Annotated in this window: 55 protein-coding genes and 1 tRNA gene (2 of these 56 running past the window's edge); 29 read left to right on the forward strand and 27 right to left on the reverse strand. The window is 68.7% G+C overall.

Annotated elements, in window-relative coordinates:
* The 3 genes in view from M9979_RS11215 to M9979_RS11225 are tightly spaced (at most 7 nt apart) and all read right to left on the reverse strand, a layout consistent with a single transcriptional unit that may run on beyond the window.
* Nucleotides 1-521: the 5' portion of a sulfite exporter TauE/SafE family protein gene (locus M9979_RS11215; protein WP_254289438.1), read on the reverse strand. 259 nt of this gene lie to the left of the window's left edge; 521 of the gene's 780 nt are visible here — the first part of the coding sequence; its start codon is at nt 519-521; the stop codon falls past the left edge of the window.
* A gap of 7 nt (nt 522-528) precedes the next feature.
* Complete coding sequence (locus M9979_RS11220) at nt 529-1047, reverse strand: rhodanese family protein (protein ID WP_254289439.1); 519 nt, start codon at nt 1045-1047, stop codon at nt 529-531.
* 4 nt (nt 1048-1051) lie between these two features.
* The gene (locus tag M9979_RS11225; RefSeq protein ID WP_254289440.1) at nt 1052-1366 is read right to left on the reverse strand and encodes an ArsR/SmtB family transcription factor; all 315 of its coding nucleotides are present in this window, start codon (nt 1364-1366) and stop codon (nt 1052-1054) included.
* Between the two features lie 72 nt (nt 1367-1438).
* Here M9979_RS11225 and M9979_RS11230 point away from each other — a divergent pair, with 72 nt between their 5' ends.
* The gene (locus M9979_RS11230; protein WP_254289441.1) at nt 1439-2329 is read left to right on the forward strand and encodes an MBL fold metallo-hydrolase; all 891 of its coding nucleotides are present in this window, start codon (nt 1439-1441) and stop codon (nt 2327-2329) included.
* Between the two features lie 5 nt (nt 2330-2334).
* Here M9979_RS11230 and M9979_RS11235 read toward each other — a convergent pair.
* A tRNA-Arg gene (locus M9979_RS11235) sits at nt 2335-2411 on the reverse strand.
* A gap of 60 nt (nt 2412-2471) precedes the next feature.
* On the opposite strand from M9979_RS11235, the gene M9979_RS11240 reads away from it, so the two are divergent.
* Entirely contained in the window at nt 2472-3212 is a 741-nt protein-coding gene (locus M9979_RS11240; protein WP_254289442.1) for a queuosine precursor transporter, read from the forward strand.
* Between the two features lie 272 nt (nt 3213-3484).
* Here the strand turns inward: M9979_RS11240 and purQ are convergent, their stop codons facing one another.
* The 4 genes from purQ to M9979_RS11260 form a co-directional block, all read right to left on the reverse strand.
* Nucleotides 3485-4153 (reverse strand): phosphoribosylformylglycinamidine synthase subunit PurQ, encoded by a 669-nt coding sequence (gene purQ, locus M9979_RS11245; protein WP_254289443.1) that lies wholly within the window; start codon nt 4151-4153, stop codon nt 3485-3487.
* Nucleotide 4154: 1 nt separating this feature from the next.
* Entirely contained in the window at nt 4155-4385 is a 231-nt protein-coding gene (gene purS / locus M9979_RS11250) for a phosphoribosylformylglycinamidine synthase subunit PurS (protein WP_254289444.1), read from the reverse strand.
* A gap of 1 nt (nt 4386) precedes the next feature.
* The gene (purC, locus tag M9979_RS11255; protein WP_254289445.1) at nt 4387-5166 is read right to left on the reverse strand and encodes a phosphoribosylaminoimidazolesuccinocarboxamide synthase; all 780 of its coding nucleotides are present in this window, start codon (nt 5164-5166) and stop codon (nt 4387-4389) included.
* Nucleotides 5167-5423: 257 nt separating this feature from the next.
* Nucleotides 5424-6263 (reverse strand): hypothetical protein, encoded by an 840-nt coding sequence (locus M9979_RS11260; RefSeq protein ID WP_254289446.1) that lies wholly within the window; start codon nt 6261-6263, stop codon nt 5424-5426.
* Nucleotides 6264-6399: 136 nt separating this feature from the next.
* Here M9979_RS11260 and M9979_RS11265 point away from each other — a divergent pair, with 136 nt between their 5' ends.
* Entirely contained in the window at nt 6400-7089 is a 690-nt protein-coding gene (locus tag M9979_RS11265; RefSeq protein WP_254289447.1) for a DUF2490 domain-containing protein, read from the forward strand.
* Nucleotides 7090-7166: 77 nt separating this feature from the next.
* Here the strand turns inward: M9979_RS11265 and M9979_RS11270 are convergent, their stop codons facing one another.
* From M9979_RS11270 to M9979_RS11280, 3 genes are all read right to left on the reverse strand, one after another.
* Nucleotides 7167-8009 (reverse strand): hypothetical protein, encoded by an 843-nt coding sequence (locus M9979_RS11270; RefSeq protein ID WP_254289448.1) that lies wholly within the window; start codon nt 8007-8009, stop codon nt 7167-7169.
* A gap of 159 nt (nt 8010-8168) precedes the next feature.
* Complete coding sequence (kynU, locus tag M9979_RS11275; RefSeq protein ID WP_254289449.1) at nt 8169-9383, reverse strand: kynureninase; 1215 nt, start codon at nt 9381-9383, stop codon at nt 8169-8171.
* A complete protein-coding gene (locus tag M9979_RS11280) occupies nt 9380-10195 on the reverse strand; it encodes an alpha/beta hydrolase (protein ID WP_254289450.1) in 816 nt (271 codons plus the stop codon). Before M9979_RS11280 ends, kynU begins: the two co-directional genes overlap by 4 nt.
* 486 nt (nt 10196-10681) lie before the next feature.
* Between M9979_RS11280 and M9979_RS11285 the strand changes: the two genes are divergently transcribed.
* The 3 genes from M9979_RS11285 to M9979_RS11295 all read left to right on the forward strand — a co-directional run bounded on the left by M9979_RS11285 (nt 10682) and on the right by M9979_RS11295 (nt 16112).
* Entirely contained in the window at nt 10682-11845 is a 1164-nt protein-coding gene (locus M9979_RS11285; RefSeq protein ID WP_254289451.1) for a glycosyltransferase, read from the forward strand.
* Between the two features lie 196 nt (nt 11846-12041).
* Complete coding sequence (parC, locus tag M9979_RS11290) at nt 12042-14291, forward strand: DNA topoisomerase IV subunit A (protein ID WP_254289452.1); 2250 nt, start codon at nt 12042-12044, stop codon at nt 14289-14291.
* A 114-nt stretch (nt 14292-14405) separates the two neighbouring features.
* The gene (locus tag M9979_RS11295) at nt 14406-16112 is read left to right on the forward strand and encodes a putative bifunctional diguanylate cyclase/phosphodiesterase (protein ID WP_254289453.1); all 1707 of its coding nucleotides are present in this window, start codon (nt 14406-14408) and stop codon (nt 16110-16112) included.
* Here the strand turns inward: M9979_RS11295 and M9979_RS11300 are convergent.
* The 4 genes from M9979_RS11300 to M9979_RS11315 form a co-directional block, all read right to left on the reverse strand.
* The gene (locus tag M9979_RS11300) at nt 16028-17239 is read right to left on the reverse strand and encodes a CCA tRNA nucleotidyltransferase (RefSeq protein WP_254289454.1); all 1212 of its coding nucleotides are present in this window, start codon (nt 17237-17239) and stop codon (nt 16028-16030) included. The two genes, M9979_RS11295 and M9979_RS11300, sit on opposite strands and share 85 nt — an antisense overlap.
* Complete coding sequence (locus tag M9979_RS11305) at nt 17233-17826, reverse strand: CoA pyrophosphatase (protein WP_254289455.1); 594 nt, start codon at nt 17824-17826, stop codon at nt 17233-17235. The genes M9979_RS11300 and M9979_RS11305 overlap by 7 nt, the downstream gene beginning before the upstream one ends.
* Nucleotides 17823-18389: a DUF1285 domain-containing protein gene (locus M9979_RS11310; RefSeq protein ID WP_254289501.1), complete on the reverse strand. Its 567-nt coding sequence runs from the start codon at nt 18387-18389 to the stop codon at nt 17823-17825. Before M9979_RS11310 ends, M9979_RS11305 begins: the two co-directional genes overlap by 4 nt.
* Before the next feature lie 464 nt (nt 18390-18853).
* Nucleotides 18854-19363, reverse strand: a complete 510-nt coding sequence (locus tag M9979_RS11315) for a GNAT family N-acetyltransferase (protein WP_254289456.1) — start codon at nt 19361-19363, stop codon at nt 18854-18856.
* A 116-nt stretch (nt 19364-19479) separates the two neighbouring features.
* On the opposite strand from M9979_RS11315, the gene M9979_RS11320 reads away from it, so the two are divergent.
* Nucleotides 19480-19860 carry a dihydroneopterin aldolase gene (locus M9979_RS11320; protein WP_254289457.1) on the forward strand — a complete coding sequence of 127 codons (381 nt, stop codon included), beginning with the start codon at nt 19480-19482 and terminating at the stop codon, nt 19858-19860.
* Here M9979_RS11320 and M9979_RS11325 read toward each other — a convergent pair.
* On the reverse strand, nt 19857-20714 hold the full coding sequence (locus M9979_RS11325) for a hypothetical protein (RefSeq protein WP_254289458.1): 858 nt from the start codon (nt 20712-20714) through the stop codon (nt 19857-19859). The genes M9979_RS11320 and M9979_RS11325 overlap by 4 nt on opposite strands.
* A gap of 215 nt (nt 20715-20929) precedes the next feature.
* Here M9979_RS11325 and M9979_RS11330 point away from each other — a divergent pair, with 215 nt between their 5' ends.
* The 8 genes from M9979_RS11330 (at nt 20930) to M9979_RS11365 (ending at nt 26263) form a co-directional block, all read left to right on the forward strand.
* A complete protein-coding gene (locus tag M9979_RS11330) occupies nt 20930-21604 on the forward strand; it encodes a TonB family protein (RefSeq protein ID WP_254289459.1) in 675 nt (224 codons plus the stop codon).
* A gap of 90 nt (nt 21605-21694) precedes the next feature.
* Nucleotides 21695-22492 (forward strand): MotA/TolQ/ExbB proton channel family protein, encoded by a 798-nt coding sequence (locus tag M9979_RS11335; RefSeq protein WP_254289460.1) that lies wholly within the window; start codon nt 21695-21697, stop codon nt 22490-22492.
* A 94-nt stretch (nt 22493-22586) separates the two neighbouring features.
* Nucleotides 22587-23072, forward strand: a complete 486-nt coding sequence (locus M9979_RS11340) for an ExbD/TolR family protein (protein WP_254289461.1) — start codon at nt 22587-22589, stop codon at nt 23070-23072.
* A 30-nt stretch (nt 23073-23102) separates the two neighbouring features.
* Nucleotides 23103-23531: an ExbD/TolR family protein gene (locus tag M9979_RS11345; RefSeq protein ID WP_254289462.1), complete on the forward strand. Its 429-nt coding sequence runs from the start codon at nt 23103-23105 to the stop codon at nt 23529-23531.
* A 1187-nt stretch (nt 23532-24718) separates the two neighbouring features.
* Entirely contained in the window at nt 24719-24931 is a 213-nt protein-coding gene (locus tag M9979_RS11350) for a cold-shock protein (protein WP_254289463.1), read from the forward strand.
* A gap of 65 nt (nt 24932-24996) precedes the next feature.
* A complete protein-coding gene (locus M9979_RS11355) occupies nt 24997-25203 on the forward strand; it encodes a hypothetical protein (protein WP_254289464.1) in 207 nt (68 codons plus the stop codon).
* Nucleotides 25204-25245: 42 nt separating this feature from the next.
* Nucleotides 25246-25752, forward strand: coding sequence for a hypothetical protein (locus M9979_RS11360; protein WP_254289465.1), 507 nt, complete (start codon nt 25246-25248; stop codon nt 25750-25752).
* A gap of 166 nt (nt 25753-25918) precedes the next feature.
* A complete protein-coding gene (locus M9979_RS11365; RefSeq protein ID WP_254289466.1) occupies nt 25919-26263 on the forward strand; it encodes a tetratricopeptide repeat protein in 345 nt (114 codons plus the stop codon).
* Nucleotides 26264-26306: 43 nt separating this feature from the next.
* On the opposite strand, the gene dcd is transcribed toward M9979_RS11365, so the two are convergent.
* Nucleotides 26307-26861 carry a dCTP deaminase gene (dcd, locus tag M9979_RS11370; RefSeq protein WP_254289467.1) on the reverse strand — a complete coding sequence of 185 codons (555 nt, stop codon included), beginning with the start codon at nt 26859-26861 and terminating at the stop codon, nt 26307-26309.
* 90 nt (nt 26862-26951) lie between these two features.
* Here dcd and M9979_RS11375 point away from each other — a divergent pair, with 90 nt between their 5' ends.
* The 5 genes from M9979_RS11375 to M9979_RS11395 all read left to right on the forward strand — a co-directional run bounded on the left by M9979_RS11375 (nt 26952) and on the right by M9979_RS11395 (nt 33020).
* On the forward strand, nt 26952-27413 hold the full coding sequence (locus tag M9979_RS11375) for an NUDIX domain-containing protein (protein WP_254289468.1): 462 nt from the start codon (nt 26952-26954) through the stop codon (nt 27411-27413).
* 33 nt (nt 27414-27446) lie between these two features.
* Nucleotides 27447-29087 carry an NAD(P)/FAD-dependent oxidoreductase gene (locus tag M9979_RS11380; protein WP_254289469.1) on the forward strand — a complete coding sequence of 547 codons (1641 nt, stop codon included), beginning with the start codon at nt 27447-27449 and terminating at the stop codon, nt 29085-29087.
* A 199-nt stretch (nt 29088-29286) separates the two neighbouring features.
* A complete protein-coding gene (locus M9979_RS11385) occupies nt 29287-29916 on the forward strand; it encodes a TetR/AcrR family transcriptional regulator (protein ID WP_254289470.1) in 630 nt (209 codons plus the stop codon).
* A gap of 6 nt (nt 29917-29922) precedes the next feature.
* Nucleotides 29923-31680, forward strand: coding sequence for a sensor histidine kinase (locus tag M9979_RS11390; protein WP_254289471.1), 1758 nt, complete (start codon nt 29923-29925; stop codon nt 31678-31680).
* Complete coding sequence (locus M9979_RS11395) at nt 31677-33020, forward strand: sigma-54-dependent transcriptional regulator (RefSeq protein WP_254289472.1); 1344 nt, start codon at nt 31677-31679, stop codon at nt 33018-33020. The genes M9979_RS11390 and M9979_RS11395 overlap by 4 nt, the downstream gene beginning before the upstream one ends.
* A gap of 95 nt (nt 33021-33115) precedes the next feature.
* On the opposite strand, the gene M9979_RS11400 is transcribed toward M9979_RS11395, so the two are convergent.
* Entirely contained in the window at nt 33116-33757 is a 642-nt protein-coding gene (locus tag M9979_RS11400) for a TetR/AcrR family transcriptional regulator (RefSeq protein WP_254289473.1), read from the reverse strand.
* 99 nt (nt 33758-33856) lie between these two features.
* On the opposite strand from M9979_RS11400, the gene M9979_RS11405 reads away from it, so the two are divergent.
* From M9979_RS11405 to M9979_RS11415, 3 genes are read left to right on the forward strand one after another with little or no spacing between them, the layout of a single operon-like run.
* A complete protein-coding gene (locus M9979_RS11405; RefSeq protein ID WP_254289474.1) occupies nt 33857-35038 on the forward strand; it encodes an efflux RND transporter periplasmic adaptor subunit in 1182 nt (393 codons plus the stop codon).
* Between the two features lie 6 nt (nt 35039-35044).
* Nucleotides 35045-38233, forward strand: a complete 3189-nt coding sequence (locus M9979_RS11410; protein ID WP_254289475.1) for an efflux RND transporter permease subunit — start codon at nt 35045-35047, stop codon at nt 38231-38233.
* 1 nt (nt 38234) lies between these two features.
* Complete coding sequence (locus tag M9979_RS11415) at nt 38235-39767, forward strand: efflux transporter outer membrane subunit (protein ID WP_422921979.1); 1533 nt, start codon at nt 38235-38237, stop codon at nt 39765-39767.
* A 171-nt stretch (nt 39768-39938) separates the two neighbouring features.
* On the opposite strand, the gene M9979_RS11420 is transcribed toward M9979_RS11415, so the two are convergent.
* The 3 genes from M9979_RS11420 to M9979_RS11430 form a co-directional block, all read right to left on the reverse strand.
* Nucleotides 39939-40964, reverse strand: coding sequence for a glycosyltransferase family 4 protein (locus M9979_RS11420; protein WP_254289476.1), 1026 nt, complete (start codon nt 40962-40964; stop codon nt 39939-39941).
* Nucleotides 40964-41836: a UDP-2,3-diacylglucosamine diphosphatase gene (locus M9979_RS11425; protein WP_254289477.1), complete on the reverse strand. Its 873-nt coding sequence runs from the start codon at nt 41834-41836 to the stop codon at nt 40964-40966. Before M9979_RS11425 ends, M9979_RS11420 begins: the two co-directional genes overlap by 1 nt.
* Nucleotides 41837-42056: 220 nt before the next feature.
* On the reverse strand, nt 42057-43697 hold the full coding sequence (locus M9979_RS11430) for an inorganic phosphate transporter (protein WP_254289478.1): 1641 nt from the start codon (nt 43695-43697) through the stop codon (nt 42057-42059).
* A 303-nt stretch (nt 43698-44000) separates the two neighbouring features.
* On the opposite strand from M9979_RS11430, the gene M9979_RS11435 reads away from it, so the two are divergent.
* From M9979_RS11435 to M9979_RS11450, 4 genes are all read left to right on the forward strand, one after another.
* The gene (locus M9979_RS11435) at nt 44001-44420 is read left to right on the forward strand and encodes a DUF2946 family protein (RefSeq protein WP_254289479.1); all 420 of its coding nucleotides are present in this window, start codon (nt 44001-44003) and stop codon (nt 44418-44420) included.
* Nucleotides 44421-44487: 67 nt separating this feature from the next.
* Complete coding sequence (locus tag M9979_RS11440) at nt 44488-46515, forward strand: TonB-dependent receptor (protein WP_254289480.1); 2028 nt, start codon at nt 44488-44490, stop codon at nt 46513-46515.
* Nucleotides 46512-47627, forward strand: a complete 1116-nt coding sequence (locus M9979_RS11445; protein WP_254289481.1) for a PepSY-associated TM helix domain-containing protein — start codon at nt 46512-46514, stop codon at nt 47625-47627. The genes M9979_RS11440 and M9979_RS11445 overlap by 4 nt, the downstream gene beginning before the upstream one ends.
* Before the next feature lie 330 nt (nt 47628-47957).
* Entirely contained in the window at nt 47958-49058 is a 1101-nt protein-coding gene (locus M9979_RS11450; RefSeq protein ID WP_254289503.1) for a mechanosensitive ion channel family protein, read from the forward strand.
* On the opposite strand, the gene M9979_RS11455 is transcribed toward M9979_RS11450, so the two are convergent.
* From M9979_RS11455 to M9979_RS11470, 4 genes are all read right to left on the reverse strand, one after another.
* A complete protein-coding gene (locus M9979_RS11455; protein ID WP_254289504.1) occupies nt 49000-50403 on the reverse strand; it encodes an alpha,alpha-trehalose-phosphate synthase (UDP-forming) in 1404 nt (467 codons plus the stop codon). The two genes, M9979_RS11450 and M9979_RS11455, sit on opposite strands and share 59 nt — an antisense overlap.
* On the reverse strand, nt 50400-52196 hold the full coding sequence (locus M9979_RS11460; RefSeq protein WP_254289482.1) for a glycoside hydrolase family 15 protein: 1797 nt from the start codon (nt 52194-52196) through the stop codon (nt 50400-50402). The genes M9979_RS11455 and M9979_RS11460 overlap by 4 nt, the downstream gene beginning before the upstream one ends.
* Nucleotides 52193-52936: a trehalose-phosphatase gene (gene otsB / locus M9979_RS11465; protein WP_254289483.1), complete on the reverse strand. Its 744-nt coding sequence runs from the start codon at nt 52934-52936 to the stop codon at nt 52193-52195. The genes M9979_RS11460 and otsB overlap by 4 nt, the downstream gene beginning before the upstream one ends.
* A gap of 75 nt (nt 52937-53011) precedes the next feature.
* A complete protein-coding gene (locus M9979_RS11470; protein ID WP_254289484.1) occupies nt 53012-53233 on the reverse strand; it encodes a hypothetical protein in 222 nt (73 codons plus the stop codon).
* 290 nt (nt 53234-53523) lie between these two features.
* Between M9979_RS11470 and M9979_RS11475 the strand changes: the two genes are divergently transcribed.
* Nucleotides 53524-54324 (forward strand): aspartyl protease family protein, encoded by an 801-nt coding sequence (locus M9979_RS11475; RefSeq protein ID WP_254289485.1) that lies wholly within the window; start codon nt 53524-53526, stop codon nt 54322-54324.
* A gap of 76 nt (nt 54325-54400) precedes the next feature.
* Nucleotides 54401-55459, forward strand: coding sequence for an NAD(P)H-dependent flavin oxidoreductase (locus M9979_RS11480; RefSeq protein WP_340689066.1), 1059 nt, complete (start codon nt 54401-54403; stop codon nt 55457-55459).
* Between the two features lie 13 nt (nt 55460-55472).
* Here M9979_RS11480 and M9979_RS11485 read toward each other — a convergent pair whose 3' ends face one another.
* On the reverse strand, nt 55473-56012 hold the full coding sequence (locus M9979_RS11485) for a pseudouridine synthase (RefSeq protein ID WP_254289487.1): 540 nt from the start codon (nt 56010-56012) through the stop codon (nt 55473-55475).
* A 5-nt stretch (nt 56013-56017) separates the two neighbouring features.
* A protein-coding gene (locus M9979_RS11490) for a phosphocholine cytidylyltransferase family protein (RefSeq protein ID WP_254289488.1) crosses the window boundary here: on the reverse strand, nt 56018-56101 show its end. 621 nt of this gene lie beyond the right edge of the window; only the last 84 of its 705 coding nucleotides appear in the window; its start codon lies beyond the right edge, outside the window; it ends in the stop codon at nt 56018-56020.

A 56101-nucleotide genomic window follows, 5' to 3' on the forward strand; every position in this document is an offset into this window, starting at 1 on the left:
GTGGCGAAGATCAGCCCCGGTACGATCAGGAACCCGCCGCCGATGCCGAAGAATCCCGCGGCAAGGCCGACGCCCAGACCGATCGGGATGAGCCGGGGCAGCAGCGTCGCGGCGCTGTCGCGGGTCAGGCGGACATCGGGCGCCTCCACCCGCCGCCGCCGGCGCAGCATCGACAGGCCGACGCCGATCATCAGCACCCCGAACAGGACGAGCAACCGCTTGCCGTCGAACGCCTTGCCCAGTTCCGCCCCCAGCGCCGCGCCGATCATCCCCGCCACGGCGAAGACGCCCGCGCAGCGCCACTTCACCCGCCCGCCGCGGGCATGGCCGATCAGGCTGGCGAGCGCATTGAGCGACACCGCGACCGCCGCGGTGCCGATCGCGGCATGCGGCGATCCGACACCGACGACATAGATCAGCAGCGGCACGGCCAGGATCGACCCGCCGCCGCCCACCAGACCGAGGATCAGCCCGATCACCCCGCCCGAGGCTAGCGCGGCGAGGATGGTGGTGGTGCCCATGATCCCTTCAGGCGGTCGCGCGCCGGTTCCACGGCATGATGCGCAACAGGCGTGCCATCCCGCACCAGCCCGTCATGCCGGCAAACAGCAGCCCCGCGCCGACGAATGCCGACAGCCCGAAAAAGCCGGGCGCGACGAATTGGCCGAGCAGTACGCCGGTCAGCACCAGCGCCCCCGCGGCGATCTGCACCTGCCGCATGATCTCCAGCGGCTCCGCAGGGTCGGCAACGGTCGCCTGACCCGCCGCGCGCCAGGCGTCGATCCCGCCGGACAGGATATAGACCGGCGCCCCGGCCGCCGCCGTCGCCAGCCGCGCGGCATGCGCGGAGGTGCGCATCCCCGACTTGCAATGGAACACCACCGGACGTCCGTCGCGCGGCAGGTCGACGATCCGGTCGAGCGGCATGTTGATCGCACCGGGGATATGTTCGCGCGCATGTTCGTCGGCATTGCGAATGTCGATCAGCCGCGCGCCCGCATCGATCGCGGCACGGGTATCGGCGGGGGAAAGGCTGGCAGGCGTCATCGCGTCACTCCTTGCAATAAAGCTGGTAGAGGGTGGCGAGCAGCGTCTCGACGCGTGGGTCCGCGATCGCGTAGCGCAGCGTCTGGCTTTCGCGCCGATAGGTGACGAGGCCCTCGTCGCGCATTTTCGCCAGGTGCTGCGAGCACGCCGATTGCGACAGGCCCACGTCGCGGGCGAGGTCGCCGACCGTCACCTCGCCGTGTTCGACCAGCTTGCACAGCAGCATCAGCCGCCGCGCATTGCCGATCGCCTTCAGCGTGTCGGCCACTTGCGCCGCTTTCGCCTCGAACGTCGCCAGATCCATCGGCGGCTTAAGCATCGTCAACGCTCCATTAGATATTGCTTATGTAGCATGTCCTAATATATCTGCAAGACGTAACGGAGGACGATCATGACCCGGCCCTTCATCCAGGCTTTCTTCGACGAACCCACCAACACGATCAGCTATCTGGTCGGCGATCCCGCGACGCGAACCGCCGCGGTGGTCGATCCGGTGCTCGACTTCGATATGGCCGGCGGCATCGCGGACACGCGCTCTGCCGAGCGGATCGTCGCCGTCGCCCGCGCGCAGGACTGGCGGATCGCGATGGTGCTGGAAACGCACGCGCATGCCGATCACCTGTCGGCGGCGCCCTTCATCAAGGCGCGGACGGGCGCGTGGATCGGCATCGGCGCGCACATCCGCGACGTGCAGAGGATCTTCCGCCCGGTCTTCGCGATGAACGATCTGAAGGCGGATGGCTCCGACTTCGATCGCCTGTTCGCGGATGGCGAGCGCTTCGCGATCGGCGCGCTGGAGGTGGAGGTGCTGCACGTCCCCGGCCACACGCCCGCCGACATTGCCTATGTCATCGGCGACGCGGCGTTCGTCGGCGATACGCTGTTCATGCCCGATTACGGCACTGCGCGCGCCGACTTCCCCGGCGGCGACGCCCGCACGCTGTATCGCTCGATCCGCCGGTTGCTGGCGCTGCCCGATGCGACGCGGCTGTTCCTGTGCCACGATTACAAGGCACCGGGGCGTGACGTGCATCGCTGGGAGACGACGGTGGGCGAGCAGCGCCGGTCGAACGTGCATGTCCATGACGGCATCGGCGAAGACGATTTCGTCGCGATGCGCGAACGGCGCGATGCGGGCCTGTCGGTGCCGAAATTGCTGCTGCCGTCGATCCAGGTCAACATCCGCGCCGGCCATTTCGAGCCGGCGGAGGCCAATGGCGTCAGCTATCTGCGCATCCCGGTGAACTGGACCGGCCGCGAGGCGCGCGCCGGCGAGCGGTGAGGAATTGGCGCGCCCGGCAGGATTCGAACCTGCAACTCCAAGCTTAGAAGGCTCGTGCTCTATCCAGTTGAACTACGGGCGCGCGCTGGGGGAGCGATTAGCGCGGATTGCGTGCGACTGGAACAGCCATATAGTCGCCGCGATGAACAGGACGAGCGAACGGGCGATCGACGCGGCGGCGATGCGCGGGCAGGCGTTCCGCTATTACGATTTCGTCATGGCGGCATTCGTCGCGATCCTGCTGCTGTCCAACGTGATCGGTGCGGGCAAGGTGGCGCAGATCGTGCTGCCGGGGATCGGGCCTTGGCCGTTCGGGGCGGGCATCCTGTTCTTTCCGGTCAGCTACGTGATCGGCGACGTGCTGACCGAGGTCTATGGCTATGCGCGGGCGCGGCGGGTGATCTGGGCGGGGACTGCCGCTGTCGTGTTCATGGCGTTCATGAGCTGGGTGGTCGTCGCGCTGCCGCCGGCGCCGTCGTGGGGCAACCAGGCGGCCTATGCGACGATCTTCGGGCAGGTGCCGCGGATCGTGCTGGCGAGCGTGTGCGCCTTCTGGGCGGGCGAGTTCGTCAATTCGTACGTCATGGCCCGGATGAAGGTCCGCACCGCGGGCAGGCATCTGTGGATGCGGACGATCGGGTCGACGGTGCTGGGGGAGGGGGTGGACAGCCTGATCTTCTACCCGCTCGCGTTCCTGGGTGCCGAGGGGTTCACGCCGGGGCTGGTGGTGACCGTGATGCTGACGCAATGGGCGCTGAAGGTGGCGTGGGAGGTGATCCTGACGCCGGTGACCTATGTCGTCGTGGGGGCATTGAAGCGCGCCGAGGGCGTGGACGTGTTCGATCGCGGGACGGACTTCACGCCGTTCCGGGCGCAGGTGTGAGCGCCGTAACATGGACAACATGGACACCTTGACGTGAACGATCCGGATCGATCGTTTCGGTTCTTGCGAGGATAGGACCGTGAGAAAAAGCGCCGCGATTCGCGCATGGCGGTAGCGGCTCGCGATCGCATAGGACAGATGGGGAGCTTTTCCCGTGCAGCTGCAAGGAGTTGGTGGGAAGGGTATCCATCAGCCGCCGGCGTCGGGTCGTCCTCACCCTTCCGGCGCTGCGCGCCTCCCTCCCTCTCCCACAGGGAGAGGGATATAGGGCGTCATGCCGCGATCGTGTCCAGCACGCCTTCGAACAGGCGGCGGCCGTCGGTGCCGCCGTGCGCGGCTTCGATCTTGCGTTCGGGGTGGGGCATCATGCCGAGCACGTTGCGCTGCGCGTTGAGGATGCCGGCGATGTCGCGCGCCGAGCCGTTGACCGGCTCGCCGTAGCGGAACGCGACGCGGCCTTCGCCTTCGAGGCGGTCGAGCGTCTCGGCATCGGCGAAGTAATTGCCGTCGTGGTGCGCGACGGGGACGCGGATCGTCTCGCCGGCGGCGTAGCGGCTGGTGAAGGCGGACCCTGCGGTGTCCACCGTCAGCGCGACGTCGCGGCAGACGAAGTTCAGGCCGGCGTTGCGCATGAGCGCGCCGGGGAGCAGGCCGGCTTCGGTCAGCACCTGGAAGCCGTTGCAGACGCCGAGTACCGGCAAGCCGCGACCCGCCTGCTCCACCACCGCCTGCATGATCGGCGAGCGCGCGGCGATCGCGCCGGAGCGCAGGTAATCGCCGTAGGAGAAGCCGCCGGGCACCGCGACCAGACCCAACCCCTCGGGCAAATCGGTGTCGGCGTGCCAGACCATCGCCGGCGCGATGCCGGTCACCGCCTCCAGCGCGACGGCGAGGTCGCGGTCGCAGTTGGAGCCCGGGAAGACGATGACGGCGGTCTTCATGTCAGGCGCGCTCCACCCGGAAATTCTCTATGACGGTATTCGCGAGCAATTGCCGGCACATGCCGTCGATCGCCTCGTCGGTGGTGGTGTCGGCGACCTCGAGTTCGAACATCTTGCCGGCGCGGACGTCGTCGACGCCCTCGAAGCCGAGCGAACCCAGCGCGTGATGGATGGCGCGGCCCTGGGGGTCGAGCACGCCGGGCTTGAGCGTCACGAAGATACGCAGCTTCATGTCACTTCCCCCGGCGCTTGCGATGGCTGTCGAGGTCGAGCACCGCGCCATCCTCGCCCTCCGGCATCAGGCCGAGGCGGCGGGCGACCTCCTGATAGGCCTCCGCCTCGCCGCCGAGGTCGCGGCGGAAGCGGTCCTTGTCCATCTTTTCGTTGGTGTCCATGTCCCACAGGCGGCAGCCGTCGGGGCTGATCTCGTCGGCGAGGATGATCCGGCCGTAGTCATTGTCCCAGATGCGGCCGAATTCGAGCTTGAAGTCGACGAGGCGGATGCCGATCCCGGCGAACAGGCCGGTGAGGAAGTCGTTCACGCGGATCGCGAGGTCGGCGATGTCGTGCATCTCCTCCTGGCTCGCCCAGCCGAACGCGGCGATATGCTCGTCGGAAATCATCGGATCGCCGAGCGCGTCGTCTTTATAATAATATTCGATGATCGTGCGCGGGAGCTTGACGCCCTCTTCGATCCCCAGCCGCTTCGACAGCGAGCCGGCGGCGACGTTGCGCACGACGACCTCGATCGGCACGATCTCGACCTGGCGGATCAACTGTTCGCGCATGTTGAGGCGGCGGATGAAGTGGGTCGGCACGCCGATCGCGTCGAGCAGCGTGAAGATGTGCTCGGAGATGCGGTTGTTGAGCACGCCCTTGCCGTTGATCGTGCCCTTTTTCTGGGCGTTGAACGCGGTGGCGTCGTCCTTGAAATACTGGATCAGCGTGCCGGGTTCGGGACCCTCGTACAGGATCTTGGCCTTGCCTTCGTAGATCTGGCGGCGACGAGCCATGCGCATGCCCCTGAAAATGAGCAGCCCCGGCGGCGCGAATGGACGCGGGCCGGGGCCGGAATGGCCGGGCCTATAGGGGATGGGGGGCGGGGGTGCAATCTTCCGCTGGGGTGAGAAGAAGTGGTGTTCACGCGAAGACGCAAAGACGCGAAGGCTGATCGTGTCTGCCGCAGACGTACGGCATGAAGTGGTCCCGTACGTCGCCCAAAAGGCGAACCCCTTTGCGTCTTCGCGTCTTCGCGCGAACACCTCTTTTCCTAGGCAGCATCGCCGTCGCGCCAGCGGGCGACGGGGCCGCGCAGGCGGCGCCAGAGGAGGACGAGCACGGCGACGACGATCGCCGGCGGGCCCAGAATCGCGATCAGGCCGAGCAGCACGGCGAGCGTCACCTGTGCGGAGCCGACCATCGTGTCGAGTGCGCTGGTCAGCGGTGCGCTGGTGTCGAAGCCGCGGACGGCGTCGCCTGATTCATAGGCGAATTCCATCGGCGTCCGCGCGATGCTGGCGCGGTTGTCGGCGGCCGTCGCGGCGGCCTCGCGGGCGGCGGTCGCGGCGGCGGCGCGCTGTTGCTGGAGTTCGGTGCGTTCCGCCTCGCTGGCGGCGGGGCGGGCGAGCTGGGTGTCGGCGCGGCCGATGGCGGCGGCGGCCTCGGCGCGGGTGGCTTCCGCGCGGGCGATCGCGTCGCCCGCATCGGTGCCGGTGATCGCGGCCTCGACCAGGGTGCCCTTGGCCGCCTGGATCAGGTCGATCCCCTGCTTGCCGAAGGCGCGGGCGATCGCGGGGTCGAGCTTGAAGCGCAGCGTCCCGCGGATGTCGTTCTCGCCGACGACGCGATAGTCCATGCCGGTGATGCGGCAGCGGGCGATGCCGAGCTTTTCGCAGGCCTGCGCATGCGCCTCCTGTGCGGCGGCGATGGCGCGGGGCGGCAGGCGGAAGCCGTAGCGATAGTTGAACGCGACGCCGGGTGCGGCGGTGACGTTGATGCCGGGGGCTTGGGCGACGTCGGATGTCTGCAGCTGTTCGGCCCCATCGGGCGCCTTGCTGCATCCGGTGAGCGCCAGCGCGACCAGCCCGACTCCTGCGACGACGGCACGCATGGCAATCCCCTCCCGACGATGTGATACACCATCGGCTGAGTAGGAGATGACGTCAAGCGGAGGTGTGCGACGCGGCTTCTGATCGGAGACGGTTCGGTCTATGCCCCCGTCGGACGGGCGCAGCGGGGGCGACAGGATGACGAAGCGATTGGCTTGGCTGGCGCTGCCGTTTGCCGCGCTGGCGACGCCGGCTGTGGCGCAGCAGCAGGACACGCAGCTGTGGACGCAGATCAACACCAACGTGCCGATCGACGACGGGCTGCGTATCACGCTGGAGCAGATCGCGCGGTTCAGCGACCGGCAGGACGGGTTGTACCAGACCGAATTCGGCGCGTTGCTCGGCGTGAGGGCGGCGAAGGGTGTCGAGCTGGGCTTCGGCTATCGCAAGGTCGGCGCGCACAACGGCAACACCGGCGCGGACGAGGATCGCATCCGACAGCAGGTCGTCGCGACCTTCGGCCCGGTCACGACGCGCTTTCGCATCGACGAGCGGATCAACCCGCGCGGCGCCGAGATCGGCTTTCGCATCCGGCCGCTGGTCCGCTACAATTACAAGATCGGCACGCACGGCTATGCGCTGTTCGTCAGCCACGAGAGCTTCTATCTGCCCAATGCGACCAGCTGGGGACAGCGGCGCGGGTATGAACGGATGCGCAACATCGTCGGCGTGCTGGTGCCGATCGGCAAGCAGATGGTGGCGGACGTGGGCTATCTCAATCAGTATCGCCCGGGCCGCGACGGCGCGCGCGGGCAGATGGACCATGCGCTGACGCTGCAGCTGACGATCAACCTGCGGGATCTGTCGCTGCCGCATCTGCATGATTGAGCGGGCACCTTCCACCGTCGCGTAAGTCGCGACACAGGATGGTCAGAGTGCGACGCCGAGCGCGGCTGTGCGGGCGTTCAGTCAGCCAGATTGCACCATTGCAGGTCGCGAGCGTTGCCGGCGGCGACGTCGGCCTGCGTGCGCAGAGCGATCGTCGGTAGGGCGAAGCGCGGCCCTGGGGGATGGAACTGCCCGACCCAATGCGTCGTCGTGGTGGCAAACGGGCCACCGACGAAGGTCATGAGACCGTCTGCGATCCTGTAGCGGCCAGCGTCGCCGGCAAAGCTGTAACCGCCGCCTGGTTGAAGCCGCAGGTCGCCCGTGATCGTATTGCCCGACGATGCAAGCCGCATGCAGACGTAGCGGCCAGGCGGCGGAACGGCGCCGGAGGGGGATGGCGCGACGCGCACCGCCCGCTTGCGGCAGAAAGGCGCTATCGTTTCGCGAATTGCCACCGCGCGTGAATCGGCCACGCCGCGGCGCAGATATTCGGCCGCCGCGGGACAGGCCCGTTCGGGATATTCGGTGAAGCGATACGTCGCCCGGGTGCCGAGGTCGCTGTCGCCGAGACCTTCGGGGCCCCCCACGCCGGTGCCGTCGGCCCAGCGTATCCGGTCGCGCTGCGGATCACGTAACGCAGGTGTCGGTGCGGTGGTGGCGAGCGCCGCCACGGGCGTGGCACGGCGGAGCAATCGCAGATTGCCGCTTTCCCTCTCCATCGCTTCGTCGCCACCGTCGAAGCGCAGGATGTAGGCGTCTCCGCCGAGACTTTTCACGATAGTGGCGTGATACCATTTGCCGAGCGAGCGCAGTTCGACCTCGTCGCCGATCGCATAGCGTTCGGGTGCGCGTTGCTGCGCCAATGCCGCGCTGGACAGCATCGTCACGCCAGCCAAGAGGATTCCGGTTCCGATACGCATGTCGTCGTTCCAGCCAGTCCGTCGATGGACCATCGCCGCATCGGCCGGCTGCCGACCAGTCGTCTGCGACCGACCGGCGGTTCGGCGCGATCAACCCGCCTTTTATGTCCTGTTCGGTGCAGATCCAAAGCCGGCGGCGGCTGGGAATGTCTGCGGTTTCTACGTCACCGCATTGCGCACCGCGAACGCCGGGTCGCGCCATGCCTCGATCGCGATGATGTCGCGCAGGTGTTCGCCGGCTTGCCACACGTCTTCGTGGCTGAGGTACAGCGGCGTCAGGCCGAGGCGGAGGATGTCGGGGGCGCGGAAGTCGCCGATGACGCCGCGGGCGATCAGCGCCTGCGTCAGTTCGTAGGCGTGGGGCGCGCGGAAGCTGATGTGGCTGCCGCGTTGGTCCGCGTCGGCGGGGGTGTCGCAGGGGAGGCCGGCCGCTGCGCCGGCGCGCGCGAGGATTACGAACAGCGCGGCGCTCTTGGCGGCGACGGCGGTCTGGTCGACTTCGGTCCAGAGCGCGAGCGCGGCTTCGAGGCTGGCCATCGCCAGGATCGACGGCGTGCCGACCAGCCAGCGCTTCATGCCCGCGGCGGGGCGGTAGGCGTCCTGGAAGGCGAAGGGCTCGGCGTGGCCCATCCAGCCGCTGACCGGATTGGCGAGCGCGTCGTGCAGGCGCTTTGCGACGTAGAGAAAGGCAGGGGCGCCGGGGCCGCCGTTGAGGTATTTGTACGTGCAGCCGACCGCGAGATCGACGTTCGCCGCGGTGACGTCGATCGGGACCGCGCCGACGCTGTGGCTGAAATCCCAAAGCATGAGCGCGCCGGCGGCGTGGGCGCGCGCGGTCCAGGCGGCGAGGTCGAAGCGTTCCGCCGTCTTGTAGTGGACGTGGGTGAGCAGGAGCACCGCGGTGTCTTCGTCGAGCGCGGCGGCGAGGTCTTCGCGCGCGACGACCTTCAATCGCGCGCCGGGGACGCAGGCGACCGCGCCTTCGGCGATGTGGAGGTCGGTGGGGAAATTGCCCGCCTCGCTGACGATCGTGCGGCGCGCGGGATCGTGGCGGAGCGCGGCGACGAGGGCCTTGAACAGATGCGTCGAGGTGGTGTCGCCGACGATCACCTCGTCTGGCGCGGCGCCGATCAGCGGGGCGATCTGCGCGCCCAATCGCTGGGGGGCGTCGATCCAGCCTTCGTTCCAGCTGCGGATCAAGCGCTCGCCCCATTGCCGCTGCACCGTATCGGCGAGCGCGGGGGCGACCGCGCGCGGGAGGGGGCCGAGCGAATTGCCGTCGAGGTAGATCACCCCCTCAGGCAGCGCGAAGCGGTCGCGGAAGCGGGCCAGGGGATCGGTGCGGTCGAGGGCGCGGGCGTCGTCGCGGGTCATGCGGGGTCTCTGGCGAAGGCGGCGAGGACGAGGGTGCGCACCGTGGCCCAGGCGGGGGTGCCGGGGGCGATCAGCTCGACATGGCCGGTGGCGGGGACGGTGTGGAGGTCGACCGCGTCGCCGGCAGCGCGGGCGCGCGCGACGTAGTCGGTGGCGAAGCGATAGGGGACGATGCGATCCTCGCGACCGTTGACGAGGGTCTGCGGCACATTGAGCGGCAGCAGGTGCGGGATCGAGGTGTCGGCGAAGCGGTCGCCGACGAGGCGCGCGACGACGTCGGTGCCGCAGCCGTTGTCGGGGCTGGCGGCGACCGCCTCGAGATCGGGCAGGCCGCCGAGGCAGACGACCCGCGCGATGGCGAGCGGATCGGGATCGCGGAGCGGGCTGTCGGGCGGCAGGCGGTGGCGCGCGGCGAGCCACAGTGCCAGGTGACCGCCGGCGGAATGGCCGAGCGCGACGATGCGGGCGGTGTCGAGCGCGTAGGCCGCGGCATGGGCAAGCAGCGCGTCGGCGGCGGCGGCGACGTCGCGGAAGGTGCCGGGGTAGCCGCCGCCCGCGCGATCGACGCCGCGATAGTCGATGTTCCACACCGCGAGGCCGTGCGCGCGGAGGTCGGCGGCGGCCCAGTCCATCAGCCGGCGATCGGCGATTGCAGTCTGCCAGCAGCCGCCGTGGACCATCAGCACGGTCGGATGCGGGCCGATTCCGGCGGGGCGCCACAGGTCGACGACCTGCAGCGGATCGTCGCCATAGGGAAGCGTGGCGTCGGGGGCTTCGCGCGGACGGCTGGTGAGGTCGGGCCAGGTGAGCATGCGGGGGTAACGCTAGACGATGCCGGAAGGGGGCGCCACAGGCGCACGACCGGAGGCGAGACCGTACGCTTGCGGCCCGGTGGACCCCGGAACACGTCCGGGGTGACGAGGGAGGTTTGGCGGGGGTGTGGTGCGAACCGCGTGGGCGCAACACGCCGGATCACCGTCCTGCCGGTACCGCATGCTGCGGCGCATCGCCGAGCTGCGCCAGCGCGTTCTTCCCCGCCGGTACGGTCGGCGCGAGCCCGCGGTTTCCGCCCAAGCGGCGCGCGCATCCGCTTTCTTTCCGCCCTGACAAGGGAGGGGCTGGGGGTGGGTTGATACATGGGGTACCGCGGCGCTTCCTGCCGGGCCGACCCTCCCCCGACCCCTCGCTTGTCAGGGAGGGGAGGAAGACGCGCGACACGCACGCTATGTTAACGCGCGCGCATTACCGCCTCGCCGGACGCGCAACGTTTCGTTACGCGGGGTTTACGGGAGGGCGCGATGAAGATCCTGGTGCTGTCCAGCCTGTACCCCAACGACGTGGCGCGCCGGCATGGCATCTTCATCGAGCATCGCGTCGCGCATCTGCGTGGCCCCGGAGACGAGGTGCGCGTCGTCGCGCCGGTGCCGTGGTTCCCGAGCGCGAACCCCGCCTTCGGCCGCTATGCCGATTTCGCCCGTGCGCCGCATGCCGCCGAGCGGCGCGGCGTGCCGGTCACCTATCCGCGCTATCCGGTGGTGCCGAAGGTCGGGATGACCGCGGCGCCATGGCTGATGGCGGCGGCGCTGTATCCGCATATCAAGGGGCTGCGGCGCGACTTCGATTTCGATGCGATCGACAGTTATTATCTGTACCCGGACGGGGTCGCGGCGGGGTTGCTCGCGCGATGGTCCGACCGGCCGTTCCTGATGAGCGCGCTCGGCACCGACGTCAGTTTGATCCCGCAGCATCGGCCTGAGCGGCGGATGATCCTGAACGCGGTCGAGCGGGCGGCGGCGGTGACGACGGTGTGCGGGGCGCTGCGCGACGAGCTGCTGGCGCTGGGTGCGGCGGCGGACAAGGTGAGCGTGGTCGAGCATGGCGTCGATCTCGAACTGTTCAGCCCGCCCGCGGATCGCGCGGCGTTGCGCGCGGAGATGGGGCTGGCGGGGCCGGCGGTGCTGTCGGTCGGGCATCTGATCGACCGCAAGGGGCACGACCTCGCGATCCGTGCCGTCGCGGAGCTGCCGGGGGTGACGCTGATGATCGCCGGCGACGGGCCGCGCGAGGGGGCGTTGCGGGCGCTGGTCGAGGAGCTGGGGGTGGGGGAGCGGGTGCGCTTCCTGGGGCATGTCGACCAGCAGCAGTTGCCGGGACTGTACGGTGCGGCGGATATCGCGGTGAATTGTGCGGATCGCGAGGGAATCGCCAACGTGCTGCTCGAATCGCTCGCCTGCGGGACGCCGCTGGTCGCGACGCCGGTGTGGGGATCGCCGGAGGTGGTGAGGGTGCCCGAAGCGGGCGTGCTCAGCGCGGATCGCTCGGCGGGGGCGATCCGCGATGCGATCGCGGCGTTGCTGGCGGCGCTGCCGGATCGGGCGGCGACGCGGGCCTATGGCGAGCGGTACGACTGGCGCGAGACCGGGCGGCAGCATCGCGCGCTGCTCGCGGCGGCGGTGGGGTAGGCGGTCGCCTCATGTCCTTCGTCACCCCGGACTTGTTCCGGGGTCCACTGTTCGGCGAGCGTAGGGATGGAGGCTCAAGCCCGAGCCTCGCCCCGGAGTGGACCCCGGAACAAGTCCGGGGTGACGTGGGGAGCGAGGATAGGGTGCCCCCTTCGCTCGGTTGCCGTTTGCGCTGCCGCGCCCTAGTGTTCCCGATATGGCCACCGACTTTCAGGAACCCCCGATCGGCATCCTCGATGCGCCGTTCGATACCGCGCTGTCCGACCGCTATCTGGTCTATGCACTGTCGACGATCACCGCGCGGTCGCTGCCGGACGTGCGCGACGGGTTGAAGCCCGTGCACCGGCGGCTGCTGTGGGCGATGCGGCTGCTGAAACTCGATCCGAGCCAGGGCTACAAGAAATGCGCGCGCGTCGTCGGCGACGTCATCGGCAAATACCATCCGCACGGTGACCAGTCGGTCTACGACGCGATGGTCCGCCTCGCGCAGACGTTTTCGCTGCGCTATCCGCTGGTCGACGGGCAGGGCAATTTCGGCAACATCGACGGCGATAACGCCGCCGCCTATCGCTACACCGAGGCGCGGCTGACGCAGGTCGCGATCGACCTGATGGACGGGCTCGACGAGGATGCCGTCGCCTATCGCCCGACCTACAACGGCGAGGAGCAGGAGCCCGAGCTGTTCCCCGGCCTGTTCCCCAACCTGCTCGCCAATGGCGCGGCGGGGATCGCGGTCGGCATGGCGACGAGCATCCCGCCGCACAATGCCGCCGAGCTGCTCGACGCGGCGATGATGCTGGTCGACAGGCCGGACGCGCCCGACACCGCGGTGCTCGACTATGTCAAGGGCCCCGACCTGCCGACCGGCGGGCTGATCGTCGATCCGGCGGCGGTGATCGCGGAAAGCTATGCGACGGGGCGCGGGTCGTTCCGCGTCCGCGCGCGCTGGAGCATCGAGCGCGAGAAGGGCGGCGGCTGGCAATTGGTGGTCAGCGAGATCCCGTACGGCGTCCAGAAGGGCAAGCTGATCGAGCAGATCGCCGGGCTCATCAACGACCGCAAATTCCCGATCCTCGCCGATGTACGCGACGAATCGGATGCGGAGGTGCGGATCGTGCTCGAACCGCGCAGTCGCACCGTCGATCCGCAGATACTGATGGACGGCCTGTTCCGCTTCTCCGACCTCGAGACGCGGATCAGCCTCAACCTCAACGTCCTCGACAAGGATCGCACGCCGCGGGTGATGTCGCTCGGCGGCGCGCTGAAGGCGTGGGTCGAGCATCAGTTCGTCGTTCTCGAACGGCGCACCCGCCACCGGCTCGGCAAGATCGCCGACCGGATCGAGCTGCTCGACGGCTATCTGGTCGCCTATCTCAACCTCGACCGGGTGATCGCGATCATCCGCACCGAGGACGAGCCCAAGCAGGTGATGATCGCCGAGTTCAACCTGACCGACCGGCAGGCGGAGGCGATCCTCAACATGCGGCTGCGCAGTCTGCGGCGGCTCGAGGAGTTCGAGATCCGCGGCGAGCGCGACAAGCTCGACAAGGAGCGGGTGGAGCTTGAAGCATTGCTCGCCGATCCCGCCAAGCAGAAGCGGCGGATGAAGCGCGACATGAAGAAGGTGCGCGACCGCTACGGCCCGGACACCGCGCTCGGTGCGCGGCGGACGGGGATCGAGGAGGCGGCGCCGACCCGCGACATCCCGCTGGAGGCGATGATCGAGCGCGAGCCGATCACGGTGATCCTGTCGCAGCGCGGCTGGATCAGGGCGATGAAGGGGCATGGGGATCTCGCTTCGGCGGAGACGCTCAAGTTCAAGGAAGGGGACGGCCCCGCCTTCGCCTTTCACGCGCAGACGACGGACAAATTGCTGCTCGCGGCGGAGAACGGGCGCTTCTACACGCTGGCCGCCGACAAGCTTCCCGGCGGGCGCGGCTTCGGCGAACCGGTGCGCGCGATGATCGACCTCGACGGATCGGTCGGCGTCGTCGCCTTCTTCAACGCGCGCGGGGCGGAACAATTGCTGATCGCCGCGACCGACGGCCGCGGGTTCCGCGTGCCGGTGGCGGAGGTGATCGCCGAGACGCGCAAGGGCAAGACGGTAATGACGCCGCGGGTCGGCGCGAAGCTGCTCGTCGTGCGGCGCGTCGCCGCCGATGCCGATTACGTCGCGGCGATCGGCGACAACCGAAAATTCCTGGTCTTCCCGATCGCCGAGCTGCCGGTGATGAGCCGCGGGCAGGGGGTGCAGATCCAGCGTTTCCGCGAGGGGCAGCTGTCGGATGCCACCACCTTCGTCTTCGCGGAGGGGATGAGCTGGCCGATGGGCGGCGAGACGGGGCGGACGCGCACCGAGAACGATCTGTCGCTGTGGCGCACCGCGCGCGGCGCGGCGGGACGCACGCCGCCGACCGGATTTCCGCGCGACAATCGCTTCGGCTAATAGGCACCTGAACCGTCCCGCGATGCTGGCGATCCAGCGTAAATAAGTCGGGCGCGGACTTAATTGTCCGGTTTTTTCAGCGGGTCTTAACGTTCGCGACCTAGACACGCCGACATGGCAACCGCCTCGTCAGATCTGTCTTCTTCGCCGGCCGGGTGCGATCTGCTCGACCGCGATCTGGAAATGATTCCGATCCCGACGGTGCAGGTGGTGCGCGAGGGCACGGGCTTCGGCTTCCTCGCGGTCAACCGCGCCTATCGGCTCGCCGGGCTGGGCGTGATCGCCGACCGGTCGCCGATGCTGGCGCTGCTCGCCAGCCGCATCGACGCCTTCCTGCGCTCGACCGATCTGCGCACCGACTTCGACTGGTCGATCGGGCAGGTGATCGATTCGCGCTATTATCGCGTCACCATCGCGCGGCCGTCACCGGGCTTGCGCGATCGCTGTCAGATCGCGTTCATCGACCTGACCGCGCAGGTCCATACCGAACGCTCGCTGCGCCGCGAGATGACCACCGACAGCCTGACCGGCCTGCCCAATCGGGAAGGCTTCGGCGACATGATCGAGGCGGCGCAGGCGGACGGCGGCGATCATGCGGTGCTGGTCATCGACCTCGACCGGTTCGGACGGCTCAACGCCTGCCTCGGCGGGCTGGCGGGCGACGAACTGCTCATCACCGTCGCGCGGCGGATCAAGGGCGCGCTGCGCGCCCGCGATGCGATCGCCCGGATCGGCGGCGACGAATTCGGCATCCTGATGGCGGTCGACGACGACGCCAACGAAGCGACGCGGCTCGCCGAACGCATCCAGCGCACGCTGTCGGCGCCGTTCCGGCTGAGCGATTACGAAATCGGCATCGAATGTTCGATCGGCATCGCCTTCGGTGGCGGCGGCGAGGGCGACGACGGCGTCGAGGATGTCGAGGAGCTGATCCGCAACGCGCAATTCGCCGCCAAGCGCGCGAAATCGGGGCGTCAGGTCGAACGCTACCAGACCCACGCCTTCACCATCGCGCGTGAACAGTTCGCGATGGAGACGGCGCTGCGCCGCGCGATCGAGGAACGGCAGCTGCGCCTCGCCTTCCAGCCGATCTGCGACCTCGCCAGCGGATCGATCGTTTCGTTCGAGGCGCTGGCGCGCTGGCGCGATCCGCACGGCGTCGAGCAGGAACCGAGCGTATTCATTCCCGTCGCCGAGGAATCGGGGCTGATCGTGCCGCTCGGCCGCTGGGCGATGGAAGAAGCGGCGCGAACGCTGCGCTGGTGGGACGAGGAATGCGGCGGGACATGCGGCATGCGGATGGGCGTCAATCTGTCGGCGATCCAGATGCAGCGCGACGACATCGCCCCGGTGGTCGAGGCCGCGCTGATCCGGCATGAGCTGAAGGGCGACCGCTTCACCATCGAACTGACCGAAAGCGCGATCGTCAGCGATCCCGACCGCATCGCCGGGATCATGCATGCGCTGAAGGGGCTGGGCTGTACGCTGGCGATGGACGATTTCGGGACAGGCTATTCCAACCTCGCCTATCTGCAGAAACTGCCGATCGACATCCTGAAGATCGATCGCAGCTTCGTCTCGGGCATGCTCGGCGACCGCGACAAGATCGCGATCGTGCGCGCGGTGCTGAGCCTTGCCGAGGCGCTGGGTATGAAGACCACCGCGGAGGGCATCGAGAGCAACGAACTGGCGCAGACGCTGGCGGCGCTCGGCTGCACCTATGGCCAAGGCTATCTCTACGCCCGGCCGCTCGAGGCCCCCGATGCGCTGGCGATGATCGGGTCGGCGAGGGCGGCGGCGACCACCTGGTCGGCGAGCTGATCGACGCGGGCGCGATCCGGGAAACCTTCCGCGATCCACGCGGTCTCGATGTGGCGCAACACCATCGCGACCTCGGGCCCCTTGCGCAGGCCGCGCTCGACCAGCGCACCGCCACCGATCGGGAGCGTCGGCGGCGTCCAGTCATGGAGCGGCGCGACATCCTCGCCCGCCAGCAGCAACCGGTCGATCGCGCTGTCCACGCCGACGCGATAGGCGAGCGCGCGGGGGCCTTCGTCGCCGGCCCCCTGGCGCGCGGCGACCAGCCGCTTGCGATCGGCGTTCGACAGCTTGAGCCGGGCGCCGACGCCCTCCGCCGCGTCCGGCGGCAGCAGCGCGGCGAGACGGCGGATCGCGTCGGGCGCGACGCCGGCGTCGGCTTCCCGCGTCGCCAGCGTCGCCAGCGTCGCGGCATCGGCGATCTCGGGCAGTACCGCGCGCAGGATGCCGCGATCGATCATCAGCGTCACCACGGGCACCGCATGGCGCGCGACGAGCAGCTTGAGCAGTTCGGCGGCGATCCGTTCGCGCGACAGCGCCATCAGGTCGTTGGCGCGCGCCGCGCAGGCGTCGAGCCCCGCTGCGTCAATGCGCTCGCCGAAGCGCGCGTGGAAGCGAAAGAAGCGCAGGATGCGCAGATGGTCCTCGGCGATCCGTTGGCAAGGATCGCCGATGAAGCGGACGCGGCCCGCGTCGAGATCGGCGAGGCCGTCGAAATAGTCGAAGACGGCGCCGCTCGCCGGATCGGCGTAGAGCGCGTTCATCGTGAAATCGCGCCGCGCGGCATCGTCCTGCCAGACGTCGGTGAACGCGACGACCGCATGGCGGCCGTCGGTCGAGACGTCGCGGCGCAGCGTCGTCACCTCGATCGGTCCCGACGGCAGCACCGCGGTGACCGTGCCGTGCGCGATGCCGGTGGGGACGGCGCGGATGCCGGCCACCTTCAGCCGTTCGACCACCGCCTCTGGCAGAAGCCGCGTCGCGAGGTCGACGTCGGCGGGATCGAGGCCGAGCAAGGTGTCGCGCACCATGCCGCCGACGAGCCGCGTCGTCTCCGGCCCGCCGAGCGCCGCGATCAGCGCGGCGAACCCCTCTCGCGCGGCGATCCGGTCGATCGCCAGCGTCACCATGCCAGCTGCCGCGACAGATTGACGATCATCGCCGCGGTGGCGCCCCAGATGCGGCGATCCTGCCAGCGTATCTCGTAATATTGGCGGGTGCGGCCGCGCCATTCGGCGCTTGCCTCGACCTGATTGGCGGGGTCGAGCAGGAAATCGAGCGGGACCTCGAACACGCTCGCTACCTCCGCCTCGCTGGCGACGAGCGGCACGTCGGCGGGGACGACGGCGAGCACGGGCGTGACGGTGAAGCCGGTGACGGTGCGATAGCGGTCGACCGCACCGATCACCGCGACCAATGCCGGATCGAGCGCGACCTCCTCCTGCGCCTCGCGCAATGCCGCCTCGACCGGCGATTCGCCGGGGTCGATACGGCCGCCGGGAAAGGCGACCTGCCCGGCGTGGTTGCGCAGCGTCTCGGTGCGCTGGGTGAGGATGACGCCGGGGCGGGTGCGATCGGTGACCGCGACCAGCACCGCGGCGGGGGTGAGGTCGGCCTCGGCGCGCGCCTCCAGCCCGCGATGGTCGCCGGTCAGCAGCACCGGCGCGGCGCTGCGGCCGCTGTCCAGCGCATGGGTCAGCCGCGCGACCAGCGTCACGCGGCGGCGTCCAGCGCGAAGAAGGCGCCGTCGCTCCATACGCCGGGGGTGGCGTCGTCGCCGGCCAGCGCGCGTTCGGCGAGTTCGTAATAGACCGCGCGGCCGACCAGCGCCTCGAGACGCCCGCGGACGTGGAGATAGGGGCGGGGGCCGTCCTCGCCGTCCGCGAAGCGCAAGGGGTGATCCGGGCCGGCGGTGACGAGGTCGCCGATGTTGAGGCGGAAGGCGAGGCGGGCGTCGCGGCCATCCCCCTCCGCCTTCATCTCGACCGCGACGAAGGGCGCGTCCTCGACCGCGATGTCGAGCTTTTCGACCGGGGTGACCAGCACGTAGCGGCCGTCGTCCTCGCGGCGCAGGATCGTCGAGAACAGCCGGACCATCGCGACGCGGCCGATCGGCGAACCCTGATGAAACCACGTCCCGTCGCGCGCGATGCGCATCTCGCTGTCGCCGCAATGCGCGGGGTTCCATTGCTCGACCGGCGGCAGGCGCCGCTGTTCGACCAGCGCGGCGATCTCGGCGAGGCTGAGACGGCCAAGATCGGGAAGCTCCTCCATCGGCATCGCCGCGAGGTAGGGTCTGCGGGCGGGCACGTAAAGGTCGCCGGCGCGCAATGATCCGGGCCGGCTCTTCGCGCGCCTGTCGAAGGTAAGAGAGTCCCGGGCGCTTCGACAGGCTCAGCACGAACGGGTATCGCGTGGCGAACGGAACTGGGGACGGCGGGTGAAGTGGCCGGCGTCAATGATCCGGGCCGTCTGTCCTCCCGTTCGCCCTGAGCCTGTCGAAGGGCAGATGAGTCCTCAGCTCGCTTCGACAGGCTTGGGCCGGATCGACTACCTACTTCCTCCGTCACCCCGGACTTGTTCCGGGGTCCACCGCGCCGCAAGCGTCCGCTTTCGCCTCTAATCGTGTGCCTCGCCGCAGAGTGGACCCCGGAACGAGTCCGGGGTGACGGAGGATGTTGGGCGTCCGATTCTCCACATGCTCACGGGCGATGCCGAATGGCGATCCGGCCTGGGGCGAACGGCTATTGCGTCACGAACGCCGGGCCGAGCATGCCGGCACCGGCCGGCACGCCGTCGCCGCGCGCCAGCAGGCGGTGGCGCTCGACCGGGCCCGGTAAACGCCAGCCGGTGGTGCGGGCAGCGTCGAAGCCGAAGAAGCGGCCGTAATATTCGGGATCGCCGATCAGCATCAGCGCGCCGTCGAGGCCTGCGCGCGCCGCGGCGGCGAGCGCCTGCGTCATCAGCCGGCGGCCGATGCCGTCGCGCTGGCGTTCGGGCGCGACCGCGACCGGGCCGACCATCACGAGGTCGTGCACCGTGCCGTCGTCGCCGGCGAGCGTCACCGGCCAGCACTGGATCGTACCGATCAGCACACCGTCCTCGATCGCGGCCAGACTGAGGGCAGCGATCGGCGCGGCGGCCCCGCGGACCTTGTAGGCGGTGCGCTGGTGACGGTCGGTGCCGAACGCGCGGTCGAGCAGCGCTTCGACGGCGGCGGCCTCGATCTGGGCAAGCGGCACGAATGCGATCACGGCGACGGTCCTTCGCGCCCGGGGGCGGGCGGCGGCGCCGCATGCGGCGGGTGCGGCGCGAACGCAAGCGGAATGCGATTCGCGTGACGGACGCGGGCTTGCTAGAGGGCCGCGCCATGCAAGACAGTCTTCAGCTGGAGGTCCATGACCTCGAGGTCATGGTGCTCACCGGAATCTACTCGGAGGAGACGCACCTGCCGCAGCCGCTGCGGATCGATTTGACGGTCGACCTCGCCTGTCCCGACCGTTTCGCGCCCGACACGCCGCTGTCGGCGTCGAAAAACTATCTCGATCTGAGGCATGCCGCCACGGGCGCGCTGCCCGAGGGGCTGCATTTCACGCTGATCGAGGCGGTCGCCGATCACATCTGCGAGACGCTGTTCCTCGCCGACACCCGCGTGCTGCGGGTCAAGGTCAAGATCGTCAAGCTGGCGATCGCCGAGGCGGGCGAATCGATCGGCATCACGCTGGTCCGCAACCGGCCGTCCAGCGTCTAGCGAATCACCCGCGTCCGGCCGCAGGGGCCGAGCTGCTGCAGGACGAGGCCGTAATCCTCGCGCGCGATCGTGGCATCGGCGGGATCGAGCGAGGCGGTGCTGCGCGCCGGCAGCTCGCGCGGCAGCGCACAGGCGAGGCGATACCACAGCAGCGTGTCGCGCGCCGGCGGCGCCGCGGCCTCGTCGACGATCTCCGACAGCGCCACCGCCCAGCGCGGCTGTTCGCCCGGCCGGCGCAGGATGGTGAGCGAAACCGGCGCGCCGTTGGCGGTGGTGAGGAACAGCTGCGTCTCGCCCTCGCCGGGCAAGGCGCCGGCGACGTGAAAGGCGTTGCCGATGCCGGTGACGACCGGCGGCGCATCGGCCGCGACCAGGGCTTGCGCGATGGCGCGGACGCGCTGGTCGTCGGCGGGCGTCCAGGCGAGCTGCGCATCGGGGGCGACGAGCTGGATCTGGTTGGCGATGCCGGGTACCGGGCGGCCGAACAGCAGCACGCGCAGCTTCTTAAGTTTGGGCAGGCGACCCGCCGAATCGGGCGCGACATCAAGCAGATAGCCGATTCGCGGTGGCAGCCCGCCAGCGCCGCGAACCAGCGCGATGACATCCGCCTCGACGTAGAAACGGGTGAATCCGGGCGCGACGCCGGCCGCATCGGTGCCCTTCAGCTTCACCGTCGACCGGATCGTGGCGTCGGCGATGACCGGCGCGGCGATCACCAGATCGGTCAGATCGGCATAGCTGGTGCCGCCGCCGACCGCGGCCGGCGGCGGAATCTGCGCATCTGCCGGAGTGGAAACGAGGGGCGCGGCGAGCGCGAGCGCGGCGAGCAGGGTGGAGCGGAATCGCGGGGCCATGCCGCTTTCGCTACCCGAGCGATCCTGAACGATACAGAAATAAATCTGCCGCAAGACGATTGTACGTTTGTTGCGTCCGACAAAGCGTTTGCGTGGCGAGTGTGGGGACGATAGGACTTGGGTTCTGCCAGACGGTGTCAGCCGGGGCAGGGGCCTACGCGCGTTCTTCCCCCGGGCGCTGCGAGGACCACGAGATTAGGGAGTGTCGTTGCTGAATGGCCTATGCTGACCAGAAGATGTCCGGTGGCAGGGTGGTCGCGATCGTCATCGTCGTGCTCATCCATGCGGCGCTGGGCTATGCCTTCGTCACCGGGCTCGCGTACCAATACGTGAAAAAGGCCCAAGAAAAACTTAACACGTTTGACGTGGAGGAGCCGCCTCCCCCGCCGCCGGACGAGCCGCCGCCCCCGCCGCCCGACACGCCGATGACGCCACCGCCGGTGGTGTCGCCGCCGCCGATCGTGCAGAATCCGAATCCGCCGCCCGTGGTGATCCAGACGGTCTCGACGCCGCCGCCCGCCGTCAATCTGACGCCGATCGCAGCGCCGCCGGCTCCGCCGTCGCCGCCCGCTCCGCCGGCTGCGCCGACGGTCAGCAAGGCTGCGGGTGCGAAGGGCAATCCGGCCGACTGGATCTCGCAGGACGATTATCCGCCGAGTTCGCTGCGTTCGAACGAGGAGGGTGTCAGCGCCATCGCCTGGACGATCAGCACGTCGGGCAGGGTCGAGAATTGCCGTACCACCTCCTCGAGCGGCTCGGCCGCGCTGGACCGGGCGGCATGTGCGGCGATCACGCGGCGGGGTCGCTACACCCCGGCGCAGGACGCGTCGGGCAACCCGATCGCTACGACGTCCTCGCGGCGCGTGGTCTGGAAGATCCCGAAGGACTGATGCGGTCCCCGCCTGTCCCCCCGAAATGGGTTGGGGCGACGGGCGGGTCCTCCCCGAACTTCTACACCGTTTGACAAGGACAAAACTGAAATGCTCACCACCATTCTCGCGGCCGGCGGCACCGCGGCCGCCGAAAATCAGTTCGGCCTCCAGGCCGCTCTGAAGGAAGGCGGCCTCATCTCGCAGTCGGTGTTCACGATCCTCGTGCTCATGTCGATCGTGTCCTTCTACATCCTGTTCTCGAAGCTGTTCGAGCAGCAGAAGATCATCAACCAGGCCAAGCGCGTCCGTCAGGGCTTCTGGACCTCGAACTCGCTGCGCGAAGGCGCCGCGAAGCTCGAGAAGAACTCGGCCTACAAGCAGCTCGTCGACGACGGCCTGCAGGCGCAGGACCAGCATGCCAAGCTGACCGATCCGGTCGAGGCGCACGACTGGCTGCACGGTTCGCTCGCCCGTTCGGAAGCGGCGATCAACTCGAAGCTGGGTGGCGGTCTCGCCTTCCTCGCGACGGTCGGCGCGACCGCACCGTTCATCGGCCTGTTCGGCACCGTGGTCGGCATCTACCGCGCGCTCATCAAGATCGGCGCGTCGGGCGATCCCTCGATCGACAAGGTCGCAGGCCCCGTTGGTGAGGCGCTCATCATGACCGCGCTCGGCCTCGTCGTCGCCGTGCCGGCCGTGCTTGCCTACAACTGGCTGCAGCGCCGCAACAAGTCGATCGCGGAAGACCTGTCGGCCTTCTCGAACGACGTGCTGGGCTTCCTCGCCTCGAACGGCGCGGTGAAGCCGACGATGGCCGGTGCGACCACCACCGCCAAGGCTCCGGTGAAGCCGGCCGCGGCGACCACGACCGCCGGCCAGGCCGGTGGCGTGCAGACCCGCCCGTAATGCGACAAGGCTGCGGGGCCGCCACGGTGGCGGTCCCGCACCCGGCCGGCGGCGTCAAGGCGCCGGCAGATGGAATGGATAGGATAGCTCGCACATGGCGATGAGCGCTGGCGGAGGAGGAGGTTCCTCCGAGAAACCCTTGTCGGACATCAACACCACGCCCCTCGTGGACGTGATGCTGGTGCTCCTCATCATCTTCCTGATCGCCGTTCCGGTGGCGATTCAGACGGTCAAGGGCATCGTCCTGCCCAAGGTCCGTTTCGATCCGACGACGACCAAGCCCGAGAACGTCCTGCTGTCGGTCACGACCGGGCCGGACGGCAATTGCGCCGTCTATTGGGGCACGTCGCCGATCACCAGCAAGGACCTGCTGACCCGCGCGGTCGACAAGCTGAAGCTGGAGATCGAACGCCAGGGCGGCGCCGGCAATCCCGATCTGGAACTGCCGGAAGTCCATATCCGCGGCGACGTCAACACGCCGTACAAGTGCATCGGCGGCACGGTCTACACGATGCAGCAGGCCGGCTTCGCCAAGGTCGGCTTCATCTCGCAGCCCCCGCCCGCGGGCGGCGAATCCTAATTCGCCCGACCCGACCCAGGAGTATCTGACATGGCAATGAGTGGTGGCTCGGAAGATGGCGAGCCGATGATGGAAATGAACACGACGCCGTTGATCGACGTCATGCTCGTGCTCCTCATCATGTTCATCATTACGCTTCCCATCCCGACGCATGCGGTGAAGGTCGATCTGCCGGTCAACGATCCGCGCAACCAGACCCCGCCGGTCGATCCGCAGAAGAACAAGATCATCATCGATGCCGCGGGCACGGTGTCGTGGAACGGCACGCCGGTCGACGAGGTCACGCTGCGCCAGTATCTGGACACCGCAGCGGCGATCAACCCGGAGCCGGAACTGCACTTCCAGCCCGATCCGCAGGCGAAGTACGACAAGGTCGATCAGACGCTGGCGGTCATCAAGCGGTCGGCGGTGACCAAGCTCGGCTTCATCGGCAACGAGCAGTATCGCAACGACTTCTGATCCCGTTTCGACAGGACGACGGAAAGGGGCGGTTCCGCAAGGAGCCGCCCCTTTTTCGTTGTGGGGTGAGGGAGTGCGACTGGGGAGGGCGCGGCGGCCGAGGGGCATTGGGCTTACCCGTGCTTGGATAGTGAAGAGGGGAGAGCCAGTGCCCTTCGACAAGCTCAGGGCGAACGGAGGGGTAGGACGACGCGTGTCGGGGCGGATCGCTATTCCGGCCTATGGAAGCGTATTGAAGAAGAATATTGTGTTCACGCGGAGGCGCGGAGAGCGCGGAGGTGTCTCGTGTGGGGCAGCGTGGGTCCGTCCTCTCTGAGGCGTGACAGCAGCGTCCTTGATGGGGGCCGGGCGTGACACCTCTGCGTCGTCTCTGTCTCGGCATTTCCCCACCTCCATGTCTCTATGCCCCGCGCCTGACACCCCTTTGATGCCGAGAGGTTTTTCGCCGAATGTCGCTTCGACTTTGGGCGGGTCGACGTTGGGTGGGTCGACATTCAGGCTCGCAGGATAAAGCGCGCCACAAAGGCGCCGTCACCCCGGACTTGTTCCAGGGTCCACCGGGCGGCCATTCCTGCGGCAAGAGATACGAGGAATCGCGCTCGTAGTGCCGTGGACTCCGGAACGGGTCGGTGGCTATCCCTTCCTGCAAACCATAGCACGCGCCACCCTGCGTCGTGCTCCCGCGCAGGCGGGAGCCCAGGATTTCACGCACAATCAGGCGTGGCTCTGCTGGGCTCCGGGTTCCCGCCTGCGCGGGGACACGGGTTTACCTGTCCGAGCGGGATAAGCGCCGAACGGGGCCGGGGTGAGGGCGTGATAGAGCGACAGCCGTTCCAGCCGGAAATGTCGATCCTGCTTGAGGTTTCGGGCGGTGACCTATGTGGCGCTGGGTTTTATGCTTTCGCTTGGGCACGAGGCCGTGCGCGCGGGTCGGGTTCGACCGGCTATCGACGGGGCAATCGCGGTCGAAAGCGCCGAATCGCCGTGCTCCAAATCACCGAGCACGGCGACATCGGAGCGTTTTGTCGTGACGGTGCGTTGCGCAATCGTGCGCGCGTCCCCATATGTCGGGGGCTATAGTCGCATATCGACGGTTTTCGGCGCTTTGCGGCCCATTCTCCTTCTTTCCCTGCAGCGCAGCATGAGGCGCGCCGGTGATCGGTTCGCCCAGCCAGAAGGAATATCCCATGAGCATTACCGGCACCGTCAAGTTCTTCAACGCCGACAAGGGCTATGGCTTCATCGCTCCCGAGTCGGGCGGCGATGACGCCTTCGTCCACATCTCCGCGGTCGAGCGCGCCGGCATGGTCACGCTGAACCAGAACCAGCGCGTGACCTATGAGCTGGAGCAGGATCGTCGCGGCAAGATGGCGGCGATCAATCTCAGCCCGGCGGATTGATCCGACGGACGGCGACCCCTGCGATGGGGTCGCCGTTTTGCTGTTCCGGTCGAGGAGATGCCCCCATGTCAAATGATGCCACTTTCTTCCGCCAGCAGGCGCTGATCCAGCGCACCGCCGCGTCGCAGGCGACGCTGGAGAATGTTCGGGTGCAATCCGAACGCGCCGCCGCGTCGTGGGAAGTCATGGCGTCGCGCGCCGAGCGGACCGAAAAGCTGCGTTCCGATCGGCAGGCCAAGGCGAGCGATCTCGATCTGCCCGTCGTCGAGTGATCGACCGTCGCCGATTGCGGCGACCCGGCGAAAGGCCCCGCGGTGACCAGCCGCGCCTATGACACGCTGAACCGCGGCACGCAGTTCGTGACGCGCCTCGCCGCGGATACCGGCCCTGCCGAGCCGTGGCCGTGCGGCCGCGATGCGCAGGTCCGTGCGCGCTACATGGGCAATTGCCTGCGCGAGCTCGACCGTTTCCTGCATATCCTGCTCGAGGAGCGCGCCGGCGCCGCGCCGGTCACGCTGTCGTTGCGCTACACGACGGCGCATCGCCTGGGCGATCATGCCTGCGCCGGGTGGAACCCCGCCGCCGACCAGACCCGCCTGCGCGCGCTCAGCCGGTCGCGAATCTGCCTGTTGCACGGCGGTGGCCGCGTGCGGCGCCCCGACATGCCGCAGGGCCGCTGGATGACGGCGGGATGGTGCGAACCGTCGTCGGCCCGGCTACGGCGCTATGCGATGGGCGAAATGCTGAGGCCCTCGGCCCATGACCTGGCGGGCGTCGGCCTGTTCTACCGGACGCTGGCCGACCGGATCGTCGGCGCCTGACCGACCGGCGGGCATCGCCCGCGACCCTTCATTCTCGTCTTCGAACCGGCCGTGTACGTGCTTCCGCTCGCGTGCGCCGATTGCGCTTGCGCGGCTGTCTCCAAAGTGACACCTTAATGTCACAAAAGTGAAACCTGCCGTCCAGGCAGAAGAAGGAGGCGATGCGATGCGTGTGATCGTAGCAGCGATGCTGGCGGGTGCGTGCCTGACGACACCGGCGCTGGCGGCGGATCGGACGGGATATCAGGCGATCGTCGCGGGCGATTTCAGTGCGGCGGTCACGCGGATCGAGGCGGAGCGGCGGATTTTCCCCGACCGGCCCGAACTGATGCTCAACCTGGCGGTCGCCTATGCGCAGACCGGCCGGACGGCGGATGCGCGCGCGCTGTATCGCGTGGTGCTCGACCGGCCCGGCGTGGCGATGGACATGCCCAATGGGGCGGTGCTGTCGTCGCACGACGTGGCGACGCGCGGCCTGTCGCGGCTGACGACGACGATCGCGACGCGCTGAACGATGATGCTGCGGCCCGTCCCGACGGGTGGGCCGTCGGCCCCTACAGCCGCGGCAGGGTTACGCCGCGCTGCCCCATATATTTGCCGGCGCGATCGGCATAGCTGATCTCGCACGGCTCGTTGCCCTGCAGGAACAGAAACTGGCACGCGCCCTCGTTGGCGTAGATCTTCGCGGGCAGCGGCGTGGTGTTGGAAAATTCGAGGGTGACGTGCCCCTCCCAGCCCGGCTCCAGCGGCGTCACGTTGACGATGATCCCGCAGCGCGCATAGGTCGATTTGCCGAGGCAGATGACCAGCACGTCGCGCGGCACGCGGAAATATTCGACCGTCCGGGCGAGCGCGAAGCTGTTGGGCGGAATGATGCAGACGTCGGTCTTGCGATCGACGAAGCTGTTCGAGGCAAAGTCCTTGGGGTCGACCAGCGCATTGTCGACATTGGTGAAAATCTTGAATTCGTCGGCGACGCGCGCGTCATAGCCGTAGGAGGACAGGCCGTAGCTGATGCAGCCTTCGCGGCGCTGGCTTTCGACGAACGGTTCGATCATCCGCTGGCCGAGCGCGGCCTCGCGAATCCAGCGGTCGGACAGGATGGACATGACGGCTCCCCTTTGCGCCGCCTCTTCGCGCGATCGCGGCGGGAGGGCAAGGTGCTGGCGTCCGTCCCGCGCGACGGATAGCGTGCGGGCATGCGACCGCTGATCGATCTCGCCTATCGCCTGCGCCGCCGCGCGATGGCGCTGGTCGGCTGGCGGACGCGGGGCGTCAAGGTGATGGCGTTCGATGGCGACGGCGCGGTGCTGCTGGTGCGGCATCGTTATGGGCGGTCGGACCTGTGGATGTTGCCGGGCGGCGGTATCGCGCGGCGCGAGGCGCCCGCGGCGGCTGCGGTGCGCGAGATCGGCGAGGAGACCGGCTGCGTGCTGCGCGACGCGGCGGCGATCGGCACGTTCGTCGCGTGGGCGGAGGGGCGGCGCGATACGGTGCATCTGTTCCGCGGGACGATCGCCGACGTGCCCCGCGTCGATGGCGTCGAATTGGCGGAGGCGCGCTTCTTCGCGCTCGATGCGCTGCCCGAGGCGCTGTCGCCGGCGACGCGGCGGCGGATCGACGAGGTGCAGGGCAGGCGGGTGGCGGACGGCCGCTGGTAGCGGGGCCGATGCCCTTGCGCTAAGGGCTTGCCGATGCTGCGTATCACCGAGCTGAAACTGCCGATCAACCACCCCGAGGAAACGCTGGCGGCGGCGATCCGCAACCGGCTGCGGATCAGTCCGCGCGATCTCGTCCGCTATACCGTAGCGCGGCGGGCGCATGACGCGCGCGACAAGATGGACATCCATTTCGTCTATTCGATCGACGTGACGGTGAAGAACGAGGCCGCAGTACTGGCCCGGTTCAGGCGCGACCGCGATGTCGGGCCGACGCCCGATACCGGCTATCGCTTCGTGGCGAAGGCGCCTGCCGATTACGCGGGACCGCGGCCGGTGGTGGTGGGGGCGGGGCCGTGCGGGCTGTTCGCCGGGTTGATCCTCGCGCAGATGGGGTTCCGCCCGATCATCCTCGACCGCGGCAAGGTGGTGCGCGAGCGGACCAAGGACACCTGGGGCCTGTGGCGGCGCAGCGAGCTCAACCCCGAATCGAACGTCCAGTTCGGTGAGGGCGGCGCAGGGACCTTTTCCGACGGAAAGTTGTGGAGCCAGATCAAGGATCCGCGTCACCTCGGCCGCAAGGTATTGACCGAGTTCGTGAAGGCGGGGGCTCCGCCGGAGATCCTGACCGAGGCGCATCCGCATATCGGCACGTTCCGCCTCGTCACGATGGTCGAGAGCATGCGCGCGACCGTCGAGGCGCTGGGCGGCGAATATCGCTTCGGGCATCGCGTCGACGATCTGCTGATCGATACTGCGGCGGATGGCAGCCGGCGGGTGGCGGGCCTGCGGTTGCAGACCGGCGAGACGATGGCGACGGGGCCGGTGGTGCTGGCGCTCGGCCACAGCGCGCGCGACACCTTCCACATGCTGCACGAGCGCGGTGTGTTCCTGGAAGCCAAGCCGTTCTCGATCGGGGTCAGGATCGAGCATCCGCAAAGCTGGATCGACGAGGCGCGGTTCGGGCCGTGCGCGGGGCATCCCGATCTCGGCGCGGCGGCGTACAGCCTGTCGCACCACTGCAGGAACGAGCGGACGGTCTACAGCTTCTGCATGTGCCCCGGCGGCACGGTGGTGGCGGCCACCAGCGAGCCGGGACGCGTCGCGACCAACGGCATGAGCCAATATTCGCGCAACGAGCGCAACGCCAATTCGGGCATCGTCGTCGGCATCGATCCGGGCAGAGACTATCCCGGCGGCCCGCTCGCCGGCATCGCGCTGCAACGCGAATGGGAAACGCGCGCGTTCGAGGCGGGCGGCGGGGGCTACAAGGCGCCGGCGCAGCGGTTGGGCGACTTCCTCGCCGGGCGGCCGTCGACGAAGCTGGGGAGCGTCATCCCGTCGTACCGGCCGGGGGTGCACCTGACCGATCTGGCGACGTGCCTGCCCGATTTCGCGGTGACGGCGATGCGCGAGGCGCTGGTCGCGTTCGGGCGCGAGATCCCCGGCTACGACCATCCCGACGCGGTGATGACCGGGGTCGAGACGCGTACGTCCTCGCCGGTGCGGATCACGCGCGGGGACGACTTCCAGAGCGTCAATACCGCCGGGCTGTATCCGGCTGGAGAGGGCGCGGGGTACGCCGGCGGCATCCTGTCGGCGGCGGTCGACGGCATCAAGATCGCCGAGGCGGTGGCGCGCGAGTTGATGGGACAACGCGTGGCGGCGGCGGCTTAGGCTGATGCCATTCCACCGTTCGCCCTGAGTCTCACCTGTGCTTCGACAGGCTCAGCACGAACGCTTTTGTCTAAGGTCATCGTGCTCTTAGCGAGGCGCCAATCCTTTTCTATCCGCGCCCCTGCGTGAAATATGCCCTTCCCAACCCAGGACAGGGAGCGCCTTGTTTGTGCCACGTGCAAATTCTATACTGAGCGATATGGAAAGCGTTGCCACCTTGCCGCCCCCTGTCGCGTTGCCGCCGAAGGGGCGTCCGCGCGAATTCTGCACCGAGGCGGCGCTGGCCGCGGCGCTGCGCGTGTTCTGGAGCAAGGGGTATGAGGGCGCCTCGCTCGCCGAGCTGACCGATGCGATGGGGATCACGCGCCCCAGCCTGTACGCTGCGTTCGGCAACAAGGAAGCGCTGTTCCACAAAGCGCTCGACCTCTACGAGGCGGAGAAGCTGCATTATACGCGCGTCGCGCTGGAACAGCCGACCGCGCGCGCCGTCGCCGAACATTTCATGCGCGGCGCGCTGGCGATGCAGACCAGCCAGGGCGATCCCAAGGGGTGCCTGGGCGTCATCAGCGCGATGGCGTGCGGGGCGGAGGCCGAATCGATCAAGGCCGACGTGATCGCCCGGCGCGCGTCGTCGCAACAGGCGCTGATCGCGCGGTTCGAGCGTGCCAAGACCGACGGCGACCTGCCGGCGCACGTCGATGTGACCGGGCTGACCAGCTATCTCTATGCATTGCTGCAGGGGATGGCGGTGCAGGCGGGATCGGGGGCGAGCCGCGCCGATCTGGAACGGCTGGTCGAGACCAGCATGGCGGTCTGGCCGAGCCGCTAGGCGCGGGTGGCGCGCACGCATCGCCTGGGGTGGCTGCTGGTCGCGCTGGTGGTGCTGGCCTTTGCGCTGGTGCTGGGAAGCAGCTGGGCCGATGCGGTGGCGCGCGGCGTCGCGACGCGCGAGGCGGCGACGCTGGCGCGGGCACATCGCGGCCTGCTCGCCAGCGAATTGCAGAAATTCCGGCTGTTGCCATTGGTGCTGACCGAATACCCCGACGTCGGCGGCGCGCTGGCGGGGGATGCCGCGGCGGTGCGGCGGCTCGATGCGACGTTCGAGCTGCTCGCCGCGCGCACCGATGCGGCAGTGCTGTATGCGATCGACGCGCGGGGCCGGGCGGTGGCGTCGAGCAACTGGCGGCTGCCGACCAGCTTCGTCGGGCAGGACTATACGTTCCGCCGCTATTTCAACGAGGCGATGCGGCGCGGCCGGTCGGAATTGTTCGCACTGGGGTCGGTCAGCGGTCGCCCCGGCCTGTTCCTCGCGCAGCGGGTCGATGCCGACGGCCGGCCGCTCGGCGTGATCGTCGTGAAGGTCGAGTTCGACCGGCTGGAGCGCGCCTGGGCGCAATCGTCGGGTGCGACGATCGTGGCCGATGCGCAGGGTGTGATCCTGGTCACCAGCGTACCCGGCTGGCGCTTCCATCCGGTTCGCCCGCTCGATCCGCGCCTGCTCGCGGACCTGCGGCGGTCGCGGCAGTTCGGGGCGTCGCCGCCGGCCGATCCGCCGTTCGCGCTCGACGGCCGCGACGTGACGATACGGCAGGGGCGGCAGGCGATCCGCTATCGCGCCGCCGCGGTCGAGGCGCCGATCGCCGGTGCGCGGTTGCTGCACTTCGCGCCGCTGGCACCGGCGCTGGTCGCGGCGCGGTCGCGGGCGTTGCTATGGGGGCTGGGGCTGCTGCTGCTGGCGGTGCTGGGCGGCGGGATCGCGTGGCGGGCGGCGGCACAGCGGCGCGCGACCGTCGCGCTCGAGCGCGCGGTGGCGCTGCGCACCGCCGAATTGCGCGACGCCAATGCGCAATTGCGGGTCGAATCGGAGGAGCGGGCGGAGGCCGATCGCCGGTTCCGCGCCGCGCGCGAGGAGCTGGCGCAGGCCAACCGGCTGGGCTCGCTCGGGCAGATTACCGCCGGCGTGGCGCATGAGATCAACCAGCCGCTCGCCGCGATCCGCACGTTTGCTGAGAACGGTGCGATCCTGCTGGATCGCGATGCGCCCGATCGGGTGCGCGAGAATCTGGGGCGCATCGTCGCGCTGACCGAGCGGATCGGCGCGATCACCGGCGAATTGCGCGCCTTCGCCCGCCGCCGCACGCCGTCGCGCGGCGCGCCGACGCTGGGCGAGGCGATCGAGGGGACGTTGATGCTGATCGGCGATCGCGCGCGCGGTATTGTCGTCGACGCCGTGCCTGTCGAGGTGCGCGACGTGCGGGTCAGCGCGGATCGCATCCGGCTGGAGCAGATCCTCGTCAACCTGATCCAGAATGCGCTCGACGCGGTGGCGGATCGCGAAGCCCGCCAGGTGACGATCGCCGCCGCGCCCGACGGCGCCGGGCAGGTGGTGGTCCGCGTCGCCGACACCGGCGGCGGCATCGATCCGAGCCTGGCGGACACGCTGTTCACCCCCTTCGCCTCCGCCAAGCCCGAGGGGCTGGGCCTCGGCCTCGCCATCGCCCGCGATATCGCGCGCGAGTTCGGCGGCGAGCTGGCGCTGGAGCGGTCGACCGCGACGGGCGTCACCTTCGCATTGACGCTGCGTTGCGCATGACCGAGCAGACGGTCCTGTTCGTCGAGGACGATGCGGCGTTGCGCTTCGCGACCGTGCAGGCGCTGGAACTGGCCGGGCTCGCCGTGCACGCATTCGCCGGGGCGGACGTCGCGCTGGCGGCGCTGCCCGAGGATTTCGACGGGGTGATCGTGTCCGACATCCGCATGCCGCGGGTCGACGGGCTGCAGCTGCTCGCGCGCGTGCGGGCGCGCGATCCCGATCTGCCGGTGATCCTGGTCACCGGCCATGGCGACGTGCCGATAGCGGTCGCGGCGCTGCGCGACGGCGCGTTCGATTTCCTGACCAAGCCGTTCGCGACCGACCACCTCGTCGCGACGATCCGCCGCGCGCTGGAGCGGCGCGGGCTGCGACTCGAGAACCGGCGGCTGCGCGCAGCGGTCGCGGCAGGGGAGGCGGACAGCCCGCTGCTCGGCGAGAGCGCCGGCATCGTCCAGCTGCGCGCCACGATCCGCCGCCTCGCCATCGCCAATGTCGATGTGCTGATCGAGGGCGAGACGGGGGTCGGCAAGGAACTGGCCGCGACGCTGCTGCACCGGCTGGGTCCGCGACGCGCGCGGCCGCTGATTGCGGTCGATTGCGCCGCGCTGCCCGAGGAACAGGCGGCGATCGAGCTGTTCGGCCATGCCGCCGACAGCGTCGCGCATACCCGCTTGTCGCGGACGGGCACGATCGCGACGTCGAGCGGCGGGACGTTGCTGCTCGATGCGATCGACGGGCTGGCGCCCGCAACGCAGGCGGCGCTGCTGCGCGTGATCGAGGAGCGCGAGGTGCAGCCGATCGGCGCGGGGCGGGCGGATGCGGTCGACCTGCGCGTCGTCGCGATCAGCCGCGGCGATCTGGCCGGGGCGGTGGCGGCGGGGCGGTTCCGCGCCGACCTGTATCACCGGTTGGGCCTGACGCGGATCGCGATCCCGCCGCTGCGGACGCGCGAGCATGACCGGATGATCCTGTTCGTCGCCTTCGTCGATCAGGCGCGCGATCTGCTGGCGCGGCCCGATTATACGATCGGCGAGGCCGAGCGACGGCGGGTGTCGGATCACGACTGGCCGGGCAACGTCCGCGAGCTGCGCAATTACGCCTTTGCCTGTGTGCTGGCGGGTGGCGAGGGGAGCGGCGGCGGCGACGTGCCCGACCTGCCGAGCCGCGTCGCCGAATTCGAGAGGATCGCATTGGTCGACGCGCTGCGCGCCAGCGGCGGCAACGTCGTCAAGGCGGTCGACCGGCTCGGCATCCCGCGCAAGACCTTGTATTACAAGCTGTCCCGCTACGGCATCGATCCCGATGCCTTTCGCGCGCGGGCGGAAACGGACGAGCGTTGAGGCGCAATGACGACGATTCGGCCTGTCGCTCGACATCGGCGCGGGACGACGCTGGGCAGACCTGCTCACTTGGCAACCACCCTGACGCACGTGCTCTATTCTGCGATCGCGGCGCCGGTCTCGACGCGCAGCGCATCGATCTCGCGGTCGACGATCACGACGAACGCCTGTGCCAGCGGCACGATATCGAGCTGCGGGCGCATCAGTTGGTGATGCAGCAGGCCGAGCGACAGGGTCAGGATGGTGTGCGCGACCGCATTGCGCCGTTCGGCCAGTGCTGCGCCGGGGGCGAGCATTTCCAGTGCCTCCCGCATCAGCGTGCGCAGGTCTTCGTGCACCACGTCGTAGATCGCGGCGATGCGTTCGTTGCGCGTCGCCTCCGCCATGATCTCCGCGAACAGGCGCGAATTGTCGATATCGTCCTCGGGCATCACGAACTGGTGGATCCAGTCGCGGACCTGCGCCGAGTCGTCGTTGCCGATCGCGAGTCGCAGCGAATCGGCGGCCATGAAGCTGCGGCAATCGGTCGAGACGATCGCGGCGACGATATCCTCCTTGGCGGAAAAATCACGGTACAGCTGACCCACCGCGATCCCCGATTCGCGCGCGATCTGGGCAATGCCGGTGGCGTGGAAGCCGTTGTCGATGAACAATTTTCGTGCCGCCCTGACCACCCGGTCGCGACGCGCTTCGGCCTTGTTACGTGGTGCACTGCAACAAAAACCGGGTTCGATCATTCTGTCCTCGTCCCTACGCGCCTTGACGGCGCTTCCGATACGGTTGTAGCAGGACGTGAGTGATCGATCACTCACAAAATTCTAATCGGACATTCTGGCATGGCGAACAAGCGACACGGGGCGGTAGTGTTGGCGACGGCACTGGCTCTGGCGGCGTGCGGCGGCAAGGAACAGCAACAGGCACCGCAGGGCCCGCCCCAGGTCGGCTATGTCGTGGTGCGTGAGCAGCCGGTGACGCTGACTACCGAACTGCCGGGTCGCACCACCGCCTACGAAACGTCGGAGGTGCGCCCCCAGGTCAACGGCCTGATCCGGGCGCGGCTGTTCACCGAGGGCGATCTGGTCCGCGCGGGCCAGCCGCTCTACCGGATCGATTCGGCGCCCTATGAAGCGCAGGTCGCCAGCGCGCGTGCCGCGCTGACCCGCGCGCGCGCCAGCATCGCATCCAGCGCGGCGCTCGCCCGCCGTTACGGCGAGCTGGTCAAGATCAACGCGATCGCGCGGCAGGAACTGGAGAATGCGCAGACGACCGCGCAGCAGGCGCAGGCCGATGTTGCGGCGCAGCAGGCCGCGCTGCGCACCGCGCAGATCGACCTCGCCCGCACGACGATCCGCGCACCGATCTCCGGCCGGATCGGTCGGTCGGTGTTCACCACCGGCGCGCTCGTCTCCGCCTCGCAGACCGAGGCGCTGGCGACGATCCAGAAGCTCGATCCGATCTACGTCGATATCCAGCAGTCGAGTGCCGACCTGCTCAAGCTGCGCCAGCAGCTGATGAGCGGCCAGTTGACCCGCGACGGCAACGCACCGGTGCGGCTGACGCTGGAGGGCGGCAGCGATTATGGCCAGACCGGCACGCTGCGCTTCGCCGACGTGACGGTCGATCCGACGACGGGATCGCAGGTCATCCGCGCACTGTTCCCCAATCCCAACGGCCTGTTGCTGCCCGGCATGTTCGTCCGCGCGAAACTGGTGCAGGGCACGCAGGCCAATGCGCTGCTGGTCCCGCAGCGCGCGGTGACGCGCGATGAAAAGGGCAATGCGGCGGTGATGGTGATCGGCGCCGACAACAAGGTGCAGCCGCGTACGCTTCAGACCAACCGCACGATCGGCGACAACTGGCTGGTCACCGGCGGGCTGAAGGCGGGCGACAAGGTGATCGTCGAGGGCGGCATGAGCCTGCGCCCCGGCATGGCCGTCGCCGGCAAGCCGTGGAACCCCAACGCGCCCGCCGCCGGAGCCCCGCAGGGCGCCGGCGCGCCGGCCGGTCAGGCGAAGTAACCCCGCATGTCCCGCTATTTCATCGATCGCCCGATCTTCGCCTATGTGCTGGCGATCGTCGCCATGCTGGCTGGCGTGATCGCGATCCGCAGCCTGCCGATCGCGCAGTTCCCCGACATCGCACCGCCCGCGGTGTCGATCACGGCCACCTATCCGGGCGCCGACGCGCAGACGCTCGAGAATACGACGACGCAGATCATCGAGCAGCAGCTGAAGGGGATCGACAACCTTCGCTATTTCTCCTCGTCCTCGTCGTCGGCGGGCAGCGTCCAGATCACGCTGACCTTCGAACAGGGCACCGATCCCGACATCGCGCAGGTGCAGGTGCAGAACAAGCTGCAGGCGGCGACCCCGTTGTTGCCGCAGGAGGTGCAGCGCCAGGGCCTGATCGTCGCCAAGGCGACGCAGAACTTCCTGATGTTCGTCGGCCTGTATTCGGAAAACGGCACGCACGACGATGCCGACCTGTCCGACTATATCGTCTCGAAGCTGCAGGACCCGCTCGCGCGCGTCAACGGCGTCGGCGACACGCAGGTGTTCGGGTCGCAATATGCGATGCGGGTGTGGGTCGATCCGATCAAGCTCAACAATTACGCGCTGACCATCGCCGACGTGACCAGCGCGATCACCGCGCAGAACGCGCAGGTTTCCGCCGGGCAGATCGGCGCGCAGCCGGCGCCCAAGGAGCAGATGCTCAACGCGACGGTGTCGGTCGAATCGCGGCTGACCTCGCCCGAACAGTTCGCCGCCATCCGGCTGAAGAGCAATACCGACGGGTCCGTCGTGCGTCTGAGCGACGTCGCACGGGTCGAAATTGGCGCGGAAAACTACGGTTTCTCCTCGCAATGGAACGGCAAGCCGGCGAGCGGCATCGGCATCAAGCTGGCGCCGGGCGCCAATGCGCTCACCACCGTCACCGCGGTGAAGGAGCGGGTGAACGCGATCGCCAAGCAATTCCCGTCCGACGTCAAGGTCATCTACCCCTATGACACCTCGCCGTTCGTGCGATTGTCGGTGGAGCAGGTGATCCACACGCTGATCGAGGCGGTGGTGCTCGTCTTCCTCGTCATGTTCCTGTTCCTGCAGAACTGGCGTGCGACGCTGATCCCGACGATCGCCGTGCCGGTCGTGCTGCTCGGCACGTTCGCGATCCTCGCGGTCGCGGGCTATTCGATCAACACGCTGACCCTGTTCGGCACCGTGCTTGCCATCGGCCTCCTGGTCGACGACGCGATCGTCGTGGTCGAGAACGTCGAACGGCTCATCACCACCGAGCATCTGACGCCCAAGGAAGCGGCGCGGAAGTCGATGGACGAGATCACCGGCGCGCTGATCGGCATCGCGCTGGTGTTGTCGGCGGTGTTCCTGCCGATGGCGTTCTTCGGCGGGTCGACCGGCGTCATCTATCGTCAGTTCTCGATCACCATCGTTTCGGCAATGATCCTGTCGATCGCGGTGGCGTTGATCCTGACGCCGGCGCTGTGCGCGGCGATCCTGAAGCCGCACGATGCGAACAAGGTCGAGGGCAACGGGCCACTCGCGCGCTTCTTCCGCTGGTTCAACGACAAATTCGACCGCGGGCAGAAGCGCTACGAGCGCGGCGTGCGCAGCACCGCGAAGAGCTGGAAGCGTTCGCTGGTGGTCTATCTGCTGATCGTGCTCGGCATGGGGTTCATCTTCACCCGCCTGCCGTCCGGCTTCCTGCCCGACGAAGACCAGGGGATCATGATCGCGCTGGTGCAGGGCCCGCCGGGCGCCACCACCGTGCGCACGCAGAAGGGCCTCGACGCGATCAAGGACCATTTCCTGAAGCAGGAGGGCGGCAACGTCCAGGGCGTGTTCACCGTCAACGGCTTCAGCTTCGCCGGACAGGGCCAGAACAGCGGCATCGCCTTCATCCCGCTGAAAAGCTGGGACCAGCGCGAGGGCGCGGCGAACAAGGCGCAGGCGATCGCCGGCCGGGCGATGGGTGCATTGTCGCAGTTCAAGGATGCGATGATCTTCGCGGTCATCCCGCCCGCGGTGCAGGAACTGGGCAACGCCACCGGCTTCGACCTGCAGCTCGTCGACCAGGCGGGCGTGGGGCATGCCAAATTGCTCGAGGCGCGCAACATGATGCTGGGCATGGCGGCGCAGGACAAGTCGATGGTCGGGGTGCGTCCCAACGCGCTCGACGACGCGCCGCAGCTCAAGATCGACGTCGACCAGGACAAGGCGCGTGCGCTCGGCCTCGACCTGTCGGAGGTCAACAGCACGATCGCGACCGCCTGGGGCGGTGCCTATGTCAACGACTTCATCGACCGCGGCCGCGTCAAGCGCGTCTACATCCAGGCGGACGAACCCTATCGGCTGAAGCCCGAGGATGTCGGCAACTTCTACGTCCGCGGCAGCACCGGTACGATGGCGCCGTTCACCGCCTTCTCGACGCTGTCCTGGGCACAGGCGCCGGCGCAGCTGACCCGCTACAACGGCCTGCCGTCGATGGAGATCCTGGGCGGGCCCGCGCCGGGCGTGTCATCGGGCGCGGCGATGAAGGCGATGGAGGCGATCCATGCCAAGCTGCCGCCGGGCACCGGCCTCGAATGGACCGGGCTCAGCTACGAGGAGCAGCTGTCGGGCGGGCAGGCGCCGGCGCTGTACGGCCTGTCGCTGCTGATCGTGTTCCTGTGCCTTGCGGCGCTGTACGAAAGCTGGTCGGTGCCGATCTCGGTGCTGCTGGTGGTGCCGCTGGGCGTGCTCGGCGCGGTACTCGCGGCGTGGCTGACGGGCCTCAACAACGACATCTACCTGCAGGTCGGCCTCATCACGACGATCGGCGTGTCGGCGAAGAACGCGATCCTGATCGTCGAATTCGCCGAGGAGCGGATCAACGAAGGCATGAAGCCGTTCGACGCGGCGGTGGAGGCGGCGAAGCTGCGTCTGCGGCCGATCCTGATGACGAGCCTCGCGTTCGTCTTCGGCGTGCTGCCGCTGGCGATCTCGACCGGTGCGGGTGCGGGCGGGCAGAATGCGATCGGGCGCGCGGTGGTCGGCGGCATGCTGTCGGCGACGATCCTCGCGATCTTTTTCGTGCCGATGTTCTTCGTGGTGGTGCTGCGGCTGTTCGGTCACGGCGGCGATGCCACGCCGGTGGTCGAGGATCGCCCGGACGATGATGCGGAGGGCGAGGCCAGGCCTGCGCCCCAGGGAGCGTGACGTGACGCATAGCAAGATCCTCCTCGCGCTGCTCGGCGCGAGCGCGCTCGCCGGGTGCAACCTCGCGCCCAAATACGTCCGTCCGGTCGGCGCGGTGCCGGCGGCGCTGCCGCAGGGTGGCGTCTATCCGGCGGCGGCGACCGACGCGCCCGACGTCAGCAAGATCGGCTGGCGGACGTTCTTCACCGACGAGCGGCTGCGCAGCACGATCACGCGCGGGCTGGAGAACAACCGCGACCTGCGCGTCGCCGCCGCCAACGTGCTGCAGGCGCGCGCGCAATACCGCGTCCAGCGCGCCGATCTGGTGCCGTCGACGACGCTGTCGGGATCGGCGACCTATACCAACAACATCCAGGGCGCGACCGGCGCGCTGGGTGGCGCCGCCGGTGGTGGAACGGGCACCGGGACCGGGACCGGTGCTGGAACGGGTACGGGCGGAAGCGCCGGGGCCGGCACCGGCGCGGGGATCGGTTCGAGCTCGTCGAACCTGGGCTTCTATTCGGTCAACGCGGGTTTCTCGGCGTTCGAACTCGACCTGTTCGGCCGGGTGCGTAACCTCAACCGTGCGGCGCTCGAACAATATTTTGCGAGCGAGGAGGCGCAGCGGGCGACGCGGATCAGTTTGATCGCGGAAATCGCGACCGCGTGGCTGACGCTGGCGTCCGATCAGGACCAGATGCGGATCTCGCAGGAATCGCTGAAATCGTTCGAACAGTCGCTCGAATTGACGCGCGCGCAATTCCGCATCGGCGTGATCTCGGAACTCGAGGCGCGACAGGCGGAGACGAGCTACCAGACCGCGCGCAACGATATCGCGGTGCTGAAGACGCGGGTGGCGCAGGACAAGAATGCGCTCGACCTGCTCGTCGGCGCGCCGGTGGCGGCGGAGCTGTTGCCGCAGGGCCTGGGCAATGGCGATGCGGCGTTGCAGGTGCTGCCTGCTGGGATCGCGTCCGACGTGCTGCTGCGCCGACCCGACGTGCTGCAGGCCGAGCATCAGCTGATCGCGCAGAACGCCAATATCGGCGCGGCGCGCGCGGCGATGTTCCCCAGCATCTCGCTGACCGCGACGCTGGGGACGATCAGCACCGCGCTGTCCGGCCTGTTCGGCGGCGGCAGCTTTACCTACACCGGTGCGCCGGCGGTCTCGCTGCCACTGTTCGACGGCGGGCGGCTGCGCGGCAATCTCGATTACGCGAGGGCATCGCAGCAGGCGGCGGTGTCGACCTACGAAAAGGCGGTGCAGACCGCGTTTCGCGAGGTCGCCGATGCGCTCGCCACCCGCGGCACGATCGACGAGCAGATCGCCGCGCAGACCGCGCGGGTCGAGGCGGCGAACGTGGCGTTGCGGATTTCGGATGCGCGCTATCGGGCAGGAGTGGAGTCGTTCCTCAACACGCTCGATTCGCAGCGGTCGGCGTATAGCGCGCAGCAGCAGCTGGTGACGACGCGGCTGACGCGGAGCAGCAATCTGGTCGAGCTGTACCGGTCGCTGGGCGGCGGGTTGGACGAGGCGGATATTTCGCGCCGGTAGAGGCGCGGGGACCGTTCCAATTCCTTCGTCACCCCGGACTTGTTCCGGGGTCCACCGTGCCGCGGGCGTATCGCTCCCTTAGATGCCGTGCGCCTCGCCGCAGAGTGGACCCCGGAACAAGTCCGGGGTGACGGGGGGAGGTTGGGCTGGGGTCAACCCGACCCAACCCTTTTACGCCGCCTGTGCTTCCACCGTGCGGATGGGGGCGAGGCTGTAGAGGAACTGGCCGGCGCTCGCTTCCCAGGTGAAGCGCTTCGCATGGGCGGCGCAGGTCGCGCGATCGCGGGTCAGCGCGGCGGCGATCGCCGTGTCGAGGTTGGCGTCGATCGCCCCCACGCCCGGATCCAGCACATCGACCGGCCCCGGCGCGGGCAGCGCAGCGACCGGGGTGCCGCAGGCGAGCGCCTCGATCATCACCAGCCCGAACGTGTCGGTGCGGCTGGGGAATACCAGCGCGTCGGCGCTGCGATAGGCCGCGGCGAGCGCGTCGCCGAAGCGGGGGCCGAGGAAATGCGCCTCCGGATGGCGCGCGGCGAGCATCGCCCGCGCCGGGCCGTCGCCGACCACCACCTTGGTGCCCGGCACGCGCGCGGCGAGGAACCCCTCGATATTCTTTTCCACCGCGACGCGGCCGACGTAGAGCAGGATCGGGCCGCCGAGCCCGGTGATCGCCGGATCGGTCGGGCCGTCGGCGGAAAAGGTCGCGAGATCGACGCCGCGGCCCCAGCGGCGCAGGTGCGGCAGGCCGTGCGCGCGCAGCACCGCGTCGACCGAGGGGGTCGAGGTCAGGATCGCATCGGCGGGACCGTGGAACCAGCGAATGTAGCGCCAGATCCATTCGGCGTTCACGCCCGTGCGCGCCGCGACGTAATCGGGAAATTGGGTGTGATAGGCGGTGGTGAAGCGCAGCCCTTCGCCGACGCACCAGCGCCTTGCTGCGAGGCCGAGCGGGCCTTCGGTGGCGATATGGATCGCCTCTGCGTCGAAGGCGCGGATCATCCGGCCGACCCTACCGCTGCGCGCCAGCGCCAGGCGGATTTCGGGATAGCTGGGGCAGGGCAGGCTGGCGAAGCGATCGGGCGAGACGACGAGCAGGTCGTGACCCTGTGCCTCCAATTCCCGCTTCACCGCGGTCAGCGTGCGGACGACGCCGTTGACCTGCGGGCTCCAGGCGTCGGTGACGAGCGCGATCCGCATCAGGCGGCGAGCGTCCCGGCGGCGGCCGCGGCGCGGCTGGCCGCTTCGCGCGCGGCGATCTCGTCCGCCCAGTGCAGCAATTCCATGCGGCCGTCGAAATGCTCGACCAGCGCGGTGCAGCCTTCCACCCAGTCGCCGTCGTTGTAATACGCGATGTCGCCGATCTGGCGGATCTCGGCGGTGTGGATATGACCGCAGACGACGCCGTCGACGCCGCGCGATCCGGCGGCGTGCGCGACCACCTCTTCGAAGCGAGAGATGAAGGCGACGGCGTTCTTGACCTTGGCCTTGGCGTGCTTCGACAGCGACCAATAGGGCATGCCCAGCCGGCGGCGCGCGACGTTGAGCCACTGGTTGACCACCATCAGCGCGGTGTAGGCGCTGTCGCCGACGAACGCGACCCAGCGGTGCGCCAGCGTGATCGCGTCGAATTCGTCACCATGCAGGACGAGCAGGCGGCGGCCGTCGGCGGTGGTGTGGATCGCCTTGCGCCGGATCTTCACCCCGCCGAAGTCGAGGCCGGCGAACTGGCGGAACACCTCGTCATGGTTGCCGGGGATATAGGTGACGCGGGTACCGCGCTTGGCGCGCTTCATCAGCCGCCAGACGACGTCATTGTGCGAGGGCGGCCAGTAGAAGCGCTTCTTGAGCCGCCAGCCGTCGATCATGTCGCCGACGAGGTACATGTGCTCGCTGTCGACATGGTCGAGGAAGTCGATCAGCATGTCCGCGTTGCAGCCGCGGGTGCCGAGATGGACGTCGGAAATCCAGATCGTGCGATAGCGGCGACGGACGATCCCGCTCGCCTCCGGCAGCGTCGGCCGCGCCGGCGTGAAGGCGAGGATGTCGGCGGTCTGGTCGCTGGTGGTCATGATCGGCCCCCCGGAACGCGCTGTTCCTGTCCGATCTATGCGCGGGGGATGTTACGTGGCGGTCACGATCGCGTGACGGATGTGTTGCGGTTTTGGATGACCGACCATCCAAAACCGTTCGCCCTGAGCCTGTCGAAGGGCCTGAGTCTCACCTGCCCTTCGACAGGCTCAGGGCGAACGGCGGGGCGGGTGGCGGGTCAGCGCAAATGGGTGGGGACGGTTACCCGCCCATCGTCGTGCGCAGGACCGTCAGCAGCAGCCAGTAGAGCGTGCCCGCCAGCAGCATCGCGGCGGGCAGCGTCATCACCCAGGCGAGCGCCATGTTGCGGATCGTGCGCCATTGCAGCCCGGCGCCGTTGGCGACCGAGGCGCCGGCGACGCCCGACGACAGGATGTGCGTCGTCGATACCGGCATGCCGAAGCGTTCGGCGAGCAGGATCGTCGCCGCGGTCATCAGTTCCGCCGACATGCCCATGCCATAGGTGAGGTGCGTCTTGCCGATCCGTTCGCCGACGGTGACGACGATCCGCCGCCAGCCGACCATCGTGCCGAGGCCAAGGGCGATCGCGACGGTCACCTTGACCCACAAGGGGATGAAGCGCGTGCCGCGTTCCAGCGCGCTGCCATAGCCCTTGATCCCGTCGATCTCGCGCGCGGTAAAGCGCCCCTGCGCGCCCTTGTCAGCGACGACCATCTTGCTGGCGTCGAGGACGAGGTACATGTCGCCGCGCAGATTGGGCGTCGCGGCGGCGGGCACCTTGCCGAGCGAGCCGTAGCTTTCCAGCCGGTCGCCGACGTCGCGCGACAGCGCCGACAGCGCGCCGTACATCGCAGGCGTATCGACGCGGCGTGCGGCGAGGCCCTGCGTCACGGTGGTGCGGGCGACGTCGATCGAGGTCGGCTCGGGTCCGGGCTGGCGCGCGAAGATCGCCTGCGCGGCGCGCGCCTGCTGGACGAAGGCGGGGGTGGCGCTTTCGGGCACGGTGCGGTTGAGCGCATAGGCGGTGGGCGCGCAGCCGATCAGGATCAGCATGATGAGGCCCATGCCCTTCTGCCCGTCGTTGCCGCCGTGCGCGAAGCTGACCGCGGTGCAGGTGGCGATCAGCGTCGCGCGGATGCCGCGCGGCGGCGGCGCGCCGGTGTCGGGCGCGCGGTACAGCTTGGGATCGCGCAGGAAGCGCTTCATCACGAGCAGCAGCAGCAGCGCGCCGCCGAAGCCGATCAGCGGGCTGACGAGCAGCGCCGACAGCACCTTTTCCGCCTGGTGCCAGTCGACGCCCGAGGTGCCGCCGGTGTCCGACAGCAACTGGTTGGCGAGGCCGACGCCGAGGATCGAACCGATCAGCGCATGGCTCGACGAATTGGGCAGGCCGACATACCAGGTCGCGAGGTTCCACAGCACCGCGGCGAGCAGCAGCGCGAAGATCATCGCGAACCCGCCCGCCGATCCGACGTGCAGGATCAGTTCGACCGGCAGCAGCGTAATGATCGAATAGGCGACCGCCCCCGACGAGGTGAGGACGCCGAGGAAGTTGAAGAACCCCGACCAGACGACCGCGAGCGGCGCGGGCATCGCATGCGTGTAGATCACCGTCGCGACCGCATTGGCGGTGTCGTGGAAGCCGTTGACGAACTCGAACCCAAGCGCGATCAGCAGCGCGAGGCCGAGGAACAGGAAGACGCCGGTCGCCAGCGTCTCGCCGACCTCCGCCGTATCGCTGACGATGCTGACGCCGGCATAGCCCAATGCACCGACGAGCACGGCGAGGAAGATCCAGCGCCCCGCGGGATGCAGATGCCCGTCGAGCCGCGGCCCACGGGCCGCCCTGGGGGAGGATGCTGCGGATAGCGTGGTGGCCATGACGCGGCGGTGGACCCGGTATGTGACGGGTTCGTGACAGAGCAGGATTGTGGTCTGGTTCGGTCGGGGGGATGCGGTGTGGTTCTTACCGTCCGAGAGAGGGCAGCCGCGTGTTCCAGGCCGCCGTCACCCCAGACTTGTTCCGGGGTCCACTCTGCGGCGAGGCGTACGGCGTCCAGTGAGGCGATACGCCTGCGGCACCGTGGACCCCGGAACAAGTCCGGGGTGACGGGGGATTTTTGGCGGCGTTTCTCCCCCAACGACCCCGATGACTTTGCCACGGGCGTCGCCTAAGGCCGGGGCGTGACGTCGTTGCGCCGCCTGTTGCTGGACCATCGCGCGCTGGCCCTGTGGCTGGCGCTGGCGGCGTTGACGGTCAAACTGCTCGTGCCCGCCGGTTTCATGGTCGGCACCGTCGAAGGACGGCCGGTATTGCAGCTGTGCAGCGGGTTCGCGCCGGTCGCGGCGATGCCGATGGCGCATCATGCGATGGCCGGATACATGCCGGCGTCGCATCACGACAAGGCCGACCATGCCGCGCCCGAGATGCCGTGCCCTTATGCCGCGCTGGCGCAGGGGACGCTCGCGGCGGTCGATCCGCTGTTGCTCGGGCCGGCGCTGGCCTTCGTGCTGGCGCTGGGGTTCGCCGCGACGATCCGGCCACCGCGGCGGGCGATCCCGTACCTCAGGCCGCCATCGCACGGGCCGCCGCAGACCACCTGATCCATCGACCATCACACTGACGGCGCGCGTCCGAGCATGACGCGCGCCCGGATCGGGACTTGCCTGTATGACATTCTGGAAGACCGCCGTGGCGGCAGGCGCGATGCTTGCCGCCACGGCACCCGTGGCCGCGCAGACTGCGGGCCACGACCATGACGCGCGCGACACCAGCTTTTCGGTCGGCGACATCGTCGTCACCGCACGCGACATGGTGCGCGGCACCGGCACCGTCACGACCTCCGTCGACCGGCTGAGCGGCGGGATCGCGCAGCAGCAGAGCGTCGACAACGCCTGGGAGCTGTTTGCGCGGTTGCCGGGCGTGACGCTGACCGACTTCAACCAGGGGACCACATCGGGCCGATTCTCGATCCGCGGCTTCAACGGCGAGGGCGAGATCAACGCGGTCAAGCTGCTGATCGACGGCATCCCCAGCAACGCCAACGACGGGGGCATGCCGTTCATCGACGCGGTGATGCCGCTCGACATCGCCGGCGTCGAACTGGTCCGCGGCACCGCCGACCCGCGCTATGGCCTGCATGCGATCGCCGGCAGCGCGGATATCACGACGCGGATCGGCGGCGATTACCTCGACGTGCGGGGCCTCGGCGGGGCGTTCGGGACCGTAGAGGGGCAATTGGCCGGCGGCGTCGAGACCGGGCGGCTGAGCCAGAACTACTTTCTGGGTTATCGGCGCAGCGACGGCTTCCGCGATCATGCCGGGCTCGATCGCGTCAGTCTGGCGGGCAAATGGTTCTACGACGCGGGCGCCGTGCGGCTGGGCGGGATCGCGCGCTATGCCGAGGTCGAGGCGGAGGAGCCGGGCTATCTGACCGATGCCGATGCCTATACCAACCGGCGCCGTTCCTATCCGGTATCGGCGAGCGACGGCGGGCAGCGGAGCCTGAGCCAGTATAGCCTCCATCTCGATGCCGATCTGACCGACCGGCTGGCGCTGAGCGCGAAGGGCTATGCCAATGGGCTGAACGACGATCGCTACGTACGCTTTTCGGCCAATGTCGCGCAGCAGCGGCGGCTGACGCGCGAGCAGCAGTACGGCGCGATGGCGACGCTCCATTATCACCCCCAGGTCGCGTTTCTCCACCGGCTGATGCTGGAGGCGGGCGGCGACGTGCAGGTGCAGGATAACGAGAGCCTGCGCTGGCTGACCGCGGATCGGCGGATCACCAGCCAGACGCGCGACCAGGCATTCGGGCTGACGGTGACGGGCGGCTATGCGCAGGCGGTGATCGAGCCGGTCACATGGCTGAGCATCACCCCCGGCTGGCGTTTCGATACGGTGTCAGGGTCGTTGCGCAACCGGCTGAACGGGCAGCGTTACCCGATCAACCGCTATGGCACGATCAGCCAGCCGAAGGTCAGCGTCGCGATCACGCCCGTTGGCGGCGTGACGGCCTATGCCAATTACGGGCGCAGCTTCCAGATCGGCGTCGGCGCGGGGGCGTACAAGGTGCCGCCGCGGACGACCGATCTCGATCCCTCGATCAACGAAGGGTGGGAGGCGGGCATCAAGCTGGCGCGTGGGCGCTGGCTGGAGGCGCGCGTGGCGGCATGGCAGCAGACTGCGAGCGGCGAGATCAAACGGCGGCTCAACGATCCCTCCGGCGACAGCGACAATCTGGGCGCAACGCGGCGGCGCGGGATCGACGTGCAGGTGAGCGTGACGCCGGTGGCGGGCGCGACGCTGTGGGGTGCCTATTCCTACCAGCATGCGCGGATCGTCACCCCCGATCCCGCGACGCCGTCGCAGGCGGGCAACTGGATCGACCATGTGCCGCAGAATCTGTTCTCCGGCGGCGTCGACTGGGCGCCCGCCGCGCGCTGGCGTGTGTCGCTGTGGGGTAACGGCCAGTCGAGCTATCATCTCACCCCGGCCAACACGCTGCCGCGCTACGGCGATTATCTGGTCGTCGGCGGAGAAGTGGCGTGGCGGGTGCTGCCGAAGCTGGAGGTCGCCGCGCAGATGAAGAACATCGGCGACCGGCATTACGAATATGTCTGGTATGACGGGACGCAAGTGCTGCATTCGCCGGCCGATGGGCGGGCGCTGTACGGCAGCGTGCGGCTGACGCTGTGACCCGCGCGCAGCGGGTGCGCGTCGCGGTGCGGCGCGTGCACCTTTGGCTCGGGCTGAGCGTCGGACTGCTGTTCGCGATCGTCGGGCTGACGGGCAGCGTGCTGGTCTTCTATCCGGCGATCGACACCGCGCTGCACCCCGGTCTGGCGCGCGTGCCCGCGGGCGCTCGGCCGGAGTCGTGGCAGGCGGTGTACGATGCGTTGCGTCGCGATCATCCGGGGCGCACCGGCGCGTGGCGTATCGAGGTGACGCCAGAGGGCGGGCCGATCCCGATCCGCTACTACACGCCGGTCGAAACGCAGGGCCGCGATTTCGCGCCGTTGCTGCTGTGGCTCGATCCTGTGAGCCTGCGCGCGGTGCGGTCCGGTTTCTGGGGCGGGACCTGGACGAGCTGGATCTACGATCTGCATTACCGGCTGTTGATGGAAAAGCCGGGTGGCACGGTGCTGGGCGTGCTCGGCATCGTCATGCTGGCGATGCTGGTCAGCGGGCTGTGGGCGTGGTGGCCGCGTTCCGGTGGATGGCGGCGGTCGCTGGCTTGGAAGCGGCGCGCGTCTCGGTCGCGGCGATTGTACGACCTGCACAAATGGAGCGGGATCGGTGGGGCGTTGGTGCTGATCGTGGTGACCGCGACGGGGGTGATGCTCGATCTACCCGATCAGGTGCGGCCGGTTGTCGCTACCACATCGCCGCTGTTCGCCACGCCCAAGGTGGCGAGCGTGCCGCGTTCGGGTGGGTTTCTGCCGCTCGACGTCTTGGTGCGGCGAGCAGGGGCGGTGTTGCCGGGTAGTGCGCTCGCGTGGATCGAGACGCCTGCCGATGCGCGCGGGACGGTGCGTATCAACCTGATGGTGCCCGGCGAGCCGAGCCGGCGCTTTCCGCGCAGCAACGTGTGGTTCGATCCGTATGACGGGCGCGTACTTGCGGTGCGCGACGAGCGGCGCGACAGCGGGGGTGATACGCTGCTGGCGTGGCTGCACCCGCTGCATGGCGGCGAGGCATTCGGGCTGGTCGGGCGGTGGCTGGTGTTCGTGTCGGGGCTGTTGCCGGCGGTGCTGTTCGTGACGGGTGTGTGGCGGTGGCGGCTGCGGATGCGATCTGCGGCGGGGTGAGCAAGGGGTTTTCACGCGAAGACGCAAAGACGCGAAGAGAAAAAGACTTTGTTCACGCGGAGACGCGGAGACGCGGAGAAGGAAGAAGAGTTTTCAGGGCTTTAGCTGCGGAGGTGCGGTGTTTGCACGAAGCGCCATCGTCGTCGATCAGAGGGTTTCAAAGCCGCTATGCGGCATGGCTGTCTCTGCTCTTCTTCTCTCCGCGTCTCCGCGCCTCCGCGTGAACCAGCCTTCTTCGCGTCTTCGCGTCTTCGCGCGAAAGGTTGTTCGCAACCGCAGCAATTTTTACACCGGCCCGGAGCTTTCCCCGACGTCATGCGTGTTAAGCCGATGCGAATACCGTATCTCGACGTGACGCTGCCCGATTGGGCGGCCCGGCTGGCCGGGGTGTTGGCGTTCGTGGTGGTGCTGGCGTTGGTCCACCGCATCCTGTTCATGGTGCTGCGGCGCATTGCGAGCCGGACTGCGACCAAGACCGACGATATATTGATCGCACGGCTCGGGAAGCCGACCTTCTGGCTGATGATCGGTATCGCGCTCGCCGCGTCGGGGCCGGGGATCGAGCTGCCGCGCTATTGGGAGAATATCTGGCAGCGCGTATTGGGGCTGCTGACGCCGGGGGTGTTCGGCTGGATGCTGCTCGCGGTGCTGACCGCCTATCGCGACATCAGCGAGGTGCGGTTCGACATCAGCGCCGCCGACAATCTGCGTGCGAGGCGGCGGCGGACGCGGATCGGCATCCTGCACCGGATCGGCGTCTTCGTGCTGATGCTGTTGACCGTGATGATGATGCTGATGAGCATCCCGAGCGTCCGCACGATCGGCGTGACGCTGGCCGCCTCCGCCGGTGTCGCCGGCCTCGCCATCGGTGCCGCCGCACAGCCCGCGCTCAAGAACCTGATCGCCGGCATCCAGATGGCGTTCACCGAGCCGATACGCCTCGACGACGTCGTCATCATCGACAACGAATGGGGGCGGATCGAGGATATTCGCCTGACCTATGTCGTGGTGCGGATCTGGGACGACCGGCGGCTGGTGGTGCCGGTGTCGAAGTTCCTCGAGAACAGCTTCCAGAACTGGACGCGCGAGACGAGCGCGCTGCTGGGGTCGGTGTTCTGGTACGTCGACCCCGCCGCCGACGTGCCGCGTATCCGCGCGGAGCTGGAGCGGGTGGTGCGCGCCAATCCGCGCTGGGACCAGCGCTTCTTCAACCTGCAGGTGACCGATTCCAAGCCCGACGGGACGATGGAGCTGCGCGGGCTGATGACCGCCAAGGACGCCTCGACCGCGTTCGACCTGCGCTGCGACGTGCGCGAGGCGATCTACGCGTTCATCCGCAACGCAATGCCCGAGGCGCTGCCGAAGACGCGGCTCATGCCGGCTGCGGCTCCGCCTCCATCTCCAGCGGCGGCCCCATCAGCACGTCCGTGAAGGTGCGGCGCCACCAGCCGATATCCTCGGCGGTGAGGATCGCCATCATCTTCTGCCAGCGTTCGATCCGCTCCTCTTTCGGCATGCGCAGCGCGAGCATGATCGCGTCGGACATCTCCTCCGCCGAATAGGGGTTGATGAGCACCGCATCGGTCAGCTGGCTCGCCGCGCCGGCGAAGCGCGAGAGGATGAGGACGCCCGGATCCTCCGGATTCTGCGCCGCGACATATTCCTTCGCGACCAGGTTCATGCCGTCGCGTAGGGGCGTGACGAGGCCGATCTTGGCGGCGCGATAGATGCCGGCGAGCACGTCGCGCGGATAGCCCTGGTTGACGTAGCGGATCGGCACCCAGTCAATATCGGCATACCCACCGTTGATGCGGCCGGCGAGCCCCTCCAGCGTGCTGCGGATCTTCTGGTAGCTGCCCACCGTCGCGCGGCTCGGCGGCGCGATCTGGAGGAGGGTGACCTCTTTCCGCTCTTCGGGATGCTCGACGAGGAAGCGTTCGTAGCCGAGGAAGCGCTCCTCCAGCCCCTTCGAATAATCGAGCCGGTCGACGCCGACGATCATGTCGCGCCCGACCGCGGCATCGCGCATCTGGCGGAAGGCGAGGCGGCCGCGCGTGCTGGTGGCGAGCCTGGCGAATTCGTCGGCATCAATGCCGATCGGGCAGGCCATCACCTTCACCCGGCGGTCGTCAAGCACCAGCTCGCCGTCCTCTTCGGTCGCACCCAGTTCGGCGATCGCATAGTCGCAGAACGACTGCAGCCATTCCTCGGTATGGAAGCCGATGACGTCATAGGCGAACAGGCTGCGCACCAAAGTCTGCGCCTCGGGCAGGATCGAGAGCAGCCGGCGCGGCGGCCAGGGGATGTGGAGGAAGAAGCCCAAGCGGTTCCTCGCGCCGCGCTTGCGCAGCTCCTCGCCCAGCGGGAACAGATGGTAATCCTGGATCCAGACCGCGTCCTCTTCCTCGATCAGCGGCTGGACGGTGTCGGCGAAGCGTTCGTTGACGCGCTGGTAACCGCCGGCGAATTCGCGTTCATATTCAGCGAGATCGACGCGATAGTGAAAGAGCGGCCACAAGGTGCGGTTGGCGTAGCCGTTGTAATATTCGTCGATATCCTGCTCTTCGAGATCGACGGTCGCGGTGGTGACGCCTTCGCTGCGCTGGAAGGTGATCTGGCCGGTATATTCGTCGGTCTGCTCGCCCGACCAGCCGAACCACATGCCCTTGTATTCGCGCAACGCGGAGGCGAGCGCGACGGCGAGGCCCCCCTGCGCGCCGGAATCGGAGCCCTTGGGCGCGGAAACGCGGTTGGATATGATGATAAGACGGCTCAGCGGATCGAACTCCAGGGTTTGGACAACAGCGCGGCGCAGTTGATCATGCCGACCAGCGAATAGGTCTGGGGATAATTTCCCCACAATTCACCGGACGTTGGGTCGATATCCTCCGACAACAAGCCAGCTGCGGTGCGCCGTGTCAGCATCTCGTCGAACAGCGCGCGCGCGTCCGCATGGCGCCCGGTGAAGTGCAAAGCCTCGATCAGCCAGAAGGTGCAGACGTTGAACGCGGTCTCGGGCAGGCCGAAATCGTCCTCGGTATCGTAGCGCAGCATGAAGCTGCCGCGGCGCAGGCCCCGCTCCACCGCCTCCAGCGTGCCGAGGAAGCGCGGATCGGTGGGTTCGAAGAACCGGAGGTCGAGCAGCTGGATGAGGCTGGCGTCGAGGTCGTCGCCCGAGAAGGTCGCCGACATGCGGTTGGTGTCGGGGCGCCACGCCTTGTCCTCGATGACGCTGCGGATATGGTCGGCGCGACCCTGCCACAGGTCGCGGCGGTCGGGCATCGCGAGCGCTTCGGCGGCGTTGGCGAGGCGATCGCACGCCGCCCAGCACATCGCCACCGAATAGGTGTGGACGCTCTGCCGCGTGCGCAGCTCCCACAGGCCGGCATCGGGCTTGTCGTAATGCGTCCAGGCGCGCTCGCCGACCTGTTCGAGGCGGTGGAAATCCTCGATGGTGTTGGGCCGCAGCAGCCGCTGGTCGAAGAAGGCATGGACGCTGCACAGCACGATCTGGCCGTAGGCGTCGTATTGATGCTGTTCGTAGGCGGCGTTGCCGACGCGCACGGGGCCCATGCCGCGATAGCCGCCAAGCGCGGGGGCGAAGCGTTCGGTCAGCGTCGCCTCGCCTAGTACGCCGTACAAGGGCTGGATATGCCCGCCCGCCGCATCGTCGACGATATTGCGGAGGTAACCGAGATACCCCTCCAGCACGTCGAGCGCGCCCAGGCGGTTCAACGCCTGGACGGTGTAATAGGCATCGCGCACCCAGCAATAGCGATAGTCCCAGTTGCGCTCCGACCCGGCATGTTCGGGGATCGAAGTGGTGAGCGCGGCGACGATCGCGCCGGTCTCCTCGTGCTGGCAGAGCTTCAGCGTGATCGCCGAACGGATGACGACGTCCTGCCATTCCAAGGGAATCGCGAGGCCGCGCGTCCATTCCTGCCACTCGGCGATCGTCTGGGTCAGCATCGCCTCGACCGATTCGGCGAGGTCGCCCGAGAAGCTCTCGTCCGGCCCCAGGAAGAAATGCAGCGGGCGTTCGAGGCGGAAGGCGCGCTCTTCCTGCACCATGCCGATCGGCGCGGTGGTGGTGAGCCGCATCTGCATCGCGTCGAGCGTGATGCGCAGGTGGTTGGACCCGCCGATCTGTTCGCGGCAGGTGCCGCCCCAGCCGCAGGTGGTGCGCAGCTGGACGATGACGCGGGGGCTGCCGGCGATCGGGCGGACGATGCGCGCGAAGGCGACCGGGCGATAGGTCCGCCCGAGCCGCACGAAGCGCGGACAGAAATCCACCACTTCCAGCACGTTGCCGGCATCGTCGGTATGGCGGCTGACCAGGATCGGGGTGTTGCGGATGTAATGCTGCTCGACGCTGACCGAATGTTCGATGCCGATCGACCAATAGCCGCCATCGGGCCGTTCGCCGCCGACCAATGCCGAGAACAGCGGATCGCCGTCGACGCGCGGCACGCATGCCCAGACGAAACGGCCGGCGCGATCGATCAGCGCGCTGACCTGGCAATTGCCGATCGGCCAGAGGTCGACGCTGGTCGGGGGCGCGGAGGTCATGCGGCGAGGCTTTCGGTTGCGGCGTCGAGCCAGTTGAGCGTGTCGGCGACGCCGGCGAGGCGCCAGAGCGCGGCAGTGGGGCGGGGCGCGCCGATCAGCACGCCGGCACCGCCGAGCGCGCGGGCGGCGACCATCGCGGGTTCGTCGGTATCGTCGTCGCCGAGGAAGACGGGGCGGCGGCCGGCGAGCGCGGGGCTGTCCATCAGCGCGGCGAGCGCCGTGCCCTTGTCGGCGCCGGGGACGCGGACCTCGACCATCATCTTGCCGGTCTGCAGGTGGAGCGCGGCATCGGCGGCGAGCCGCGTCGCGAGCGCGTGCGCCGCCTGCTCGGCCGCGGGCACGGCGCGATAGTGGAGCGCGGCGCCGAGCGGCTTTTCCTCGACCAGCACGCCGGGTGTTGCGGTTGCGAACGCCTTCATCGAAGCGACTATACGGTCGAGGGCGGCGGGGCGTTCCGCGCGCGTTTCGCGGCCATCGGGCCAGACGACCTCCAGCCCGTGGCTGCCGGAGATCGCGAAGGGGGGGTCGCCGAACAGCGCGCGGATGCCGTTGACCGGGCGGCCGGAGACGATCGCGACGCGCCCGTCGAGCGCCTGCGTCAGGCGGGCGATCAGCGCGGCGAGGCGGGCATCGACCGCGACCGCTTCGGGATGCGCTTCCAGTTCGACGAGCGTGCCGTCGAAATCGAGGAACAGCGCGGCATCGCGCAAAAGGTCGGCGGGGGGCGGGGGGAGCGTCACGCCGCGCGGTGTCGGGGATCGGGCCCGGGGGGTCAACCCGTGGCGGGCTGCGGGCGTGCCCTCATCCCGCGATCGTCACCGGTGGGCCCGCGCCGCCGCCTTCTGCGCACGCGCCTGCTTGGAATAATAATGGTGCGCCACCGCGCACCCCGCCGCGGCGCCGAGCACGGCATGCCCCTTGCCGACGAAATGCCCACCGACCGCGCCGGCCGCCGCGCCGCGGATGCAGCCCTTCGCCAATGCGGGCGAGGCGGAGGCGATGACGAGGGGGAGGGCGATGAGGGCGGCGATACGCATGGCGGGTATCCTGAGCAGAGGCTGACGAGGGGACATACCCGCGATGCGGATCGTGCGTTCCGTTACAAATTCGTCATGTTCGTCGGGCGTTGTGTCTCGCCGGCATTGCCTGCTGGCGCCATGGTGTGTTATCCGTGTGCATCACCTTGCGTGGGGAGTGACGCATGCGGACGGGATATGGCGGATGTGTCGTCTTGGGTGCGGTGGTCGCCGCGGCCGTGCCGTCGGCCGTTCACGCCCGGCCGGCCGCGGCGGCGGGGGTTCCGCGCGTCTGTGCATTGGCGAAGGATATGCGAGCCAGCGCCCTGTTCAGCGTGCCGTTCCGTGTCGTCGATGGCCGCATCTACGTGGAGGTGAAGGTCGATGGAAAGGGGCCGTTCCCCTTTGCCGTCGATACGGGCGCCGGCGGCATGGGCCGCGCCGATGCCAGCCTCGTCGCCGATCTGGGGCTTGCGCTGACCGGATCGGGCCAGACGTCGGACGGCGTGGCCACCGCCGACGTCCGCACCGTCCGCCTGTCCTCCGTCGAAATCGGCGGCTTCGTCCGCCGCGACCTCGAGGTGGCGACGCGCGATTATAGCGGCAAGCTGACGCGCGAGGCTGCCTTTGCCGGCATCCTCGGGCGGGAGTTCTTCGCCGATGGCCTGCTGGTGATCGACTATCCCGCGCAGCGATTGACCTTCAGCCGCGGCGCGCTGGCACCGGGACAGGAGGGCGTGCTGGCCTACGAACGCCCCTTCCGCGTTCCCGTGACCATCGGCGGGGTCGCCACCGAGGGCAATCTGGATACCGGTGCCAACGTGACCTTCGTGCTGCCCAAGCCGCTGTTCGATCGCGTCGGAGCCGGTGCTGCGATCCGCGAGGCCGGCGCGGGCAAGCTCACCAACACGATCGTCAGGACGGGCAGCGCGACGGTGGCGGGGCCGTTCCGCATCGGGGCTGAGACGCTGGCCGATGTCGAGGTGCGGGTGTCGGATCGCTATCCCGAACTGCTCGTTGGGGCGCATGCGTTGCAGCATTTCAGGCTGCTCATCGACCAGCGATCAAAGAGCGTCGCATTGTGTCCTCCTGCGGCATCGTCACGACGATAGCCGGCCGCCGCCGTTCCCATCGCGGCGCGCAGCTCCCATATGAACGGAATCGTCCATCATGCGGTTGCCTGCGCCCGTGTCCCTGATCGATCGGCTCCAGCTCGATATCCCGCTGATCCAGGCGCCGATGGCCGGCGTGTCGACGCCCGCGCTGGCGGCGGCGGTATGCGAAGCGGGCGGGCTGGGTTCGATCGGCGTCGGCGCGACCGATGCGACGGGTGCACGCGCGATGATCGACGCGGTGCGCAGCCGCACCGGTCGCCCGTTCAACGTCAATCTGTTCGTCCATCGCCGGGCGAAGGCGGATCCGGCGCGGGAGGCGGCGTGGCTCGACTGGCTCGCGCCCCTGTTCGCGAGGTATGACGCGAGCCCGCCGGCAACGCTCGGCGTCATCTACAAGAGCTTCGCCGACGATCCGGATATGCTCGCGATGCTGCTCGATACCGTCCCGCCGGTCGTCAGCTTCCACTTCGGGCTGCCGCCCGGCGAGGTGCTGTCGGCCCTGCGCGCGCGCGGTATCGTCCTGATGGCCACCGCCACCAGCCTCGCCGAGGCGCGCGCGATCGAGGCGGCGGGGATCGACGCGGCCGTCGCGCAGGGGATCGAGGCGGGCGGGCATCGCGGCATGTTCGATCCTGCCGCACCCGACGACGCGCTCGGCACGGCGGTGCTGACCCGGTTGCTGGTCCGGGAAGCAGGATTGCCGGTCGTCGCCGCGGGCGGGATCATGGACGGCGCCGGCATCGCGGCCGCGCTCGATCTGGGGGCGGTCGCCGCGCAGCTCGGCACGGCGTTCGTCGCCTGCCCGGAATCGGCCGCGGACGAAGCCTATCGTGAGGCCTTGGCGGGGCCGGGTGCCTGTCACACGGTGCTGACGTCGCTGATTTCCGGTCGACCGGCGCGCGCGCTCGCCAACCGGTTCACGGCGCTCGGCGATCGGGCTTCCCGGCCTCCGCTGCCCGACTATCCGATCGCCTATGATGCCGGCAAGGCGCTGCACGCCGCGGCCAGGGCGACGGGCGAGCATGGCTTCGGTGCACAATGGGCGGGACAAGGCGCGCCGCTCACCCGCGCCATGCCGGCGGGCGAACTGGTCCGGACGCTGCGCCGCGAACTCGAACTTTGCCGGGCCTGACGACGCCGGCGGGTTACGCCGGTCGCCATTCGCCCGGCGGCAGATCGCCGATCGTCCACTCCCCGATGCTGTGCCGGACGAGGCGGAGCGTCGGGTGGCCTATCGCGGCGGTCATGCGGCGGACCTGGCGGTTGCGGCCTTCGCGGATGGTGAGGCTGAGCCAGCGGTCGGGGATGTTCGCGCGGACGCGGATCGGGGGATCGCGGGGCCAGAGCGGGGGCGGGGCGATGCGTTCGACCTCGGCCGGGCGGGTGGGGCCGTCGCTGAGCTCGACGCCTCGGCGCAGCGCATCGAGCGCGGCGTCGCCGGGGTCGCCCTCCACCTGCACCCAATAGGTCTTGGGCGCCTTGAAGCGGGGGTCGGCGATGCGGGCCTGCAGGCGGCCGTCATCGGTGAGGAGCAGCAGGCCTTCGCTGTCGCGGTCGAGGCGGCCCGCCGGGTAGACGCCGGGCAGGTCGATGAAGTCGGACAGCGTCGGGCGCGCGGTGACTGTGCCGCGGTCGGTGAACTGGCTGAGCACGCCATAGGGCTTGTTGAACAGGATCAGCGTCACGGCCGTCAGGCCGCGAGCTTCGTCATCCAGCCTTCGGCATGCGCGAATGCGGGCGCGTCGTCGACGTCGAGCCAGTCGAGATCGCTGCA

The sequence above is a fragment of the Sphingomonas liriopis genome (genome assembly GCF_024211255.1).
GTDB lineage: Bacteria > Pseudomonadota > Alphaproteobacteria > Sphingomonadales > Sphingomonadaceae > Sphingomonas > Sphingomonas liriopis.

What these genes read in the sequence shown, in the direction of transcription:
- M9979_RS11310 (WP_254289501.1), bottom strand. Translation starts at nt 18,389, where the DNA reads ATGCCGATGGAGGAGCTTCCCGATCTTGGCCGTCTCAGCCTCGCCGAG.
- M9979_RS11405 (WP_254289474.1), top strand. Translation starts at nt 33,857, where the DNA reads ATGGCGAACAAGCGACACGGGGCGGTAGTGTTGGCGACGGCACTGGCT.
- parC (WP_254289452.1), top strand. Translation starts at nt 12,042, where the DNA reads ATGGCCACCGACTTTCAGGAACCCCCGATCGGCATCCTCGATGCGCCG.
- M9979_RS11385 (WP_254289470.1), top strand. Translation starts at nt 29,287, where the DNA reads ATGGAAAGCGTTGCCACCTTGCCGCCCCCTGTCGCGTTGCCGCCGAAG.
- M9979_RS11460 (WP_254289482.1), bottom strand. Translation starts at nt 52,196, where the DNA reads ATGACCTCCGCGCCCCCGACCAGCGTCGACCTCTGGCCGATCGGCAAT.
- M9979_RS11265 (WP_254289447.1), top strand. Translation starts at nt 6,400, where the DNA reads ATGACGAAGCGATTGGCTTGGCTGGCGCTGCCGTTTGCCGCGCTGGCG.
- M9979_RS11325 (WP_254289458.1), bottom strand. Translation starts at nt 20,714, where the DNA reads ATGGCCCCGCGATTCCGCTCCACCCTGCTCGCCGCGCTCGCGCTCGCC.
- M9979_RS11475 (WP_254289485.1), top strand. Translation starts at nt 53,524, where the DNA reads ATGCGAGCCAGCGCCCTGTTCAGCGTGCCGTTCCGTGTCGTCGATGGC.
- M9979_RS11410 (WP_254289475.1), top strand. Translation starts at nt 35,045, where the DNA reads ATGTCCCGCTATTTCATCGATCGCCCGATCTTCGCCTATGTGCTGGCG.
- dcd (WP_254289467.1), bottom strand. Translation starts at nt 26,861, where the DNA reads ATGTCCATCCTGTCCGACCGCTGGATTCGCGAGGCCGCGCTCGGCCAG.
- M9979_RS11350 (WP_254289463.1), top strand. Translation starts at nt 24,719, where the DNA reads ATGAGCATTACCGGCACCGTCAAGTTCTTCAACGCCGACAAGGGCTAT.
- M9979_RS11230 (WP_254289441.1), top strand. Translation starts at nt 1,439, where the DNA reads ATGACCCGGCCCTTCATCCAGGCTTTCTTCGACGAACCCACCAACACG.
- M9979_RS11330 (WP_254289459.1), top strand. Translation starts at nt 20,930, where the DNA reads ATGGCCTATGCTGACCAGAAGATGTCCGGTGGCAGGGTGGTCGCGATC.
- M9979_RS11355 (WP_254289464.1), top strand. Translation starts at nt 24,997, where the DNA reads ATGTCAAATGATGCCACTTTCTTCCGCCAGCAGGCGCTGATCCAGCGC.
- M9979_RS11365 (WP_254289466.1), top strand. Translation starts at nt 25,919, where the DNA reads ATGCGTGTGATCGTAGCAGCGATGCTGGCGGGTGCGTGCCTGACGACA.
- purS (WP_254289444.1), bottom strand. Translation starts at nt 4,385, where the DNA reads ATGAAGCTGCGTATCTTCGTGACGCTCAAGCCCGGCGTGCTCGACCCC.
- M9979_RS11400 (WP_254289473.1), bottom strand. Translation starts at nt 33,757, where the DNA reads ATGATCGAACCCGGTTTTTGTTGCAGTGCACCACGTAACAAGGCCGAA.
- M9979_RS11425 (WP_254289477.1), bottom strand. Translation starts at nt 41,836, where the DNA reads ATGACCACCAGCGACCAGACCGCCGACATCCTCGCCTTCACGCCGGCG.
- M9979_RS11300 (WP_254289454.1), bottom strand. Translation starts at nt 17,239, where the DNA reads ATGGTGACGCTGGCGATCGACCGGATCGCCGCGCGAGAGGGGTTCGCC.
- M9979_RS11420 (WP_254289476.1), bottom strand. Translation starts at nt 40,964, where the DNA reads ATGCGGATCGCGCTCGTCACCGACGCCTGGAGCCCGCAGGTCAACGGC.
- M9979_RS11225 (WP_254289440.1), bottom strand. Translation starts at nt 1,366, where the DNA reads ATGCTTAAGCCGCCGATGGATCTGGCGACGTTCGAGGCGAAAGCGGCG.
- M9979_RS11430 (WP_254289478.1), bottom strand. Translation starts at nt 43,697, where the DNA reads ATGGCCACCACGCTATCCGCAGCATCCTCCCCCAGGGCGGCCCGTGGG.
- M9979_RS11380 (WP_254289469.1), top strand. Translation starts at nt 27,447, where the DNA reads ATGCTGCGTATCACCGAGCTGAAACTGCCGATCAACCACCCCGAGGAA.
- M9979_RS11285 (WP_254289451.1), top strand. Translation starts at nt 10,682, where the DNA reads ATGAAGATCCTGGTGCTGTCCAGCCTGTACCCCAACGACGTGGCGCGC.
- M9979_RS11375 (WP_254289468.1), top strand. Translation starts at nt 26,952, where the DNA reads ATGCGACCGCTGATCGATCTCGCCTATCGCCTGCGCCGCCGCGCGATG.
- M9979_RS11340 (WP_254289461.1), top strand. Translation starts at nt 22,587, where the DNA reads ATGGCGATGAGCGCTGGCGGAGGAGGAGGTTCCTCCGAGAAACCCTTG.
- M9979_RS11440 (WP_254289480.1), top strand. Translation starts at nt 44,488, where the DNA reads ATGACATTCTGGAAGACCGCCGTGGCGGCAGGCGCGATGCTTGCCGCC.
- M9979_RS11395 (WP_254289472.1), top strand. Translation starts at nt 31,677, where the DNA reads ATGACCGAGCAGACGGTCCTGTTCGTCGAGGACGATGCGGCGTTGCGC.
- M9979_RS11335 (WP_254289460.1), top strand. Translation starts at nt 21,695, where the DNA reads ATGCTCACCACCATTCTCGCGGCCGGCGGCACCGCGGCCGCCGAAAAT.
- M9979_RS11240 (WP_254289442.1), top strand. Translation starts at nt 2,472, where the DNA reads ATGAACAGGACGAGCGAACGGGCGATCGACGCGGCGGCGATGCGCGGG.
- M9979_RS11220 (WP_254289439.1), bottom strand. Translation starts at nt 1,047, where the DNA reads ATGACGCCTGCCAGCCTTTCCCCCGCCGATACCCGTGCCGCGATCGAT.
- purQ (WP_254289443.1), bottom strand. Translation starts at nt 4,153, where the DNA reads ATGAAGACCGCCGTCATCGTCTTCCCGGGCTCCAACTGCGACCGCGAC.
- M9979_RS11470 (WP_254289484.1), bottom strand. Translation starts at nt 53,233, where the DNA reads ATGCGTATCGCCGCCCTCATCGCCCTCCCCCTCGTCATCGCCTCCGCC.
- M9979_RS11450 (WP_254289503.1), top strand. Translation starts at nt 47,958, where the DNA reads ATGCGAATACCGTATCTCGACGTGACGCTGCCCGATTGGGCGGCCCGG.
- M9979_RS11320 (WP_254289457.1), top strand. Translation starts at nt 19,480, where the DNA reads ATGCAAGACAGTCTTCAGCTGGAGGTCCATGACCTCGAGGTCATGGTG.
- M9979_RS11260 (WP_254289446.1), bottom strand. Translation starts at nt 6,263, where the DNA reads ATGCGTGCCGTCGTCGCAGGAGTCGGGCTGGTCGCGCTGGCGCTCACC.
- M9979_RS11345 (WP_254289462.1), top strand. Translation starts at nt 23,103, where the DNA reads ATGGCAATGAGTGGTGGCTCGGAAGATGGCGAGCCGATGATGGAAATG.
- M9979_RS11270 (WP_254289448.1), bottom strand. Translation starts at nt 8,009, where the DNA reads ATGCGTATCGGAACCGGAATCCTCTTGGCTGGCGTGACGATGCTGTCC.
- M9979_RS11295 (WP_254289453.1), top strand. Translation starts at nt 14,406, where the DNA reads ATGGCAACCGCCTCGTCAGATCTGTCTTCTTCGCCGGCCGGGTGCGAT.
- M9979_RS11280 (WP_254289450.1), bottom strand. Translation starts at nt 10,195, where the DNA reads ATGCTCACCTGGCCCGACCTCACCAGCCGTCCGCGCGAAGCCCCCGAC.
- kynU (WP_254289449.1), bottom strand. Translation starts at nt 9,383, where the DNA reads ATGACCCGCGACGACGCCCGCGCCCTCGACCGCACCGATCCCCTGGCC.
- purC (WP_254289445.1), bottom strand. Translation starts at nt 5,166, where the DNA reads ATGGCTCGTCGCCGCCAGATCTACGAAGGCAAGGCCAAGATCCTGTAC.